The sequence below is a fragment of the Roseovarius pacificus genome (assembly GCF_900142665.1).
GTDB classification, from domain to species: domain Bacteria; phylum Pseudomonadota; class Alphaproteobacteria; order Rhodobacterales; family Rhodobacteraceae; genus Roseovarius; species Roseovarius pacificus.
Map to the genome: position 1 here is coordinate 1 of NZ_FRBR01000010.1, position 57,301 is coordinate 57,301.

Consider the following 57,301-nt stretch of genomic DNA (forward strand, 5'->3'; position numbering starts at 1 on the left):
GCGCCTCAGCGCCGCCGGTGAAGGGGTATCTACTGCTTCACCCCAAACCCCGCAACCCCTTTTTACACACAACGTCACATTTTTTTTGAAAAACCATATAACCGTTTAATTTCAATAAGATAGACGTGTCGATTTTTGCCGAGCCTACTCAAGGCGTCCGTTTCGCGCTACATTCCAGCCGTTTCAGCCCCTACATCTTGAGTTATCCACAAGCTTATCCCCAATTTCCACCAGACTCACCGGCGAAACCTGCCCTCCAATCGCGAGTCACTCGGTGAATCAGACGCAAAAATTCGCCTCCGAATCCCACGGGCCAGCGAACCGGGCCTTGCCCGAAACGGCCCTCACATGGCGAAGACTCCGCCAAAACCCGCCCCTCGCGCCGTTTCTCTCTGGCTTAAATTCTCATCAGGTGCCGTATCAGGCCGCCTGTTTTCGCCGCACCGGGCGAACACGCAGGGCCAGAAGCTGCACAATCGCCGCAAGATACAGGATCGGTTCCATCTGAAAGCCCTTTACCAGCCACAGAAAGTGTATCCCGCCCAGAACGGCCACGGCATAAGTCAGCCGATGCAGTTTGCGCCATCGCGCACCCAGACGTCGAACCGACCACCCGTTCGAGGTCATCGCCAGCGGTATCATCAATGCAAAGGCCAGCATCCCGACCGTGATATAGGGGCGCTTGAGGATATCCGCCCAGATCAGCGCCGGGATCTGCACGTCCAGCACCAGCCAGACCAACAGATGAAGCGTGACAAAGAAAAATGCCATCAGCCCAAGGGCACGCCGGAACTTCAGCAGGTTGATCCCTGCGAACCGGCGCAACGGAGTGATACACAGCCCGGCAATGATAAGCTGCAACGCGATCTCCCCCAGTTCGTGTTCGAGCGCCTTGATCGGCTCGACACCCAGACCGCCTGTCGCGCCCAGATAGAAAAGCCACAGCGCCTGAACCAGACCCAGCACATAAAGCACTGCCGCGGGCACCTTCCGGGCCAGACGGTTCAGGCGATCGGCAATCATCAGAAGAACCGTTTCAGATCCATGCCGTCATACAGCCCGGCCACCTCGTCGCCATAGCCGTTGAACATCAGCGTCTCGACCCGTGGCGAGAAAAGCCCGCCGCCGATCCGGCGCTCGGTCGCCTGAGACCAACGCGGATGATCGACCTGCGGGTTCACGTTGCCGTAGAAACCATACTCGTCCGGGTTGGCCTTGTTCCAGCTGGTCGGGGGTTCCTTGTCGGTCAGAGTGACCCGGACCACCGACTTGATGGATTTGAACCCGTACTTCCACGGCACCACCAGACGCAACGGCGCGCCGTTCTGCTTGGGGATGTCCCGGCCATAAATACCGGTGGCCATGATCGTCAGGGGATGCATCGCCTCGTCCAGACGCAGGCCCTCGACATAGGGCCAGTCCAGAACCGGATAGCGCGTGCCGGGCATCTCGTCCTTGCGCAGCACGGTTTCGAACGCCACGTATTTCGCACCTGCCTGCACGCCTGCCATGTCCAGCAGATCGGCCAGTTCGAATCCGTTCCACGGCACCACCATCGACCATGCCTCGACACAACGAAGACGGTACAGGCGCTCCTCGATGGTCATCTTCGACATGATGTCGTCAAAGGCATAATCGCCGGGACGCTCCACCAGACCGTCGATACGAACGGTCCACGGGTCGATTTTCAGCCGCCGGGCGTTCTTGTAGGGATCGTCCTTGCCTGTGCCGAACTCATAATAGTTGTTGTAGCTGGTGATCTCTTCCCAGCTGTTGGGCTCCATACCCTCGGCGCGGGCCTGTCCGCCGATACCCGCCAGCCCCAGGCCCGCCGCCGCACCGGCCATCCATTGACGGCGGTTCATGAATACCTGTTCCGGTGTCACGTCGCGTTCGGTCAGGTCGTTTGTCCAGCGGTTGGCCATGGTGTCTCTCCTTCACGTCCTGACACCTTATATAGAGACACCACCCAAGCCGTCACGAGGACACAGGCGCACGTCTCGTCACATTGGCGTGCCTGCATTGTAACTTGGCCGGGTCTTGTTGAACGGAACCGAACTTCCATCGGCCTGCACGATCCGTACATGCCGCCGCCGCATCAGGCGCGGCTCGGTGACGCCGACGGAATGCGCGACGGTCTCGACCTCTCCGATCACGGATTTGGCGTAATTCGCAACCTTCAGATATTTGTCCTCGACCACCAGACCGCCCTGAAGGCGCGGATCATGGGTGGTTATGCCCGTGGGGCAGGTATTGCGGTTGCACTTGAGCGCCTGGATGCAGCCGAGCGAAAACATGAACCCGCGCGCCGAGGTCACGAAATCCGCACCTGCACACAGTGCCCAGGCCACATCGGACGGGTTGACCAGCTTGCCGCTGGCGATGATCCGGATGCGATCCTTCAAACCATGACGATCCCGCAAATCGACCATGCGGGGCAGCGCCTCGCGGATGGGCATGCCGACAAGGTCGATCAGGGGCATCGGCGCGGCGCCTGTCCCGCCCTCGCCGCCATCGACGCAGATGAAATCCGGTGCGCAATCGTCTTCCCGCAGATTGATCATCTCGAAAAACTCGATCCAGGCATCGGACGATCCGATCACCGTCTTGAAGCCCACGGGCTTGCCCGTAACCGTCCGGATATGGGCAATCATGTTCAGCAGATCGTCAAAACCGTCGATCTCGCGATGGCGGTTCGGGGAAATACTGTCCTCGCCCTCGGGAATCCCGCGTATTTCCGCAATCTCGGCATTCACCTTTGCGCCGGGCAAAATACCGCCCTTGCCCGGTTTGGCCCCCTGCGCCAGCTTCAGCTCGAACATCTTCACATGCGGGTTCGCCCCCACATCGCGCAGCCTTTCGTCATCGAGGTTCCCCTCGGCATCGCGCACACCGTATTTCGCCGTACCGATCTGATAGACGATATCGCACCCCCCCTTCAGGTGAAAAGGAGACAGACCGCCCTCGCCGGTGTTCAGCCAAATTCCCGCCCTGGCCGCCCCGCGGCTCAGCGCCTCAATCGCCGGGCGCGAAATCGCGCCATAGCTCATGCCGGAGATATTGAAGATCGACTTTGCCCGGTACGGCACGGCCGCCGTCGGCCCGATCACCATCGGCTCGGTCGTGGCGCACTGATCGTCCAGCGGTGGAAAACAAGCGTTGACGAAAATCGGCGTTCCGGGGATCGACAGGTTCCGGGTCGAGCCGAAGGCCACCGTGTTCCCCTTGCCCTTGCCCGCATGATACACCCAGTCGCGCTGCGCCCGGTTGAACGGCATTTCTTCTCGGTCCATGGCAAAGAAATACTGCCGGAAAAACTCGCCCAGTTTGGTGAACAACCCCCGGAACCGCCCGATCACCGGATAGTTGCGGCGAATCGCATCGCCGGCCTGCGTCTTGTCCAGGATGTAAAAGGCCACGATCAGCGCAACGCCAAACCCAAGCACCAGAACGAATATGAGGGCCAGAACTTCAAGGGCATGTACTGCGTAACTCATTTAACCGTCTCTTCCGTGTTGATATGGGTCAAGGGAGGATGCACTCTTGCAACATACACTGCGCCTTTGCCGACAGTGCCACAACCCGAAACCACGCCTCGAAAGGACGCCGGAATGAAATTCATCACCCTCACCGCCGCCATCGCCCTGACCGCCGCAGCCGCATCCGCACAAGACATGGTGACCTATACCACCGACCAGGCCTTCGAAGACGTGGCATTCGGCCTGGAAACGGCAATCGTCAATCAGGGACTGGTCATCGACCATGTCAGCCATGTGGGCGAAATGCTGGAACGCACCCGTGCCGATGTCGGTTCGGATGTGGTCCTGTTCACACAGGCCGACGCCTACAGTTTCTGCTCGGCCATGCTGTCGCGCGAAGTGATGGAGGCCGACCCGATGAACATCGCCTTCTGCCCCTACAGCATCTTCGTCGCTGAGCGGGCCGACACCCCCGGCGAGGTCATCGTCGGCTACCGCGCCTTCCCCGAGGGCGAAATGCAAAAGGTGCAATCGCTGCTCGACGGAATCGCCCGCGCGGCAATCGGCGAGAAATAGATCATATCCACAGTCCGGGACGGGAACCGCGCAGCCTCAGGGCCGCGCGGTTTTCATTTCTTGTGAACCACCACGATCTGGTCGCGCCGCCCTTTCAGAAAGCGGACCGGCTCGATGATACTCCCCGATATGTCCTGCGCGACCGCGTTGAACTCTGCCGAGAGTTCGGGATCGGTGTGGCGAAACTCCCCATCCTCCAGCCAGCCACGAAACAGCGCGGCAGTCTTGGTGATATCGGGCAGTTCCAGCTCACCGGGCTGCCGACGCAGGCTTTCGATCACATAAAGGCCGCCGGACTCCATCCGCGGGAACACCTCCAGAAACGCATTCTGCTGGTGATGGCTGGCGTGGCTGGCATCGTCGATCACGATGGTCGGTGCCGGGTTGATGGACTCGGCAGCGGCGGCAATCTGTTCGCGATCCGCCATATCGCATTGATGAAACGTGAAACGATCATCCCTGAACCACGACACATCCGCTATATCCAACCCGTGCACATGAGCCTTGGGGAAATACTCCAGCCACATCCGAATTGACGGAACCATGCTCGGGTCCTGGTCCATCTCTTCGATTTGTTCGGGCGATGCGTTCAGAATTCCCATTTCCAGAACGCTGATCTTGCGCTGACGATAAGGATGGAACAGCATCTGATACAGTTCGGTATACCGATGCCTGGACGCTCCTTTGTCGGTCCCGTACCGGTCCGCCAGATCGCTCAGGTTTACGCCGCCTTTTCCCGTGGACTTGCGCGGCGCGGTCTTGGTGTTGGCCAGAATTTCCGCCTCTTTAAGAACCTCTTTTCCCTTGCGGGCCATGACGGGGGCGGCATCGCAATCGACCTTGTGCTTCTTCAAGGCACGATCCATCCAGCTGTCGGGCTCGGGCATCCCGCCGATATCCGCCAGGAACTCGCGCACGCGACGGCCATAGAAGTGCACCGAGTAGGTATTCTCGCTCAGCATCTCCTCGATTGCAGCCAGCCCTTGCGTGCGCATCAACAACCGGCGATCCCGGAAACTGACCGGATACAACCCGTCGATCGGGAAGGCATATTTATCCTCTCCGGTCTTTTGCAGATAATGCGTGACAGCCTGCGGGCCCCAAACGCCCCACGGCATGTCGCTGACATGAACGGGGTTGCCTTGGTCCTTCAGTTTTTGCAGGCGTTTCTTTTCGCGGTCCGAATACCATTCGGGGATGCCAAACTCGTCTTCGGTCATTTCCAGAAGCTGACCCAGTGCATCGCTGTCGGGCGGCAGGCCAAGCACCCCGCCATTGATATGTGCATCCGATTCCCAGCCAAAGAAATGGCCCGTCGCGGTTTCGAACGGCTTGACGCAATAGGCATCCAGATCGGCCCAGATCATCCGGTCATTCTGCTTCAGCAGGTGATAGCGAAAAACATCTGAAAACAGCGCAAAACTGCCGGTGCGCCCATGCTGGATGAAACGGTCGATCTTCAGAACGCTGTCACCATGAATCAGTTCGACACCGGCGGGCACGTTCTGCACGTCCTTGTAGTGATAAAGCTTCACATGATGCCCCGCATCAAGGAAGGACTGTGCACACAACACTTCGACATAGCTCAGCGGGCCTTCGACCCACAGCATTCCGATCTCGTAATCGCAACCCATCTGCACCCTCATTCACGTCGCACCCTTTACGGGCGTTTTATCCATTGCCCCAAAGCCTTACGAGCCGGTTATACGCCGCGCAATCCTTTCTTGTCGCAACCCGTCACCACACATCAACCTGACGCGGTTGCGCCACAATACTCAGACCTGTCCGGGCTCGATCAGGGTTATATCCGGATTGGCGCGAATGTCGTCGATATCACGCTCATACATCCGGGTCAGATGCGCGCGCTCGGACGGTGTCCACGGGTCGAAAACCCCATTCTCGGCACTCTTGGGAAACTGCTCCTGTATTTCGACCCGGCGACTCAACGCATAATCGGCGCCGTGCCGATAGATTAGCTTGAGAACCTCCTCTACCGCCCGCCCCGAAGCAGTCGGGCGCCTGTTCTTGTCGGCAGGCGGCTCAAGCAGCTCAAGATCGAAGTCCGGTCCACAGAGATTGGCAAAGACCTGTTTTTCCAGCGCCCTGTAATCCTCGTATTTCCAGACATTAATCCTGGCCTCGGGAAAATTCTCCCCGACAGTCAGGATAAGCTTATACCAACTGGGCATATGCTCCAGAACACGAATTTTCATTTCGGAAACATCCAGAAAATTCTGACTGGTCGAGGAACGAAGAAACTCGACATATGCTGCCGAAAAGAAATCCGCGTAATTACGCACCGCCAGATGCACTTCCGCAACCGGAAACGGAAATTGCTGCGCAAATGTGCGAAGCAATCTGTTCCGCCAGCGATAAAGCAGGCCACGTTTCACGCAATGTCCGCAATGCCCCGCCATATTCTCATCGGAAATGATGATTCTCGCCCCCGCACCGGAAAGAACTTCTTCGAAATACTTTTCGGATATCTCCTTCAGTTCTTCTTCGCTGTACTTGATCTCAAAATTGAGACCAAGTTGCTGATATACATGAAACTGGCAGGGAACGGTCAGCTTCTTTCGCGTATCGCGATGATGAACATATGTAATACCATGCCGCTGAAGTTTCTTTTTGTTGCGGTTCAGGGTCGATTGGATATGGGTCGATGCTGTTTTGTGAAACCCCCCATGCAGAATGAAGTGCGGTTTCGGGCTCATCCCACGGCAAGCCCCGACGCCAGCTGCTTAAGACTGACAGGCTTCTCACCTGGCCGATTGATCGTCTGCAACACTTCGTGCAGGGCAACCCACTCTTCATGCTCTTTCAGCGCAGCAATCTTGGCGCGATGCCAATCGCAGGCTTCGGTATGCAGGCGGGCTATCTCAGGGTCACTCAACAGTTCATCATACACCTTGCGGGTCCGCGCAACGGTGGGCACCAGCGATTTATCCTCTTCCATGTTCAGATTCATATCGGCCCAATAGGCAATACCCTGATCGTCTTTGACATGGTTCGTGCGCCCCCGATCACGCTTGACCAGAAAGCTGTCGACCGAACGTACGGCATAATGATGCAGGCGTGCATGATCGTGGCGAAACCCCGACCGGGCCGACCAGCCTGTCGCGAAATACTTGTCCGGCATCGGCTGCCCGCCCGCATCGGTCCACACGAATCCCTCGGGGCGGCCCTGAAACTTGGGGCGGTGCACCCCGATCCTGGTTATCGCATCAGACGGGCGGAACAGGGTTTTCAGGCCAAGCGCTCTGAATTTTCCGCGGAAATCCTCTTGCGCACCCCATGTGAACTGCTCGGTCACGAACCGGTCTTCATAGGCCACCTGATTCCCGCAGCCGAAAATCTTCCAGCACAACGAAATCGCATCCGCCCCGCCGACCGCCTCGAACAGATCGTCCAGGGTTCCGCCTCCGGCGCGCACATTCAGGAATTCGTCGCAGTCCGAGCAAATGATCCAGTCGGTCTCGTCATATATCTTTTCGCGGCGGACCCGGCGCAGAGCCGCACGCTGCGGGCTGGCGCCTTTCTTGAACTGGTTGTCGACATGCTGCACCACGCCAAGCTCTTCCAGGCGCATTGCAATCCTGTCCGTGCCGTCGGCGCAATGATTGGTGTAGATCAGGAAATCGGTAAACCCGATGGCCCGGTGATAGGCCACCCATTCCAGCATGAACGGCCCTTCGTTCTTCATCGTGGTCACAATGGTGCGGCGTTCGTTCCGGCGCGATCCCTGCGGTCGTATGGCGGGGGCGCTCACCTCGGTGATATCCACAGACGACCCGGCGGTTTCCGCCGCATCGCCCTCTTCGCCCCACTCCTTTGCCGCCTCGGCCTCTTGCGCCTCTTCCTGTTTTATCTGGCGTATCCGGCGACGGAACAACGCGGTCACATGCTCAGCCCGCTCGTTACGCCCCTTGCTTTCGTAATATGAACTCAGCGCACCACGGAACCACGGCAGATTCCGACGCCCACGATACAGCCGGTAAAACTCCAGCTCGGTCAGGTCGCCAAAAATCGCCTCGTGCATCACCGGTTTCAGCGCATCTATCTTGCGCAGGAAAACGGCTGTCTTGTGGTTCGAATAACGGCAATTGAAAATATGCACGTTGTCCCCGCCAAAGCGATCCACATGCGCCTGGTCCAGTTCGTGATAGGGATCATAGAAAATATTGACCCGTTCGAACCCGCCGGTCAGCGCCGCCGCATCCGACAGGGGCAGGGTCCAGTCCTGCCGCCGCCCGTTTTCATAGCGCGTCTCCCACGGCACCAGCGCCTCGTCCAGTGTGCTTTGCGGGTTGATCGCCACCGCATGCGCCCCCGGCACAAGCGACCCGAACACGATCGAGGCAAACCCGCCCATCGACACACCGGCAAAAACCACCCGGTCATACCCGTCGAAAAACCCATCAGCGGCCAGCTTCTGCATCCGCCCGATCAAAACCGGATCGCGGTACCAGTCACTGACATGCGCCATGATGCCCAGATGGCTGATATTGCTGTCCTGCGCGAACTTGAACGCCCAGGGCTCGCGCTCCAGCGATGTGTCGCCCACATTCGACAGGTTGTCGAAACTCACCAGCAAACGGTTCACCGGGCGCCTGACGAACATCAGACTGTGACGCAATTGCTTTTCGATGAACCCTTCGCCATGCCCACCGGGGCGAAGCTGGTCCAGCCAGCGCGGCAATGCCTGGCCTTGTTCTTTTGCGGGAGACTGCTCTGCCATAACCTGAATACTTGTTCTTATCGTTGCATGCGCCAACCCGAATGGCGCGGCACCGCACACCGGGGGCGCTACCGCCGCCGACTATACAGGCGCGCCATAAAGCGGCGCAACCGCCTGTGTGCAATTGCAGGCATTGCGCAGCCAACCTGTCACTTCGGTGCAAGACACGAAAAACCCCGCAGAAGCCGGGGCTTCCGCGGGGCCTGATTTCAGCAGCCGTCAGTCCGGCTTAATGCACGACCGCATCTTGCGGCGGCTGACGGTCCGAGGTGCCGACACGATCGCCGATCAAAAGACCCTCGGCCCCGGCAGAGACCGGAACGGTATCCCCGTCCCTGATCTCACCGGCCAGCAATGCCTCGGCCAGCGGGTCCTGCAACGCCTTCTGGATCACCCGCTTGAGCGGACGCGCGCCATAGACCGGATCATAGCCCTGATCGGCCAGCCATGTACGGGCGCCGTCATCCAGCTCCAGCGCGATCTTGCGGCTGGCCAGCCGCTTGAGCAACCGGGCCATCTGGATATCCACGATCCCGTCCATCTGATCGCGTGTCAGGCGATCGAAGATCACGATCTCGTCCAGACGGTTCAGGAACTCGGGCCGGAAATGCGACCGCACCGCATCCATCACGTCGCGCTTGGCATCGCTGGCATCGGCGCCCTCGGGCATCTGGCTCAGGGCCTGAGACCCAAGGTTCGACGTCAGGATGATCAGCGTCTGCTTGAAGTCCACGGTCCGGCCCTGCCCGTCGGTCAGAACACCGTCGTCCAGAACCTGCAACAGCACGTTGAACACCTCGGGATGGGCCTTTTCGACCTCGTCGAACAGCACCACCTGATAGGGACGGCGACGCACGGCTTCGGTCAGAACGCCGCCCTCGTCATACCCCACATAGCCCGGAGGCGCGCCGATCAGGCGGGCAACCGAATGCTTTTCCATGAACTCCGACATGTCGATACGCACCATCGCGCCATCATCGTCGAACAGGAACTCGGCCACCGCCTTGGTCAGTTCGGTCTTACCCACACCCGTCGGCCCAAGGAACAGGAACGACCCGAGCGGACGGCTCTCGTCGTTCAGGCCCGCACGCGCCCGGCGCACGGCATTGGCCACGGCCTTGACGGCCTGATCCTGCCCGATCACCCGGCGATGCAGGTTGTCCTCCATGCCAAGCAGCTTCTCGCGTTCGCCTTCCAGCATCTTGGCCGTCGGGATACCCGTCCAGCGTTCGACCACCTGGGCGATCTGTTCGGGGCGCACGGCCTCTTCGACCATCACGCCTTCGTCCTCGGCCTGCTCGGCCTCGGCCAACTGCTTTTCAAGCTGCGGGATCACACCGTAAGACAACTCGCCCGCGCGGGCCAGGTTGCCCTCGCGCTTGGCGTGGTCCAGTTCGATCCGCGCCTTGTCGAGCTGCTCTTTCAGATCGCGCGCACCGGCCAGCTTGTCGCGTTCGGCCTGCCATTGCGCGGTCATCTCGCTGGATTTCTCCTGCAACTCGGCCAGTTCCTTTTCCAGCTTCTCCAGCCGGTCCTTGCTGGCGGCGTCATCCTCCTTGCGCAGGGCTTCGGCCTCGATCTGCTTTTGCAGGATATCGCGGTCCAGCGCGTCCAGTTCCTCGGGCTTGCTGTCCACTTCCATGCGCAGACGGCTGGCGGCCTCGTCCATCAGGTCGATGGCCTTGTCGGGCAGGAAACGGTCCGTGATATAGCGGTGGCTCAGCGTGGCCGCCGTCACCAGCGCGCTGTCGGAAATCCGCACACCGTGGTGCAACTCGTACTTTTCCTTGATCCCGCGCAGGATCGAGATCGTATCCTCGACCGTCGGCTCCTCGACCACGAGCGGCTGGAACCGACGCGCCAGCGCAGCGTCCTTTTCGACGTGCTTGCGGTACTCGTCCAGCGTGGTCGCACCGATACAGTGCAACTCGCCACGCGCCAGCGCGGGCTTGATCAGGTTGGCGGCATCCATCGCGCCGTCGGCCTTGCCGGCCCCGACCAGCGTGTGCATCTCGTCGATGAACAGGATGATTTCACCCGCCGCGGCGGTCACCTCGTTCAGGATCGCCTTCAGGCGCTCCTCGAACTCGCCGCGATATTTCGCACCGGCAATCAGCGCCCCCATGTCCAGCGCCAGCAACCGCTTGTTGCGCAGGCTTTCGGGCACGTCGCCATTGACGATCCGCAGCGCCAGCCCTTCGGCAATCGCGGTTTTACCCACGCCCGGCTCACCGATCAGAACGGGGTTGTTCTTGGTGCGGCGGCTCAGAATCTGCATCGCGCGGCGAATTTCGTCGTCACGCCCGATGATTGGGTCGATCTTGCCTTCCTCGGCGGCCTTGGTCAGGTCGTGCGCATATTTTTCCAGCGCCTCATAGGTATCCTCGGCACTGGCGCTGTCCGCCGTGCGGCCCTTGCGCAGGTCGTTGATCGCCTCGTTCAGCTTCTGCGCGGTGATCGCGCCTTGCTCGAGCGCATCCTTGGCAGGGGATTTGACGATGGCCAGGGCGGTCAGAATCCGCTCGACCGGCACGAAACTGTCCCCGGCCTTGTCGGCCAGTTTCTCGGCCTCGGCCAGAACCTTGCCGGTCTGCTGGTCCATATAGGTCTGCCCGGCATCGCCCGACACCTGCGGGATTTTCCCCAGTGCCAGGTCGACCGCCTGCCTGACGCGCGCCGGATCGCCGCCCGCCCGCTTGATCAGGTTGCTGGCCAGCCCCTCGGCATCGTCCATCAAGGCTTTCAAAAGATGTTCGGGGGCCAGTTTCTGATGGCTTTCCCGCATCGCGATGGTCTGCGCAGCCTGAATGAATCCACGCGACCGCTCCGTGAACTTGTTCAAGTCCATGGGTGTTCTCCTTTGTCACAAGCGTTACCCCGTTTGCGCACCCTGTATAAGGCATACGGCTTTCGGGAACCTCGCAATCTGATGTGGGCAGTGGCCTCATGCTGTTCAAGGTCGGGAACGGCAAAACTTGCCGCTAAATGCCCCGCCAAAGATATCGCCCCGTGACACCGGGGGAATGTTGCCGCCGCGTTCACCTGTTCCTCACGGCGAATCCTTGTATTGTCCCCCCGGTAACGAGTGGACCGGTCATCATGCGCATTCAGAACGTCAGGGTCGTCGGCCTGACCCACCTTCCCCATATGGAAACCTACCGCGCAACCCTTCAGTTGCTGACGGACAGGGGCGGCATAACCCTGAACTGCAAGGCCCGCCTCGGCGAAAACGCCCCACGGCCCGATATCCTGCGGACACTGCTCGAGGACGCCATAAGCCAACTCGGACGCATGCCCGAAGTCCGCACCGGACGGCAAACCGTCGAACTGGCCGAAAATGCGCTGCACTCCGAACTGAACGAGGCTTGACGCAGCCCCCCTCCACCGCGACAAGGGCCTGACTTCGACACACTGCAACAAGGTTCAGCCCCATGTCCGATGACCGCCTGATCGTCGCCCTCGATCTGCCCAACGCCCTGCAAGCCCTCAAGCTGACCGAAGTGCTGGGCAATGACGTGTCGTTCTACAAGATCGGCCTCGGCATGCTGACCGGCGGCGGGCTGGCGCTGGCCAACGAACTCAAGCAGGAACACGGCAAACGCATCTTTCTGGACATGAAACTGTTCGACATCGGCGCCACGGTGGAAAACGCCGTGCGCGGGCTCGCGCAGTTCGGGCTGGATTTCCTGACGGTGCATGGCGATCCCCATGTCGTGCGCGCCGCCAAACAAGGCGCGGCAGGCAGCCAGACCAAGATCCTGGCGGTCACCATCCTGACATCGCTGGACCGCTCCGATCTGGACGCCAGCCTGATCCGCGCCGGCGACATCCCCGATCTGGTGGCCGAACGCGCCGCCCGCGCGTTCGAGGCCGGGGCCGATGGCGTCATCGCCTCACCGCAAGAGGCCGCCATGATCCGCGCCCTCCCCGAAGCCAGAGACCGCCTGATCGTCACCCCCGGCGTGCGTCCCGCAGGCGCGGCGCTCGGCGATCAGAAACGTGTCGCCACCCCGGCACAGGCCGTTGCCGACGGGGCCGATCACATCGTGGTGGGCCGCCCGGTCTGGTCCGCCGCCGATCCCCGTGCCGCCACCCGCGCAATCCTCGAGGAATTGAACGGCTGAACGCGGGTTTGGCACTTTTTCCCACATGGCCCTTGACCTTCCCGTGACTGGAACCTCTATCTGACACTCAGAAAGGGGATCGCCATGTCACGTCACACACTCCGAATCGAGGTCGAAGGCCTCTCTTGCGCCGGATGCGCGGGCCGGGCGGAACGCGCGCTGCAATCCGTTCCCGGCGTCAGCGACGTGTCCGTCAATTTCGCCAATGGCTCGGCGCAGATGATCGCCGATGGCGCAGATCTGGCGCAGATCACCCAAGCCTTGCAGGCCGCCAACTATCCGGCGCGCGAGGCCACGACGACCCTCACCGTTACCGGCATGACCTGCGCCTCCTGCACGGGCCGGGTGGAGCGCACCCTGACCGGCCAGCCCGGCGTGCTGAACGCCTCGGTCAACCTCGCCTCGGAAACCGCGACCGTGCGCTACCTGCCCGGCGCGACCGATCCCGCGCAACTGGCCCGCGCCGTCACCGAATCCGGCTATCCCACCCGCCCATCCGAAGACACCGATCAAAACGATCAATCCGCCCGCCGTCAGGCCGAAATCGACCATGCCCGCCGCATGACCCTGATCGCCATGGCGCTGGCCCTGCCGGTGTTCGTCCTCGAAATGGGCAGCCACACGATCCCCGGCTTTGCCGATCTGATTCAGGGCACCATCGGGCGCACCACGTCATGGGTGATCCAGTTCGCCCTGACCACGCTCGCCCTGATCTGGCCGGGGCGCGAATTCTTCACCAAAGGCGTCCCCGCCCTGTTGCGCGGCGCACCGGACATGAACAGCCTCGTCGCGCTTGGCACCAGCGCCGCATGGGGCTTTTCCACCATCGCCCTGTTCGCCCCCGCGCTTCTGCCGCAAGGCACCCGCGCCGTCTATTTCGAAGCCGCCGCCGTGATCGTCGCGCTGATCCTTCTCGGCCGCTGGCTCGAAGCCCGCGCCAAGGGTCGCACCGGGGCCGCGATCCAGAAACTGATCGGCCTTCAGGCCCACACCGCCCGCGTCGAACGCAAGGGCGAGATCACCGAGATCCCGATTGATGAGGTCGGCGTCGGCGATACCCTCCACGTCCGCCCCGGTGAAAAGATCGCGGTCGACGGTGACGTCACCGGCGGCACCTCCTATGTCGATGAAAGCATGATCTCGGGCGAGCCCGTCCCGGTCGAAAAGGCCACGGGCGACACCGTGATCGGCGGCACCATCAACGGCGAAGGCGCATTGACCTTCCGCGCCACCAAGGTGGGCCGCGACACCATGCTGGCGCAGATCATCTCGATGGTCGAAGAGGCGCAGGGCGCCAAGCTGCCGATCCAGTCGCTGGCCGACAAGGTGGTGCGCATCTTCGTGCCCACCGTGATCGCCGTCGCGCTTGTCACCATCGCCGCATGGCTGGCCTTCGGCCCCGACCCGGCGCTGACCTTCGCCCTTGTGGCGGGCGTGTCCGTTCTGATCATCGCCTGCCCCTGCGCCATGGGTCTGGCCACGCCCACCTCGATCATGGTGGGCACGGGCCGCGCCGCCGAACAGGGCGTTTTGTTCCGCAAGGGCGACGCCCTGCAAAGCCTCGACGAGGCCCGCGTTATCGCCTTCGACAAAACCGGCACCCTGACCGAGGGCCACCCGCGCCTGACCCGCATCAGCACCACGAACGGCCATGAAGAAAACGACACGCTCCGCCTTGTCGCCGCCGTCGAAGGGCAATCCGAACACCCCATCGCCCGCGCGATCGAGACCGCCGCACAGGACCGCGGCCTGACAGTGCCCAGGCCCGAAAGCTTCAAGGCGATCAGCGGCTTTGGCCTCAGCGCCCGTGTCGACGGGCATGACCTGCTGGTCGGGGCCACCCGCCTGATGGAACGCGAAGGCATCGACACCGCCCCCCTGGCCGATACGCTGGCCGAAATGGGCGCGCGCGGCGAAACCCCGGTATTCGCCGCCATCGACGGGCAACTGGCCGCGCTTCTGGCCGTGGCCGACCCGGTCAAGGACAGCAGCCGCGCGGTAATCGACGCGCTGCATGCCCGTGGCCTGAAAACCGCGATGATCACCGGCGACACCCGCGCCACCGCACAGGCCATCGCCGCCGACCTCGGCATCGACCATATCGAGGCCGAAGTCCTGCCCGACGGCAAGGTGAACGCCATCAAGGCCCTGCGCGATGCGTTCGGGCCGGTGGCCTTCGTCGGCGACGGCATCAACGACGCCCCCGCCCTGGCCGAGGCCGATATCGGGCTGGCCGTGGGCAGCGGCACGGATGTGGCCATCGATTCCGCCGATGTCGTCCTGATCTCGGGCGATCTGTCGGGGGTGGTGAACGCCGCGCACCTGTCGCGCGCCACCCTGCGCAATATCCGGCAAAACCTGTTCTGGGCCTTCGCCTACAACACCGCGCTGATCCCGGTGGCCGCCGGTGTGCTTTATCCGCTGACCGGCACGATGCTCTCGCCGATGCTGGCCGCCGGGGCCATGGCGCTCAGTTCGGTGTTCGTGCTGTCCAACGCCCTGCGCCTGCGCCGCGTCAAACCCGCGATGGAAAGGGCCGCAGCATGAATATCTCGGACGTCGCCAAACGCACCGGCCTGCCCCCCAAGACCATCCGCTATTACGAGGATATCGGCCTGATCCGGCCCGCACGCGATACCAACGGATACCGCAGGTTTCAGGAAACCGACGCGCACAAGCTGGCCTTTCTGGGCCGCGCCCGCGCGCTTGGCTTTTCCATCGAGGATTGCCGCACCCTTCTGGCGCTCTACGAAGACGAAACCCGCGCCAGCGCCGATGTGAAACGCGTGGCGCAGGATCACCTGAAACAGATCGAGGACAAGCTGGCACAGCTCGAATCCATGCGCGATACGCTGACCCATCTGGTTCACGAATGCGCGGGCGATTCCCGCCCCGATTGCCCGATCCTCAAGGATCTGGCCAGGGAATAGACAAGGCTGCGTCGCGGCTCACAACTCCCGTCCGGCCTTTATCTCGCCCCACCGCATGACGGCATTGGCCCCGATACAGGCAAACGGCTCGGGCGGCAGACGCCTGGGCGCATCCTGCGCCATCACCTCATCCAGCAGTTCGGAACGCTCTCCCGATGCCAGTTCCGCCATCAGCATCCCGTGCAGCGTGCCCTTGGCGGTGCCCAGCCCGTTCTGGCAACAGGCTGAATACAGCCCCTCGTCGACTTCACCCAGGGCCGGCACATTGTTCCAGCTCAGGCACAGCCGCCCGCCCCAGCGATACTCCATCCCGATCCCTTGAAGGGCGGGAAACCGCGCGGCAAAGGATCGGTCGTGATCCCGCGCCATGCGGGCAACGCGCCCCTCGCTGACCTGCATCGACGGGTCATAGGTAAACCGGTTGCGCACCACGATCCGATCGCCGCCAGTGCCCGAAATCCGCCGCACGGTCGATCCCATCGGATCGGCGGGCGTGACGCCCCACCGCGCAGCGCCCCCCAGCTTGCGGCACTCCTCCGGCGTCAAGGCACGGGTCATCGAGGCATAGAGATGAACATGCATCAAACGCCCCCTGAACTGATCGAAGCTGTTGGCATGACCGTTCACGCCAAAAATCACCCTGGGCGCCGTCACCGATCCCTTTGCCGTGCGCGCGGTCCAATCGCCCTGACGATTCAATTCCGTCACCGGCGAATTCTCGAACACGCTCACGCGCCCGGATTTCAGCCCGCCGGCCACGCTCCGCACGAACAAGGCGGGCTGGATCATCACCGCACCGGGGGTAAACAGCCCGCTTTGATAATACGCGCTGCCGGTCATCTCGCGCATTTGCGTGGCATCCAGCATCTCACAGGACTCGCCCATGTTCGCCAGATGCGCGGCATAATCCATGTTGTGCTTGTGGCCACGCTCGGACGCGGCGGCGTTGGTCTTGCCCGATGGGTTGAACGCCTCCCGGCTCAGGCCGAACTCCCCGGCCATCCCGGCGGCAAAGGCGATACCGGCACGATTGGCCCTCGCTTCAACCCGGTCGCTTTCCATCTGGCCGCCATACCCGTCCGAGGTCAGGTGATGCGGCAAATCTATCATGAACCCCGAATTGCGCCCTGCAGGCCCCTCGCCCACGCGACGGGCCTCCAGCAGAACGATCCGCGCACCGGGATGCAACTGCGCCAGACGCCGGGTCGCGGCCAGCCCCGCGAACCCCGCCCCGATCACCAGCCAATCGGCTGTGATGTGCTCCTCCAGAACCTCGGGCGCACCTGCCGCGGGCAGGATCTCGTTCCAGCCCGCAGGGCCGGTATCGACGGGAAGACGTCTGACTTTCATGGCATACCCTTCCTCTGGCCGCGCCGAACCTCAGTACTCCTGGTTCAGGGCATCCGCCGCAGGGATTTCACGCTCGCGCCGGGCGATGTAGTCGCGCAGCGCCTCGTCCACACCCGCCTCCAGCTTCGGCTCTTCATAGGCGTTCAGCAGATCGCGCGTATAGGCCAGCGCCCGCTCGTTCACATCCAGCCCGCCCTCGGTCTGCCATTGCTCGATCGAGTTGTTGTCGAACAGGTCCGGCATGAAGAACGCCCGCTGGAAATTCTCCAGCGTATGCGGATGCCCAAGATAATGCCCGCCGGGGCCGATATCCGCCACAGCCGCCACCGCCTCGTCGAAATCGTCCCAGCGGACACCCTCGGCCATGCGATACGCCATCGCGCATTGTTCCGCATCGACCACGAATTTCGCCATGCTGCAATGCATCCCGGCCTCGTTCCAGCCAGCCGCGTGCCACATGTAGTTGGTGCCCGCCATCTGCAACGCCATCAACGTGCTGGCGCTTTCATACCCCGCCTGCGCATCGAATGTCTTGGCCCCGCCCAGATTGGCCGAGGATCGCCACGGCACACCGTAATACCGCGCCATCTGGCCGATCATCATGTTCATCAGGCCGATCTCGGGCGTGCCCGCCATCGGGGCGCCGGATTTCATGCTGACGGTCGACAGGTAATGCCCATAGATCGCCGGAGCCCCCTTGCGGATCACCTGCGTATAGGCCAGCGCACTCAGCGCCTCGGCGTTCAGCTGCGCCACCGCCGGGGCCACGCTGGCCGGGGTGTTCGCACCGCCCAGAACGAAGGGGCTGCACAGCACCGGCTGGTTGCGGCGGCAAAACGCCCGCATCGCGCCCAGCATGGTTTCGTCCCACACCAGCGGGCTGTTGCCGTTGCAGTTGCCGGTGACCACGGGGTGATCCTCAAGATAATCCGCCCCGAACAGGATCGCGCACATGTCCAGAACGTCCTCGGCGTTCCTGGGGCTGGTGGTCATGCCCATGAACGTCTTGTCGGAATGCTTCATCGACGAATAGGTGATGCGCAAATGCCGCTGGCTGATCGGGTGGTCGTAAGGCTCCACGATATGGTGTGCGCTGGAATGCAGCGCAGGCAGCATATGCGCCAGCTTGTGGAAATTCGCCAGATCCTCCAGCGTCGGATTGCGCCGCACGTCATCCAGATCGCGCAGGAACGGCGCGCCGGTCATCGGGACGAAAATCGCATGATCGCGCCCGAACGGCAGGTTATTTTGCGGATTGCGCGCATGATAGGTGAAGGTCTCGGGGATCGTTTTGATCAACTCGCGCACCAACCCGCGATCCAGGAACACCGTCTCGTCCATCACCCTGGCGCCCATCCTGCGCCAGTCGTCCAGAGCAATCGGATCGCGGAACACCACGCCGACATTTTCAAGGATATGCATGCTGGCCGCATCCAGCCGCTCGATCTGCTCCGCATCCATCGGCTCGGTCAGCGGCAGCTTGCGCTTCAAGGCGGGCAGCATCGTGAAGTCACGCGCCTGACGGGCCGTCTTGCGGGCACCACGGCCCCGCCGGGCCGGTTTTTCGGTCGTCGCGATCATGTCTTGCCATCCATGCTGTCGGATATTGTGTCGAGCAGGCCCGGCAGACCGTCAAAGGCCCCCTGCGCCGCCAGACCCTCGACCATTTGCAGGTTCAGGGTCTTGGGCGAGGCCAGCGCCATCTTCTCGTCGTGCAACTCGCCCGCACGATCCCGCGACAACCCGTTCAGGACACCGGCGACAAGGTTGCTGACATAAACCTCCGCCGCCTCCGGCGCGCCGGTTTTCCCGGCCAGCCATTCCGCCCCCTGCTCCAGCAGGCCGAGGGCCGCGGCCACCATCGTTGAGGCCGCAAAATGGTGGTTCAGCGCCGCCTCGTCGGCCTGCGGCAACACCGGGTTGTCCGCGCCGAACAACGCCTGCACCACCGACGGATCGCCCGCCACCGGCAAGGGACAGCCGCTATGCTCGATGAACCCATAGGGGATCGTCACCGATATATCGGACACCGGCGCACAGGCGGCTGCGATCTCGGCCATCGGCACACCGGCCATGACCGAAACGATCCGCTGATCGGCGCGAAACGTCAGGTCACGCACAACATCGGCCCAGACCGCCGGGCGCAGGCACAGGAACACGATCTCGCTGTCAGACACCACCTCGGCGTTTTCAGCCACGGCGATCCCCAGCCCGCTGGCCGCCAGATCGGCAGACACGGCTTCGCTGCGGCGCGAGACGGTCACCTCATGCCCCGCACGGGCCAGCGCACGCGCCATCGGCGCGGCGATATGGCCGGTGCCCAGAAATCCGACCCGGCTCATCCCACGTTGTCCCCGTCGGCGGGATCGGTCAGGTCGATCCAGATGGTTTTCAACTCGGTGAACTGGTCATGCGCCTGCACACCGTTATCGCGCCCGCCGAAACCCGATTGCTTGTAGCCGCCGAACGGCGTGCTGATATCACCCTCGCCATAGCAGTTGACCGTCACGGTGCCCGCCCGGATATCGCGCGCCGCCCGGATGGCGCGGCGGGTATTGGCGGTGAACACACTCGCGGTCAGACCGTATTCCGTGTCGTTGGCCAGTTCGATCGCCTCTTCCGCACTGGCCACCTCGATCACGCACAGAACGGGGCCAAAGATTTCCTCCCGCGCGCGAGGATCGTCCTTCTTCACCTCGTAAACCGTCGGCGGCACGAATGCGCCCTCGGCCTTGCCACCGGCCAGCGCCTTGCCCTTCAGATACCCGGCCACCTTCCTGCAATGCTCGCTGTCCACCAGCGCGCCCAGATGGTTCTGCGGGTCCAGCGGATCACCGGTTTTCCAGTCCCGCAGGCGGGCCAGAATCCGCTCCATCAACGGCTCTTTCACGGCCTTGTGGACGATCAGCCGACTGTTCGCGCTGCAATTCTCGCCCATGTTCCAGAACGCGGCATTCACCACATGCCCGGCCACATGATCGAGGTTCTCGGCATCCTCGAACACCACCGCCGGGTTCTTGCCGCCGCATTCCAGCGTGACCTTTTTCAGGTTGCTGTCCGCCGAATAGCGCAGGAAGCGTTTGCCGGTCTCGGTCGAGCCGGTAAAGCTGACCATATCCACCCCCGGATGCAGGCCCAAAGGCGCGCCCACGCCCGGCCCATCGCCGGGCAGCACCTGCAACACGCCGCGCGGCACACCGGCCATATGCGCGATCTCGGCCAGACGCAGGGCGGTCAGGCTGGTCTGCTCCGCAGGCTTCACGATCACCGAATTGCCCGCCGCCAGCGCCGGGGCGATCTTCCACGCCATCATCAGCAGCGGAAAGTTCCACGGCAGCACGGCGGCGACAACGCCCAGCGGTTCGCGCACGATCATGCTGATCGCATCGTCCCCCGACGGCCCGACCTGATCGTAGATCTTGTCGATCAGCTCGGCATGCCACTTGATCGTGTGGATCACCTCGGGAATGTCCACCGTTTCGCAATCGCGGATCGGCTTGCCGCTGTCCAGACTCTCCATCACCGCCAGCTCATGACGGCGCCGCGTGATCAGCTTGCAGAACCGGATCAGCACATCCTTGCGCTCCGACGGGTGCAGCCTTGACCATGTCCCGCGTTCGAACGCCTCACGCGCCTTGTCCACGGCGAAATCCACATCCGAGTGGTTGGCGGTGCTGACCCGCGTCAGAACCGCGCCAGTGGCGGGGTTGACGGTGTCCATGTCCGGCCCGTTGCCACGGCGAAACTTGCCATCCACATAGGGCGCGGCGGGCAGGTCCAGATCGGCGGCGATGGCCCGGTATTCCTCGACAGTCAGCAACTCGCTCATTTGCCCTCTCCCGTGATGGCCGCGATGGCGGTGTTCATGGTGCGCACGACCTCTTCCAGTTCGCGCTTGTCGTCCTTGTTCAGCGGATGCAGCGGCTTGCGCGGCGGCCCGGCGGGAATGCCGCGCATGGTCACCCCATGCTTGATGCACTGGATGAATTTCCCGCCCTGCTCCAGCACGCGCATCAGCGGCATCATCGCCGACATGATCGCACGCCCCCTGGTGAAATCGCCCTCGACGACACAGGCCCGATACAGCGCCACATGCGCCTCGGGGGCAAAGTTCGACCCGGCACAGACCCAGCCGCGCGCCCCCCAGGCGAAGAATTCCAGCGCCTGATCGTCCATGCCGCACAGCAGCCCCAGATGCGGGTAATCGCGCGCGATCATGTGCAGGCGGTTGATGTCGCCGTTGCTTTCCTTGATGCCGCAGAAATTCGGCGAGCGCCCCAGCCGGTCGAGGCAGTCCTCATCCATGTTCACACCCATCCGGCCCGGATAGTTATACAGCATCACCGGCAGGTTCGCCGCCCGGTCCACCGCCAGCGCATGCAGGGCGATCTCGCGCCCCGTCGGCACCGAATAGGGCGGCGTCGCCACCAGGATCGCGTCCGCCCCCAGCTCTCTGGCGGCTTTGGCGTATTCGATGCTGTCCTCGGTGCGCAACGCCCCGGTGCCCACCACCAGGGGCACGCGCCCCCCGATCAGCCCATGCACCTCGCGCATCAACGCCATGCGCTCGTCCATCGTCTGGGCATAATATTCCCCGGTGGTCCCGGCCACGACGATCCCGTTCACCCCTCCGTCGATCAGCACCTCCACCGTGTCCGCCAACGCCTCGTAGTTGGTGGAAAAATCATCGTGCATCGGGGTGACGATGGGGGTCCATATCCCTTCAAAGCGCATGTCTGTGGTCCTTCATCGAAATCACGTCCAGCGGCAGCGGATCGGGCGTCACGAACCGTTCCAGCCGGTCGCGCGACAGCGCCCAGTGATCCAGCGTGATCTCCGCCGCCAGTGCCGGCTCTTGCTTCTTGATCGCGACGATCAACTGATCGTGCTGATCGCAGGCCTTGCTCACCCGCAGTTTTTCATCGGCCGAGGCCGGGCGGTAAAAGGTCTGGCTCAGCCGCGTGTGGTCGATCAGCATCCGCTTGAGACTGGGCAGCAGATAAGGGTTATGCGCCATCTCGCCGATTTGCAGATGAAACCGATGGTTCAGCAAGGATGCCTCGTGCGGGTTGCGCGCCTGCGTGGCGTGGCGAAACCCGTCCTGTATCTCCTGCAACACATTCAGCTCGTCGCTGCGCCGGTTCTCTGCCGCCAGGCGCGAGATATTGGCATAGACCACCGGCGCGGTCTGGAAAAAGGTGCGCATCACCTGAAGGTCCATGGATTCCACCTTGGCCCCGCGGTTCTGCTCCAGCCGCAGATAGCCCTCCCCGTGCAGGCGCTGGAACACCTCGCGCATCGGCGTGCGCGAAATCCCGTAGGCCTCGCACAATGCCGCTTCGTCCAGATCGCTGCCGGGCGCGATATCCTGCGTCAGGATTCGCATCCGCAAATCTTCGAGACAGTGGGATTTCTTGTCCTTGGCCATGATGCCTCCTTGCTGCATACTTTGTGTATACATTTTGTATTTATGTCCAGATATTTCTGCCACGCATAAAAAAACCCCGCCGGGCCAAGGGACGGCCGGGCGGGGTAAATCGCTGATTGTGATCAGGTTTTATCGGTTACGGGTCATGCAGCCTTCTTGCCGGGCTTAAAATCCGCAACCTGGGCGGCAGGCATCAGCGCGCCGTGCAAGGCGCTGATCGAAGCCGCCAGCGATTCGCGTGAAACAACGAACTGCACATCGACCGAACGCGTCGTCTGATGTGCGGCCAACACCTCGACATCCGCCGCGCCCAGCGCCTTCAGGCCCTCGCCCAGCACGTTCAGCCCGGTCAGGTCGCGCCCGATCACCGCCGCGATCGCCAGCGGTTGCAGGGTCAGTTCGGCACTGGGATAGACCTTGTTCAGATCGGCCTCGACCTTGCGCAGCGCGCGCAGGGGGGCATCCACGTAATGCGTGATCGTGTTGGCGTTCGAAGTCTTGGATACGATCCGGATTCCATGCCGTGTCAGCACCTCGAGAATCCGGGCATCATAGCCTTTGACCCCCACCATGTCCTGTTCGAACAACTCCAGCGCATGCACCTTCAGGCCGGTCACGATCTCGGCGCCCGGCGTTTCGGCGGGCTGATCGTCGATCAGCGTGCCGGGATCGTGCGGCTCGAACGCGTTGGTCACACGCAAGGGCACATCGGCCTGGCGCAGCGTCTTGGCCGCCTTGGGGTGGATCGCCTCCATCCCCATGTTCGACAACTGGTCGGCCACGTCGTAATTCGTGTGCCCCAGCTTGCGCACCTCGCCCTCCACAAGGTTCGGGTCGGCGGACGACAGATGGAATTCCTTGTGAATGATCGCCTCGCGCGCACCGGTCAGCGCCGCGATCCGGCTGAACGTCACTTCGGAATAGCCCCGGTCGTATTCGGCCATCAGACCTTCGGCGCATTGCGCATAGCCGGTCACGATCGGCAGTTCCGCCGTCACGTCCACATCGGCCAGCGCATCCTCGATGCGCTCGTCCAGCGTCATCTCGCGCTCGTCGCGCCAGCCCGACAGATCGACGCACCGGGCATTGATGCCCGCACGACGCAGCGCCAGCGTGGCCACATGCGCCGAATGCGCCTCACCCAGCCCCGACAGCAATTCGCGCGTCAGCATCATATGCTGGCTCAGGCGGAAATGGCCGTAGGAGCACAACCGCTGCAAGTCGATCAGGCAGTTGCGCACCCCCTCGACCCGGTCACGCACGAAATCGTCCGCATCACTCAGATCGGCAGGGGTGTCCAACACCGCCTGATGCGCGGCGCGCATGCCATCGGACACCTTCGACAGCGCGTCCATCCAGCCGTGATCGTCCTCGTCATTGGCGAACCGGGCATAGACCCCGGCCTCGCCGCTTTTCTTGTGCTCCAGCAGCAGATTGGTGATACCGCCAAACGCCGACACGACGAAAACACGGTTATATGTCCCGGCCTCGGCATCGCGTTTGAACAGGTTGTCCACCAACTCGTCCAATCGCGACATCGAGGTGCCACCGATCTTTTCAACGGTATGATTTTCAAAAGTCATCTCAGTCCGATCCGGGGCTTGCCCCCGGAAAGCCTCTGGTTTTCAGGACACCTCTTCCGGCGCGGCGTAAGATCCGTCTTCACGGTGCACTTCGCGGCCGGTTACGGGCGGGTTGAACACACAGGCCATCACCAGTTCTTCTTCGGCGCGCAGGGTGTGGCGGTCATGCTCGTTCAGGGCATACATGGTGCCCGGCTTGATCTGATGGGTTTCGCCCGTCTTCAGATCGGTGATCGAGCCCTTGCCCTGCACACAGTACACGCTTTCGAAATGGTTCTTGTATTCGAACGTGTGCTCGCTCCCCGCTTCCAGGAAGGTGATGTGGAACGAAAACCCCATCCCGTCATCGGCCAGCAACATCCGCACGGATGTCCAGTTCGCGTCCGAAACCGAGTTCCCGGCCTTCACGACGTCATCGAAATCTCTCACGATCATTGTTGTTACTCCGCAGCGATCTTTGTGTTCACGGTTGCATCGCGGGCCGCATCCAGCAGGATGTTCAGACCCTTGCGCAATGTTTCCTCGGAAATGGTCAGCGGCGCCAGCACCTTGACCACCTCGTCATGGGCGCCCGATGTTTCGATGATCAGGCCCTTGTCGAACGCACGGGCACAGATATCGCCCGCCAACTCGCCCGAGCCCACATCGACACCCTGCATCATGCCACGGCCTTTCAGCCGCGCCTCGGGCAGGACATCGGCAATCGCCTGCAACCCGGCGGTCAGCAGCGCCGATTTGTGCTGCACATCCTTCTGGAACGTATCGTCGGCCCAGAACTTCTCCAGCGCGACGCGCCCGGTCACGAACGCATGGGTGTTGCCGCGGAAGGTGCCGTTATGCTCTGCTGGCCCCCAGATATCATGCTCGGGCTTGATCAGCAGCGCCGCGAACGGCAGGCCGAAGCCCGACAGCGATTTCGCCTGCGTGATCATGTCCGGCTCGATCCCGGCCTCTTCGAACCCGAAATAGGTGCCGGTACGGCCACAGCCCGACTGGATGTCATCGACGATCAGCAACGCGCCCAGCTTCTTCGCCAGACGGGCCACGCCCTGCATCCATTCGTTCGACGCGGCGTTCAGGCCGCCCTCGCCCTGCACGGGCTCGAAGATGAACGCGGCAGGCGCGTCGATCCCCGACGACGGGTTGTCGAGCAGCATCTCCATCTGCCCGAGCGTATCCACGCCGTCCCCGAACGCACCTTCGAACGGCATATGCGTCACATCGGCCAGCGATCCGCCACCGGCGCCCGCGCGTTTCCCGGCATTCCCGGTCAGCGACAGTGAGCCCATGGTCATGCCGTGGAACCCGTTGGTGAACGACACGATATTGCGCCGTCCGGTGACCTTGCGGGCCAGCTTCATCGCCGCTTCCACGGCGTTGGTGCCGGTCGGCCCGGTCATCATGATCTTGTAGTCCATGCCCCGCGGCGCAAGGATGTTGTCCTCATAGGCCTTCAGGAACTTCGCCTTTTCGGCGGTGAACATATCCAGCCCGTGGGCAATCCCGTCCGAGGCGATGTGTTCGACCAGCGCCTCTTTCATGTCCGGGTCGTTATGCCCGTAGTTGAGCGAGGAACACCCCGCCAGAAAGTCGATATAGGTGCGGCCCTGGGTGTCGGTCATTTCCGCACCCTTTGCCTTGGCGAATACCGTATCGAAGCTGCGGCAATAGCTGCGCGCTTCCGATTCACGGCGTGAAAAGATGGTTGTTTCGGCTGACGTGTCAGTCGACATGATAAATCCTCTGAGTCTGTGAGATTGAAGGCCGGCGCGCGATCAGGCGGCGCGCTTCAGCTCTTCGGCGAAACGTATCGTCACCATATGTTCGGTCGCGTGGCGACCGTCGAAGTGATGGTCGCGCTGGAAATAGGGCTGGCTGGTCAGCTTGCCGCTAACATTGGTCGAAAACCGCCCGAACAGCGCCCACGAGGCATCGTTGTCCAGCGTGATCGTGGTTTGCAGGCGGTTCACACCGTCGCAGTCCTCACGCTCGACCAGATGCTCCAGCATACGGGTTCCAAGGCCCTGCCCCCGCGCCTTCTCCGACACGGCGACCTGCCAGACGAACAGCGTCTCCAGGTCATCGGGCATCCGATAAGCCGAGATCCACCCCACGGGCTCGCCATTCATCTCGGCCAGAACGCAGGTATCGCTGAAATGATCGCACTGGATCAGGTTGCAATACATCGAGTTCTCGTCGAGCGGATGACAGGAGGCGATCAGATCCCAGATCGCAGACCCATCCTCACGTCCGGGTTTACGGAACGTGATTTGCGGTTTCTGTTTCGATCCTTCGATTTTATGCACGGCTAACGGTCCCTTGTTGTTCGATGCACTAAATAAACCATTCAGGCATTCACTTTCAAGTATCTAAGCTATTTTTTGCGAAATATGCGGCATTATGCGCAAATAAGGCTATTTTTACTTAGTCTTACTTTGTATATATTGTGTAAATGCTTAGTAACGACAATCAAAATACTTCGCGGATTGCCAATTTCCGCAAACCGGGTACGATGTCGCATCCCGTGACGGAGAATGACGTGGATCGCACCGATATCAGTCTGATCGCCCTGCGCCGCATTCTGCGCGCAACGGAAATGCACGCGCGCGACCTCGCGCATCAGGCGGGCCTGACCGCCGTGCAACTGCGCGTGCTTCAGATCGTGTCGGAAAAGGGCCACGCCACCCCCACCGAACTGTCCCAGCGCATGGGCGTGACGCAGGCCACCATTTCGGCCCTGATCAAGAAACTCGAAAGCAAGGGCCTGCTCACCCGCCGCCAGTCACAGGCCGACCGCCGCCAGACCCGGCTGGAAATCACCCTTGACGGACGATCCAAGGTCAGCGCCGCGCCCGACGCCCTGCAACAGCGCTATGTCAAACAGTTCGAATCGCTCGAAGACTGGGAACAGGCGATGGTCGTCGCCGTTCTCGAACGCGTCGCCACCATGCTGGATGCCGAGGAAATCGACGCCTCCCCGGTGCTGGCCGTGGGCGATATCGACCGCTCCCACTGATCTCCTGCTGCCCGGCGCGGCAAATTCATTTCGACAAATATCGAAATCACTTGCACGCGGCATTTCATTTCGATACTTTTAGAAACATGAAACAGACAGACATCACCGACGCCGATCTGGCCGTCACCGCCTCGGCCTTCGCCGCGCTCGGATCGGAACAGCGGCTCTCGGTCCTGCGCACCCTCGTGCGTGCCGGGCCGGACGGGCTCAGCATCGGCGAGCTGGGGCAGCGTACCGGCGTCACCGGCTCGACCCTGACCCATCACATGAAAATCCTCGCTCAGGCCGGACTCGTGCAACAAACCCGGCAGGGCCGCTCGATCATCTGCGCCGCCGTCGCCTACCCGGAACTCAGCGCACTGGCCGAGTTCCTGCTGCGCGAATGCTGCGCCGACGCCCCCACCCCCTGCACGAATCACGATCATGGCTGATACCACACATACCCTGCCGCGCATCGTCTGGGCGCGGCTCGACAAGGCCTGGCTGTCGCTGGCGCTGATCCTTGCCGCAATTGCCATTCTCGACTGGCCGCAATTCTGGCCCACGATCACATTCGCCGCCAACGCCCTGCTGCACACCGCCCCGTTCATCGCCTTCGCCGTTCTGGCCGTGGCATGGCTCAAGGCCACGGGGGCCGAAACCCTGCTGGCCAAGGCGTTCGAGGGCCGCCAGACCCGCATGATCGTCCTGGCCGCCCTCCTGGGCGGGCTGTCCCCCTTCTGCTCGTGCGAGGTGATCCCCTTCATCGCCGCCATGCTGGCGCTCGGCGCGCCGCTCGGGGCGGTCATGGCCTTCTGGCTGGCCTCGCCGCTGATGGACCCGGCCATGTTCCTGATCACCTCGGGCACGCTCGGCTGGGATTTCGCCATCGCCAAGACCGCCGCCGCCATCGGCATCGGCCTGTTCGGCGGGCTGGCCACCATGGCCCTGTCGCGCTCGGCCCTGTTCGCTGATCCGTTGCGCCCGCAGGCACAGGCAGGCGGCGGCTCGGGTTGCGGCTGCTGCGGCCCCGCCGATCCGCTCTCGGGCAAACCCGTCTGGCGCTTCTGGCCGCATGCCGACCGCCGCGCCACCTTTCGCGACACCGTGTTCGGCAACGCCGCCTTCCTTCTCAAATGGCTGGCGCTGGCCTACGCGATCGAGGCGCTGATGCTGCGCTATCTCCCCGCCGACGCCGTCGGCGGCATCCTCGGCGGCGCGGGGATCGGCCCGATCCTCCTTGGCGCACTGGTCGGGGCGCCCGCCTATCTCAACGGGTATGCCGCCGTGCCGCTGGTCGATGCGCTTCTGGCCCAGGGCATGAGCAACGGCGCCGCCATGAGCTTCGTCATCGCCGGCGGCGTCAGCTGCATCCCCGCCGCCATCGCCGTCTGGGCCCTGGTCAGGCCGCGCGTGTTCTGCGCCTATCTCGGCTTCGCCACCCTCGGCGCGATCCTTGCCGGGCTGGCCTGGCAGGCCATCGCCTGAAAATTGCGGCCCCTGCGGGCGGGCCGCCCCATACCGGGGATGATTTTTTCTCAACACCGGCACAAAAATGCCCATAACTCCTGTCATAAGCCCGACTGTTCCGGCATAATGCCGGTCAGTCTTGGCCAATGATGCCTTAACAATGCCCCGATGATAAAGAGGGACAGGTCAGAGCAGCATCGGAGCACCTGTATGCTCGAATTCGAAAATGTGAGTAAGTCCTTCTGGACGGGGACACAGCGCAAGGTGATCCTTGACCGCGTCAGCTTTCGCATCGAACCCGGCAATTCGCTCGGCGTTCTCGCCCCCAACGGCACCGGCAAGACCACGCTGATCAACATGATGGCCGGTCTCGAAAAACCCGACGAGGGCGAAATTCGCCGCGGCTGCCGCATCAGCTTCCCCCTGGGCTTCATGGGCGGCGTCATCAGCAAGATTTCAGCCATGGAAAACGCGCGCTACATCGCGCGGCTCTACGGGCTCGATCCCGACTATATCGAGGCGTTCTGCCGCTGGATGTGCAACCTCGGCGAATATTTCGATCAGCCGCTCGGCACGTATTCCTCCGGGATGCGGGCGCGCTTCACCTTCGCGCTGATGCTGGCGCTCGATTTCGACATGTACCTGATCGACGAAGGCATGCCCAGTTCGACCGATGTCGAGTTCAACCGCAAGGCCGGTGAAATCCTGCGCGAACGGCTGCGCACCACGACCGTGGTGATCGTTTCGCACCAGCCCGAGACACTTGAGAAATTCGCGCGTTCGGCCGCCGTGCTGATGGGCGGCAGATTGTATATGTTCGATACCTTGGAAGAGGCAAAACAACTCTATGACTACGAAACCCAAGGCTAGGAAGTTCCGTATCCGCCGCACCACCGGCCCGCAAACGCCCCATGCCCCCGGCACCCCGGACCGGACTCAGCGTGCGGACATGGCCGCGCAACAGGCACAACAGGCCCCGCAGCCGCAACAGGCTGCCGCTCCCGCCCAGGGACAGGTCAGTTCGGCCCGCGAAATGGCCGCCTCCCAATCCATCGAGGACATCCGCAAGGAAGGCCTGACAGGCCGCCAGTTGCGCATGGCCCGCCGCATGGCGCAGAAACACGGGCTCGCGCCCACCTCGGATTTCGACGCCGTACGCCTGCTGCGCGCCAAGGGGATCGACCCGTTCCAGCGTCACAACATCCTTGAACTGGTGGCCGGTGACGGCGGTCAGGGCGGTGGCGGGGCCGCGGGCGGCACGCCTCCTCCATCTGCCGCGCACCCCCCCTCGGACCCGCGCGTTCAACTGCCGCAAACCGTTCCGGCAAGGCAACAGACCCTGCCCTCGACCCAACTCAGCCCGGCAGACCGCCGCGCCGAAGAGATCATGCAGATTCAGCGCGACATCGCCAAACGCCGTCGCCGCAAACTGCTGCTGCTGCTGACCCGGCTGACCGCCTTCGTGTTCCTGCCGACGCTCGTCGCGGGGTATTACTACTATGCGGTCGCCACCCCCATGTACACGACCAAGTCCGAGTTCCTCATTCTCACCGCCGACGGATCGGGCGGCGGAGCGGGAGGGGGTCTCAGCGGGCTTTTGCCCAGCCAGTTCGCCACCGGGCAGGATGCCATCGCCACGCAATCCTATCTCGAATCCAAGGATGCGATGCTGCGCCTCGATCGCGATCTGGGCTTTCGCGCGCATTTCAGCCAGGACTGGATCGACCCGATTCAGCGGCTGGCCCCCGACGCCAGCACCGAAGACGCCTACAAACTCTATAACAAATACGTCGTCCTGGGCTATGACCCGACCGAAGGCGTCATTCGCATGGAACTGTCCACCGCCGACCCCGAATTGTCGGCGCGTTTCTCGCAACAGCTGATCGACTACGCCGAACAGAATGTCGACGAACTCAGTTCGGAAAAACGCAGCGACGCGGTCAAGACGGCTGTCGAAAGCCTCGAACAGGCCAAGGCCGACCGCCGCGGCGCCCAGAAAACACTGGTCGAACTGCAAGAGGGCTCGATCCTCGACCCCGAGGGCGAGGTCGCCAATATCCGCCAGCTGATCGGCAATGTCGAACTCCAGCTTCAGGAAAAACAACTCGCCCTGAACACCCAGCTGAACAACCCCCGTCCCAACACGGCCCGCGTCGAAGCCCTGCGCAGCGAGATCGAGGTGCTCGAACGCGAACTCACCAAGCAGAAAGCCCGCCTGACCGAAGCGACCGAAGGCCATGATTCACTGGCCGCGCAATCGGCGGCGATCCAGATGGCCCAGGCCGACCTGGCCACCGCCGACATGGTGCTGCAAGCCGCGCTCGAAACCAAGCGCCAGTCCGAGATCGAGGCGAACAAGCAGGTGCGCTACCTCACGGTCAGCGTCAAACCCATCCCTTCGCAAGATCCCTCCTATCCGCGCTCCTTCGAGAACACGGTCCTTGCCTTCCTGATCTTTGCAGGTATCTACCTGATGATATCGCTTACCGTGTCCATCCTTCGCGAACAGGTTTCGTCATAACCATGAAACAGGTCGATATCTCGGGGCTGCACGTCGGCAACGACCAGCCCCTCACCCTCATTGCCGGTCCCTGTCAGTTGGAATCGGCCGATCACGCCCAGATGATCGCAGGCACCCTGCAACAGGCCTGCGCGGCCCACGGGGTGCAGTTCATCTTCAAGGGCAGCTATGACAAGGCCAACCGCACCTCGGTCTCGGGCAGGCGCGGCCTCGGGATGGACGAAGGGCTCAAGGTGCTGCAATCGGTCAAGGACGCGCTCGGCGTGCCGGTCCTGACCGACATCCACCTGCCCGATCAATGCGCCCCCGTGGCGCAGGTGGCCGACGTGCTGCAAATCCCCGCCTTCCTGTGCCGCCAGACCGATCTTCTGATCGCCGCCGGCGAAACCGGCGCGGCGATCAACGTCAAGAAGGGCCAGTTCCTTGCCCCGTGGGACATGCCCAATGTCGTGGCCAAGATCGAATCCACCGGCAACACCCGCATCCTGCTGACCGAACGCGGCACATCGTTTGGCTACAACACCCTTGTCGCCGACATGCGCGCCCTGCCGCAGATGGCCGCCACCGGCTACCCGGTGGTGATGGACGCCACCCATTCGGTGCAGCAACCCGGCGGGCAGGGCGGCAGTTCGGGCGGCCAGCGCGAATTCGCCCCCGTCATGGCCCGCGCCGCCGTGGCGCTTGGCGTCGCCGCCGTGTTCATCGAAACCCATCAGGACCCCGACACTGCCCCCTCCGACGGCCCCAACATGATCCCGCTGGACGGGATGGAGCCGCTGATCGCCACCCTCAAAGCCTTCGATCGACTGGCCAAGGCCAACCCGATCCACCTCTGAATTCCGACCAACGCGAGTTTTCCGATGACCAGACCCTTGCCCGTTTCCACACCCAACACATGGGAATTCCTGCGCGACGCCATGATCGCCCCCACGGGCTTCCGTGAATACGACGCGCGCTGGAAATACCCCGATGAAATCAACCTGCCGGGCATGACGGCGCTTGGCCTCGGCCTCGGCACGCAAATGCAGCGCCGCGGGATCAAACCGGAAATCGCCGTCGGCAACGATTACCGCGATTATTCGCTGGCCATCAAACAGGCGCTGATCATCGGCCTGATGCAGGCCGGCATCCGCGTGCGCGACATCGGCCCGGCCCTGTCGCCCATGGCCTATTTCGCACAGTTCCACCTCGATGCGCCCGCCGTGGCGATGGTCACCGCCAGCCACAACCCCAACGGCTGGACCGGCGTGAAAATGGGCTTCGAGCGCCCCCTCACCCACGGCCCCGATGAAATGGCCGAGTTGCGCGATATCGTCCTCAACGGTGAGGGCGAGCCGCGCGAGGGCGGCTCTTACGAATTCGTCCAGGGCGTGCGCGAGGCCTATCTCGACGACCTCGTGGGCGATTTCAGAATGTCGCGCAAACTGCGCGTCGTCTGCGCCACCGGCAACGGCACCGCTTCGGCCTTCGCCCCCGAACTGTTCGAACGCATCGGGGTCGAGGTGATCCCGTCGCATAACGAGCTCGATTACACCTTCCCCAACTACAACCCCAACCCCGAAGCCATGGAAATGCTGCACGACATGGCCGACACCGTGCGCGCCACCGGGGCCGATTTCGCCCTCGGCTTCGACGGCGACGGCGACCGCTGCGGCGTGGTCGACGACGAGGGGCAGGAAATCTTTGCCGACAAGGTAGGCGTCATCATGGCGCGCGACCTGTCGCGCCTCTACCCCGGCTCCACCTTCGTGGCCGATGTGAAATCCACCGGCCTCTTCGCCTCGGACCCCGAGTTGCAGAAAAACGGCGCCAAGGCCGATTACTGGAAAACCGGGCACTCCCACATGAAACGCCGGGTCAAGGAGATCGGCGCCCTCGCGGGCTTCGAGAAATCCGGCCACTACTTCCTGGCCGAACCCGTGGGCCGTGGCTACGATTGCGGAATGCGCGTGGCCGTCGAAATCTGCAAGCTGATGGATCGCAACCCCGACAGCTCCATGTCCGACCTGCGCCGCGCCCTGCCGCAAACCTTCTCGACCCCCACCATGTCGCCCTGGTGCGCCGATACCGAAAAATACGACGTGCTCGACCGCATCGTCGAAAAACTGGTCGCCAAGGCCGAGGCCGGGGACCGGATCGCAGGCCGCCCCATTCAGGAGGTCGTCACCGTCAACGGCGCCCGCGTCATCCTCGACAACGGTTCATGGGGCCTCGTCCGCGCCTCCTCGAACACCCCCAACCTCGTGGTGGTCTGCGAAAGCAGCGACAGCGAGGACGAAATGCGCGCCATCTTCGCCGACATCGACACCGTGATCCGCACCGAACCCTCGGTCGGCGACTACGATCAGAAAATCTGACCGCCCCACCGGAGGGGCGGCGTCCCGCTTTCTTCTTGCCGAAAAATATCCTGGGGGGTGAGGGGCGTCCCGGAAACGATCCGGGGGATCGTTTCAGCCCCGAACGGGCGGAGCCCCGGACACGCCGCTTGCGGCGATGGGGGCAAAGCCCCCTTCCCTCCCCCGGTGACCCCCGGAAACCCGTCCATTGCGTCCACAATGGACGCAGTTTTCCAAAACCCCCCGGAGTTTCGTACAAAACCCGCGTACACTTCGTACGTTTTGTACGAAACGGCGAGGGCGAACTCAGGCCATCAGCCCCCGCCCCTTCAACAGCGCCTCGACCCCCGGCAAACGCCCGCGAAACGCCGTGTAAAGCGCCTCGGGATCGGCCGATCCGCCACGCGAAAGTATATGTGTTTCCAATGCCTTGGCCCGTTCTTCATCGAACGCGCCCGCCCCTTCTTCGAAGGCCGCAAAGGCATCCGCATCCATCACTTCCGACCACATATAGCTGTAATACCCGCTGGAATACCCGTCCCCCGCAAACACATGCGCGAAATGCGGCGTGGCATGGCGCATCGTGATCGCGTGCGGAATTCCAATTTTATCCAATATTTTCCGTTGCTTAGCCATGGGATCATCCGGCGTGTCGCCCTCGTGAAACGCCAGATCGACCATAGCCGAAGCGACGTATTCCACCGTCTGAAATCCCTGATCGAAATGCGCCGCCTTCAGCATTTTTTCCAGCAATTCCGGGGGCATAGCCTCCCCCGTCCGATAATGCCGCGCATATTTTTCCAACACCTCGGGCACTTCCAGCCAATGCTCATACAACTGACTCGGCAGTTCCACAAAGTCCCGCGCCACCGAAGTCCCTGAAATACTTTCATAATTCACGTCCGACAGCAGATGATGCAAGGCATGCCCGAACTCATGAAACAAGGTCCGCGCCTCGTCATACGACAACAATGCCGGCTCCCCCTTGGCGAAATTGCACACATTCACCACCACCGGCCCCTGCACCTTGGGCCGCTTGGCCTGCCCCCGCATGGCACTGCACCACGCACCCGATCTCTTGGAGGCGCGGGCGAAATAATCTCCAATGAAAACAGCGACATAACGACCATTCCGCGTAACCTCCCACGCCCGGCAATCGGGGTGATACAGCGGTATATCCAGGGCCCTGAACTCCAGCCCGAACAGCCGGTTCGCCACCCCGAACGCCGCGTTGATCATCCTTTCCAGCGACAGGTAGGGTTTCAGCGCCGCCTCATCCAGATCGTGCTCGGCCTTGCGGCGCTTCTCGGCATAGTAGCGCCAGTCCCACGGCTGTAATTCTCCATTGATTCCATCGGCTTGCATCATTTCGGTCAGCACTTCGGCATCCGCCTCCGCCTGTCGCTTCGCTGGCTTCCAGACCTCCCCAAGAAGCTCTTTCACCCGCTCGGGCGTCTTGGCCATCTCTGTTTCCAGCTTGTACGCCGCAAAGCTGTCATACCCCAGAAGTTGCGCCCTCTCATGACGCAACCGCAATATCTCGGCCGCAATCGCGCGATTATCCGTCTTTCCGCCATTCGCCCCGCGCGCCTCCCACGCCCGAAACGCCCGCTCACGCAAATCCCGGCGTGGTGAAAACTGCAAGAACGGCACGATCAACGAGCGCGACAAGGTAATCACCGGGCGCTCCAGCCCCTTTTCGCGCCCGGCGTCATATGCGGCGGTTTTCAAAAATTCCGGAAGAGTTTCAAGGGCTTGATCGTCCAGTTCCATATACCATCCGGCCTCGTCGGCCAGCAGGTTCTGGGTAAACTGCGTGCCCAACTCCGCCAGCCGCGCCATGATCCGGCGCATCCGCTGGTCCTCCTCCCCGTCCAACGCGGCCCCTGCCCGGACGAACCGGCGATGCGTCAACATCAGCAAACGCGCCTGTTCATCGCTCAGGCCAAGGCTGTCACGATCCTCCCACAACGCCGTCACCCGCGCAAAAAGCTGTTTGTTTCCCGTAACTTCCGAAGAATACGCCGCCAGCTTCGGCCCAAAGTCACGCTGTAGTTCCTGCCGCTCGGGGTTGCTGTCAGCCCCGGCCACGGAAAAGAAGACCGACAACACCTTGTCCAAACCCTCACCACTGGCCTCAAGCGCCTCTATCGTGTTGGCAAAGCTGGGGTTTTCCGGGTTCTCCGCAATTGCGCGCACCTCGTCCCGCGCCGCCTCCAACGCCGTTTCAAAGGCCGGTGCAAAATGTGCATCCCCGATCCGCTCAAACGGTGCGATCTGAAACGGTGTATCCCAATCCTCCAGCAAGGGGTTGCTCATGCCTTTGCGTCCTTTTCTTTTGTTTTCATGCAGATAGGGCAATCCTGCCGCGGCTTCAGCCCGATCTTGCGTGTCTCGCCCCACAGCGCGTCATAGATCAGCATCTCGCCCAACAGGGGCTGACCCGCCTGTGCGATCAGCTTGATCGCCTCGGCTGCCATCATCGCACCGACCACGCCGGGCAAAGGCCCCAACACCCCCGCCTCGGCACAAGACGGCGCAAGTCCCGGCGCGGGCCGTTCGGGGAAGATGCACTGATAACACGGCGCGCCACGGGCCGGATCGAACACGCTCAACTGCCCCTCCCACTGCGAAAGCGCGCCTGAAATCAATGGCTTACCCTGCGCCACAGCCGTGGCATTGGCCAGGTAACGGGTGTCGAGATTATCGGTCCCGTCAAGGATCACGTCGTACCCGGCAAACAGATCATGTGCGATCTCTTCGGTCAGCCGCCGCTGATAGGGATGCACCTGAACATGCGGATTCTGCCCCTGCATCGCGGCCATCGCGGATTTCACCTTGGGCAGCCCTATATCCCGGTCACGATGGATCACCTGCCGTTGAAGGTTCGAATTGTCCACCGCGTCATCGTCGATCACCCCGATCGTACCCACACCCGCCGCCGCCAGATACAAGAGCGCGGGCGACCCCAACCCACCGGCGCCGATGACCAGAACACGCGCCTCTTTCAGGGCCTTTTGCCCCGGCCCGCCAAGTTCCCGCAAAACGATATGACGGGCATATCTTTCCAGTTCGGAGTCAGAGAAAATGCTTTTATTTTCAGCAAGTTGTGTTGTATTCGCCTTGTTCCGCAGCTTTTGCAGGCCCCACCGATACACCAGCACCAACGTCGCAAAGCCGCCCAACATCAACCACAAGGCCGGACTTTCGCCCGTCGCCATACGCAACGGGTGCCCGTCGGGCAACAACAGATGCAGCGCGACCACCGCCAGCCACAACACCACGATCATGCTCCAGCGCAGACGCCGGGGGGCCCCCATCAGCGCACCGATCCCCCACAGCGCCGCCGCCATGACCAGAACCAGCAGCATCACCCGCGCCCTGTCGAACCGAACCCACCCGCGCCACGCGCCGTGTCATCCAGCGTTTCCGCCAGATCGAACCGCGCCTGCACCACCGGAGCCACGATCATCTGCGCGATCCGCATACCGTGTTCGATATGAAACGCCTCATCGCCCGCATTCATCACGATCACCCCCAAGGGACCGCGATAATCGCTGTCGATGGTGCCCGGGCTGTTCGGCAACGTGATCCCGTGCTTGAGCGCCAGCCCCGATCGCGGGCGCAACTGCACCTCATACCCTTCGGGAATGGCCATGCGCAAACCCGTCGGCACCAGACAACGCTGACCGGGCTGAATGGTCACACCATCGCGCTGCCCTTCGGGGAAGTTCGCCCGCAGGTCCGCGCCAGCCGCGCCATCTGTTGCATAGGCCGGCAGACCATGCGACCGGTCCGCGCCGTCTTCCCAAACGAATGTGATCAGGACCATGCCCGTCCTTTCATCTTTCCAAAAATACTCAAATCCTCAGGCCAGCGCCTGCGCGATCCGCTCGGCCAGCCGGGCGGCCACGTCCGATTTCGACATGCGCGGCCAATCCTCGGCCCCCGCATCGCTGATCAGGGTAATATCGTTTTCCGCACCGCCCATGATGCCCGTTTCATGGCTGACATCATTGGCGACGATCCAGTCACATCCCTTGCGCGCACACTTGGCGGTGGCGTTTTCGATGACGTGATCGGTTTCGGCTGCAAACCCCACCACAAGGTCCGGACGCCCCTGTTCCATCTGGCTGACAGTCGCCAGGATATCGGGGTTCTCGGCGAACTCCAGCACCGGCAGCCCACCCTTGGTTTTCTTGATCTTCGAACTGCTGGCACTCGCCACGCGCCAATCGGCCACGGCGGCGGCGAATACTGCCGCATCTGCGGGTAGCACCCCCTGTACGGCCTCCAGCATCTGTTGCGCGGTCTCCACCTTCACCACGGTGACCCCTTCGGGCGGGGCCACATCGGCGGGCCCGGTGACGAAAATCACCTCAGCCCCGAGCACCGCGAGAGCGCGGGCAATCGCCGTGCCCTGCGCCCCCGAGGACCGGTTGGCGATATAGCGCACAGGGTCGATGGGCTCGTACGTCGGCCCCGAGGTCACGACAATACGCTTACCTCTCAGCGGACCGTCCGACAGGGCGGCATCAATGGCGGTGACGATCTCAAGGGGTTCCGCCATGCGCCCCGGTCCGTGTTCTCCACAGGCCATATCGCCCTCGGCCGGGCCGACAAACCCGATACCGTCGCCCTTCAAGGTGGTGATATTGCGCTGCGTTGCGGGGTGCTGCCACATGCGCACATTCATCGCGGGCGCAATCAGAACCGGCGTATCGGTGGCCAACAGAAGGGTCGAGGCCAGATCATCGGCATGGCCCTGCGCCATCTTGGCCATCAGGTCTGCCGTGGCCGGGGCCACGACAATCAGATCGGCACTCCGGCTCAGTTCGATATGGCCCATTTCGGCCTCGTCCGTCAGGTCGAACAGGTCGCGGAACACCTTGTTTCCGGCTAGTGCAGACACTGACAGCGGCGTGACGAATTCCTCGCCCGCGCGGGTCAGGACCGGGGTCACCTGTGCACCACGCTCGCGCAGACGGCGGATCAGGTCCAGCGCCTTGAAGGCCGCGATACCGCCGCCGATGATCAAAAGGATGCGTTTGGATGCCAGCATGGCGCTTTCCTTGTCAGAACCGCGCCGACACTAGGCCCTGCCCCGCGGGCTGGCAAGGGTGGCTCAGCCGCTTCCCTTGAAGGCGGCGCAGGGATCTTCGCGCTCTACCGCCGGGGCCGGACGTATCTCGTCATACTCACCCGCCAACGGCGCATCGTCTTCGCTCTGGCCGATCACCCGCAGTTCCAGATCGGGAGCGACCCGTTCCAGATAAGACGGCGCCCCCCAATCCTTGCGGGCATGGCCATTGCCGGTAATCAGCACCACCGGTCCGCCCGTATCCTGCATGGCCTGCACTACGGCGTGCGCCAGTTCCGCATCCCGCAGCCGCTGGATGGCAACCATGCCCGGCAGCATTTCTTGCGGCAGGGCATCGCAATGCGCGACCATCTGCATCGCTTCTCGCGCGCTTTGTTGCGCCTCCGGCAAGGGGGCAGTCAGCCCATAGGTCTCGGCATCCCCGGAAAACGATGCCGCGATCCCATCGCCGAACGCGGCACGCGCCACGTCGCGCGGCACCTGAGCACCGTAAATCCGCGCCTCGGGGGCGGCAGCGATAATCGGGTAATACATCGAAAAATCCGGCCAGCCGGAATTCGCCCAATCCAATGCCTTGGCCAAAGCCACCGGATCGCCGCGATTGTCCGGCGTGATCGCATCGGCTTGCCCGGAGGTCAGCATCTCGAACACAAGCGCCTTGGGCGCGACCTCGCGCACGATTTCGGCCTGCACCCGATGATGGGCGGGGTTGTCATGGACCTCACCCACAACCACCACATCCTGCGCCAAAGCGGCAGACGAGGCGACCCCGATTGTGAATATGGCGGCGTGGAACAGCTTCATGCCAACAAGTTCTGCACCTCGTCGCCATGACGTTCAAGATGTTTGCGCATCTTTTGAAAGGCCGCCGCTTCCAACTGCCGCACCCTTTCTTTCGACAGGTTCAGTTCCTGCCCCAAAGACTCCAGCGTCCGAGGCCCCTCGCGCAGCTTGCGTTCATGCACGATGAACCTTTCGCGGTCGTTCAGATCGCCCATGGCATCATCCAGCCACCCGCGCAATGCCGACAGGTCATGGTCCTGCTCGACCAGTTCATCCCCTCGCGGCCCGTCATCCTCGATCGTTTCGATCCACTCGCGGCCTTCGTCTTCGACCGATTGCGTGGCGTTCAATGAAAAATCGGAGCCTGCTAAACGTCCTTGCATCATCTCGACATCGCGCAAGGGCACACCGACCTCGTGCGCGATCAGTTCACGCATCTGATGACCGTCCAGGTCCTGCCCCATGGTCATCGCGTCGCGTTCGATCCGGGCCTGAACCCGGCGCATGTTGAAGAACAGCGATTTCTGGCTGCTGGTCGATCCCGTCCGCACCATCGACCAGTTGCGCATCACGTAATCCTGAATCGACGCCTTGATCCACCAAACCGCATAGGTCGAAAACCGCACGCCACGATCCGGATCGAACTTGTCCGCCGCTTTCATCAGGCCCAATCCGGCCTCCTGGATCAGGTCGTTCATCGGCGCGCCATAGCGGCGGTACTTGCTTGCCATGGAAATCGCCAGCCTCATGTAAGCGGTCGTGAGCCGGTGCAACGCCTGTTCGTCTCGCTCGTCACGCCATGCATAGGCCAGTTTCAGTTCGGTCTCGGCATCCAGCAGTTCCGCATTCATTGCCCTGCGCGACATGCTGTTCCTTTGCGATTCGTCCTGCGGCATGTACCCTCCCGACCTGTCGGTCCGTTTTTGTTCCTTTCTAGGCACTTCGCCAAGTGATACGCAGGCCGGACGAAACCGGATCAATCAAAGGCGCAAAAGATGCTTCCCGAACTCACCCTTGTGATTGGTGGCGCGGCCTCGGGTAAATCCACCTTCGCCGAGTCTCTGGTTGTTCAATCCGGGCAAAATCGCGTTTATCTTGCCACCGCACAGGCATTCGACGAAGAAATGCAGGCCAAGGTCGCCCGGCATCGCCAGATGCGCGGTGATGGCTGGCAGACCATCGAGGCACCGCTTGATCCGGGTTCTGCCCTGCATGACATCGCTGCCGATCAGGTCGTTTTGCTGGATTGCGCCACGATGTGGCTCAGCAATCATTTGCTGGCCGAATCCGATTTGGAACAGGCACGAGATACCCTGCTGGCCGGTCTTGCCGGCTGCCCCGCCCCAGTCATCGTCGTATCAAACGAGGTGGGCCTCTCCGTCGTCCCGGAAAACCCGCTTGCCCGCCGTTTTCGCGAGGCACAGGGCCGCCTCAATCAAACCCTCGCCGCGCGTGCCGGGCTGGTCGTCAACGTCGTTGCAGGCTTGCCGCAGGTGCTCAAGGGGCATCTGCCATGAGCCGCATCTTCTGGGTGCGTCATGGGCCAACGCATGCGAAATCCATGGTCGGCTGGTCGAACCTGCCTGCCGACCTGAGCGACACCGCACAACTGGCCCGGCTCGATGCCCACCTGCCCAAAGATGCGCTGATCGTCTCGTCCGACCTGAAACGCGCCACGGCCACCGCCGACGCCATCACCGGGCACCGCACCCGCCTGCCTCATGATCGCGATCTGCGCGAAATTCATTTTGGTGCGTGGGAGTTGAAGGCATTCGATACCGTGCCAAACCCCGACCACCTGCGCGCTTTCTGGGACAACCCCGGCGATCTCTGCGCACCTGAAGGCGAAAGCTGGAACCAGATCACGGCGCGCGTCAACCGCGCGGTTTCCCGGCTGCGCATGGCCCATCCCGGCCGCGATATCATCGCCGTCGCCCATTTCGGCGCGATCCTGACACAGGTGCAACAGGCCCTTGGGGTTACCGCCTACGAGGCGTTCGCGCACCGGATCGAAAACCTGTCGGTCACCGAACTGCACTGGCAGGACGATGGTTGGCGGGCAGCGACCATCAACCACCTGCCCTGAGAGCGCCCCCTCATTCCCGAAATACTTGGTGGGCAAAGGAGTCTCGACCGAGCAGAGCCCCGGCATTACCAAGACCCCCACCTTCACCGGCATGATATTAACGCTTCCTCAACCAACCACACGCTATCCAAGAGTTAACCAAGTTTAACCAAGGATTGCCCGCCAATGGTCGCCCGCGCCTATACCGTCGCCTTCGAGGGCGTCACGGCCCGTCAGGTCGAGGTGCAATGCGCCATCACCCCCGGCATTCCGGCCTTCTCGCTTGTGGGCCTGCCCGACAAAGCCGTATCCGAAGCCCGCGACAGGGTGCGCACCGCGCTCAACTCCATGGCTATCGCCTTGCCCTCCAAACGGATCACCATCAACCTGAGCCCCGCTGACCTGCCCAAGGAAGGCAGCCATTTCGACCTGCCGATCGCCTTGGCCCTGCTGGCCGCGCTTGAAATCATCCCCACCGATGCTGTCGAAGGCACCTGTTCCCTGGGCGAGTTGTCGCTCGACGGTTCCCTGATCCCGGTGCTCGGCGCCCTGCCTGCGGCCATGGCCGCCGCCGAGGAAGATCGCACGCTCCTGTGCCCCAAGGCGTCAGGGGCCGAGGCGGCCTGGGTTGGCGCGACACAGGTCATCAGCGCCGCCAGCCTCGCCGACGTGGTGCGTCATTATACCGGCCAATCGCCATTGCCCCCCGCTGAGCCGGGTGAAGTGACCTCCGACAGTTCGGGCCGCGACCTGCTGGATGTCAAGGGACAGGAACGTGCCAAACGGGCACTGGAGATCGCCGCCGCCGGGCGGCACCACCTGATGATGGTCGGCACGCCCGGATCGGGAAAATCCATGCTGGCCGCGCGTCTGCCCGGCATTCTGCCTCCGCTGACCGCGCCCGAAGCCTTGGAAACCTCGATGATCCATTCGCTGGCCGGCCTGCTGGACGAGGGCGGCATCAACCGCACCCGCCCGTTTCGCGAACCGCACCACACCGCCAGCATGGCCGCCATCGTCGGGGGCGGGCGGCGCGCGTCGCCGGGTGAAATCAGCCTCGCCCATAACGGCGTGCTGTTCATGGACGAGTTTCCCGAATTTTCCCGCACCGTGCTGGAAACCCTGCGCCAACCGATCGAAACCGGTGAGGTGATGATCGCCCGCGCAAACGCCCATGTGAAATACCCCTGCCGCTTCATGCTGGTGGCTGCGGCCAATCCCTGCAAATGCGGTTACCTGTCCGACCCCAACCGCGCCTGCAGCCGCGCCCCCGCCTGTGGCGAGGATTACATGGGCCGCATTTCGGGGCCGCTGATGGATCGTTTCGACCTGCGCGTCGAGGTCCCCCCGGTGGCCTTTACCGATCTCGATCTGCCAACCTCGGGCGACAGTTCCGCCATCGTGGCCGAACGAGTGGCCGCCGCCCGCACCCTACAGGCCGCACGCTTCGAAACACAAGACGGCATACGGCTCAACGCCGATGCCGAGGGCAAGGTTCTGGAACAGATCGCCACCCCCGACAACGAAGGACGCACACTTATCAACAAGGTGGCCGAGCGTTTTGGCCTGTCCGCACGGGGATATCATCGCGTGTTGCGCGTCGCCCGCACCATAGCCGATCTGGAAGGGTCAGACGATGTACGCCGCCCGCATGTCGCCGAAGCCGTCAGCTATCGCCTGAGCTTTGCCGCAGACGGCTGATCCAGCCCGCCAGACGGGTCAATGTCTCACCCGCCTCGGGCAAGAGCACAGGGCCGAAAACCGGCCAGACATGCGGCAGGTCGTGTTTGATCTCCTCGGTTACGTCAACGCCCTGCTCGCGCAGCCGCGCGGCCATGCGCCGCGTGTCGTCCAGCAGGATTTCGGTATCCCCCGCAGCCATCCATACGGGCGGTGCACCGCGCATCTGTGCAAACAGCGGCGAGGCACGGGGATCGCGCGGGCTGACACCCTGCAAATACATATCCCCCAACTCCCCGGCGCGTTTCGCCGGCAACATCGCATCGGCCTGCCTGTTGGCGACCATGCTGTCCCCGGAATAGGTCATGTCGGTCAACGGCGAAAAACAGAACACACCGGCAGGACGGCGCAAACCGTGTTTCAGGATCTCCCCCAGCAGGGCCAAAGCCAGCCCCCCACCCGCGCTGTCACCGCCCAGGATCACCTCGCGCTGCGCGCTCAATTCGATATAGACAGCCAGCGCATCTTCCAATGCCGCCGGAAAGACATGCTCGGGCGCCAGCCTGTAGTCCGGCAGGACGGCGGGCAGCCTCGTTATTCCCGACAACCGCGCCACCATTGCCCGGTGCGTGCGCGGCGAGCCGAACACATAACCCCCGCCATGCAGATAAAGAATGATCGGGCCTTCATCGCCAACACCCGGCCCATAGGCCCAGGTGACCGGCACCCCGTCCATCCGGGCGTCGACAAACCGACTGCCACGTGGGGCGCGAAACCAGAAACGCGCCTTGCGCTCGAACGCCTCCCGCAATTCCATGGGGTCCGTGGCCCGTGCCAGATGGCGCTTTTCGGTCAGTCGCAAAACGACGTTCAGAATACCCCGCCGCAGGCTCACCCGCGCCTGGCCTCGATGGCGTCCCAGATCATGGCGGCCACATTGATGTCGTCGAACCGCTCGAGTTCCTGAATGCCGGTGGGCGAGGTCACGTTGATCTCGGTCAGGTAATCACCGATCACGTCGATGCCCACGAACACCTGCCCCTTTTCACGCAACAACGGCCCAATGGCGGCACATATTTCCCGATCCCGGTCACTCAGCGCGATTTTCTCGGGGCGCCCCCCCACATGCATGTTCGAACGCGTCTCACCCTGCGCCGGAACCCGGTTGATCGCGCCCGCCGGCTCCCCGTCCACAAGGATCACGCGTTTGTCGCCATTCTTGATCTCGGGCAGGTATTTCTGAACGATCAGCGGCTCGCGGCTGAACCCGGTGAACAGTTCATGCAATGAACTCAGGTTCCGGTCCGAGGCCGGCAGGTGGAACACCCCGGCGCCCCCGTTGCCGTAAAGCGGCTTGAGGATCACATCGCCATGCCGATCCTTGAAGGCGCGGATCGTCGCGAGATCGCGCGCAATGGCGGTCGGCGGCATCAGGTCGGGGAAATCGAGGATCAGCAGCTTTTCAGGAAAGTTCCGCACCCAAAAGGGATCGTTGACCACCAATGTTCCGGGCATCACCCGTTGCAACAAATGTGTGGTGGTGATGTAGAACATGTCGAAGGGCGGATCCTGACGCAGCCAGACGACATCGTAATCGGCCAGGTCCACCTCGACCTCGTCGTCCAGTTGAAAATGATCCCCCTCGACCCGCTGCACCTTCAGCGGCCAGCCCCGCGCCACGACCCGCCCTTCGATATAAGCCAGACGGTCGGGCGTATAGTAAAACAGTTCATGCCCCCGCGCCTGAGCCTCTTCGGCCAGACGAAACGTACTGTCGGCATTGATGTCGATCGGCCCGATCGGGTCCATCTGAAAGGCGATTTTCATGGCCGTCCCCTGCAATCATGTTTCCGGTCTTACATGGAACATGGGGCGCGCGAGCGCAAATCAGAAATGGCCAAACGCGTTTTCAATGATCTCCGCCCGTCCGGTTTCATCCACCACGGCCAGATCGAACCGTACCTCGGCCAATTGCCCCGCTGGCACATTCGCAAGGTACTCTGCCGCTGCACCATGAATGCGCTGTATCTGCGTCGGGCGCAGCCGCGCCATGGCCGTGTCGAAATCACGGGCTTTCTTGACCTCGCAAAAGACGATCTCTGCCGCATCCTGGAGGATCATGTCAATTTCGCCGCTCTGGCCCCGCCAACGCATTTCCAGCAAATCGGCCCCACGCGCATCATATGCCCCGGCAACGATCTTTTCCGCCGCCATGCCCGACAGGTAAGCCCGCTTGCCACGTTCGCGCCGCGCAGTTTTGCAAACACCCTGCGCATGTTCCGGCAAATCAATCATTTGCATCATCTGTCGCCCTCCTTCGAGCGTTGGGCATCGAGGTCCAGCGCACGCTGATAGACCTGCCGCCGCTTCAACCCCAAATCCTCCGAGACCTTGTCCGCCGCATCGCGCACCGACAGCCCCTGTAGTGCCTCATTCAACGCAGAATCTAAATCCACTTCCCGAATATTTGGTAAATGCCCGCGGTCGATCAGCACGACGATCTCGCCTTTCAGAGTCCGTTCAGCACATGTCGCGGCCAACTCGTCCAGCGTTCCGCGCAAGACCTCTTCGAATTTCTTGGTCAGTTCCCGGCACACCGCCGCCCGTCGCGCGCCCCCCAGTACCTGCGCGGCGTCGCGCAACATGGCGGCGATACGTTTGGGTGATTCGTAGAAGATCAGCGTTCCGGGCACCTCGGCCAGCTCTTGCAGGGCGGTTTTCCGCCGCCCTGCGGTATTGGGCAGAAACCCCGCGAAAAAGAACCGATCGGTCGGCAATCCGGCCAGGGTCAGCGCGGTAATCGCTGCCGACGGTCCAGGGGCGGAAATCAGCGTATGCCCCTCTGCCACCGCGGCGCGCGCCAGATCGTATCCCGGATCGGCCACCATCGGCGTACCCGCCTCCGACGCATAGACAACCGATTTGCCTGCCTCCAACGCCTGTATCAGGCGCGGACGCACGCGATCGCCATTATGGTCGTGATAGGCGATCAGCGGTCGCTCGCCCAAGGCAATCCCGTGAATATCCAGCAATTTCCGCAGGCTGCGCGTGTCTTCGGCGGCGATCACATCGGCCGACGCCAGAATGTCCAGCGTCCGCAACGTGATGTCGCGGGCCGTGCCGATGGGCGTGGCGATCAGGTACAGGCCCGGCGCCAGATTCTGCTGTTTGGGATTCACCACTGGACCCGCCTCGCATGACGTTTATTATCGGCCCCGAAACCGGAACAGGCTCAGACCCGTCCGCAATCAGGGAGTAGACGTACCCATGTTCGCCGTTTTGATCACTGCCCGCAAGGTGCCCGGCTTTCTGGCCGTGCTGTTCTCGATCCTGTGGCTGGCCGCCTGTCAGCCCGTTTCCATGAGCGGCGGAGGCGGAGGCGGCGGACAACCCGGCGGGGCCGGTGCTGCTGTCCCCGTGGCTTTGCTGGTGCCGCACGGCTCGGCGGTTCCGCAAGAGCAGAAACTGGCGCGCGATCTTGAAAATGCCGCCCGCCTGGCCGCCGCCGATCTGAGCGGCGTCAGGATCGACCTGCGGGTTTACGGGACGGCAGGAAACGCGGCTCAGGCGCAAACCGCCGCGATGAACGCAGTTGCCGACGGCGCCCGGATCATTATCGGCCCGCTACACGCGGAATCGGCCAATGCCGTTGCTGTCGCCGTCGCGAACGAAAACGTCAACGTACTGGCCTTTTCCAACAACCCGACAATCGCGGGGGGGAACCTTTACATCCTTGGCCAGACCTTCCAGACCACGGCGGACCGTCTGGCCAGCTTCGCCACACGGCAAGGCAAGAGCCGCATTTTGACCGTCTATTCCGACAACCTGTCGGGCCGTATGGGCAAACAGGCCATCGAACAGGCCATCGCCCAAAACGGCGCAACCCCGGCTGGCAGCGTTGGATACGAATTCTCGCAACAGGGCGTCGTCGCCGCCATCCCCCAGATCAAGACCGCCGCAGCACAAAACAGTGCCGACGCGATCTTCCTGACGGCGAACACCGCCGGCGCACTGCCCTTGTTTTCTCAAATGCTGCCCGAAGCGGGCCTGAGCCCCGCCAACATACAATACATGGGCCTCAGCCGTTGGGACACGCCGCCGCAAACGCTGCAATTGCCGGGCGTTCAGGGTGGCTGGTTCACCCTGCCCGATCCGCCACGTGCCGCGCAGTTCCGCAGCCGCTTCCAGGGTGCATATGGCGAGCCGCCCCATGCTCTGGCCGGGTTGGCCTATGACGGGATTGCCGTGGTGGGCGCACTGGCCCGGTCCGGGCGCGCCGATGCACTCGGTCGTGCGGCGCTGACCCAAAGCGCGGGCTTTCAGGGTGTCAACGGCGTGTTCCGCTTCCGGCAGGACAACAGCACCGACCGCGGCCTTGCCGTGGCCACGATCCGCAACAACCAGGTTGCCGTGATCGACCCGGCTCCCAAAAGCTTTGGCGGCGCGGGCTTCTGATCGTTCGGGTGATCCCGACAAAGGAACAGAATGAAAGACTTGATCCCGCAGCCGGATGACCTGATCTGCCCGGCCCCCGAGATCTTCGACAGCGCGACGGTCGCCAAACGGATCGAGACCGCCGCCAAACAGGCCGACGGGAACACCAGCGACCTGCGAAAGGCCGTCGTGGGTATCCTGTCGGATCAGCTCAGGCGCGGGCGCGATGCAATCGCTGCCGGACTGGCCGAGCGCCCCTTTGCCTCGCGTCCCACCGTGCGCGCCTATAGCTGGCTGACAGATTGCGTGATCCTGACCGCCCTCGACGTCGTCACCAGCCATATCCATCCATTGGCCAACCCGACCGAAGCAGAGCGGATCACCGTCTTTGCGGTCGGCGGCTATGGCCGGGGGGAAATGGCCCCTCAGTCGGATGTCGACCTGCTGTTCCTGACGCCGTACAAAATCACCCCCTGGGCCGAAAGCGTCATTGAATCGATGCTCTACATCCTGTGGGATCTGCGCCTGAAGGTCGGCCATGCCAGCCGCACGATCCGCGATTGCCTTCGTCTGGGCGGCGAAGATTTCACGATTCGCACCGCGCTTCTGGAAAACCGCTTCCTGGCTGGCGACCGGCAACTGGCCGACCACTTCAGGAAACGCCTCTGGCATGAACTGTTCGATGGCTCCGAGCGCGAATTCATCGAGGCCAAACTCGAAGAACGCGACGCCCGCCACGAAAAACAGGGCGGTCAGCGCTACATGGTCGAGCCCAACGTGAAAGAAGGCAAGGGCGGCTTGCGCGATCTTCAATCGCTGTTCTGGATCGCCAAATACCTGCATCACGTCGACAGCGTCGCCGATCTGGTGGATGTCGGCATGTTCACCGAGGACGAATTCGACACCTTCGCCACGGCCGAAAACTTTCTCTGGGCGGTGCGCTGCCATATCCACCTGATTACCGGGCGCCCCACCGATCAGCTCACCTTCGATCTTCAGGTCGAAGTGGCCGAGCGCATGGGCTACAAGGACACCGCCGGGCGCCGCGCGGTCGAAGTGTTCATGCAGGACTATTTCCGCCACGCGACGCAGGTGGGCGACCTGACCCGCATCTTCCTGACCAAGCTGGAAGCGGCCCATGTCAAATCCCAACCGCTTCTGCAACGCATCTTCCGCCGCAAGCGCAAGCTCAAGAAAGGTTATACCGAGGTCCACGGGCGCCTGGCCATCCTGGACGAAGAGGCGTTCCTGTCCGATCCGCTGAACCTGCTTCGCTTGTTCGAGGAAGGATTGCGCACCGGCCTGCTGATCCATCCCGACGCGATGCGCCTTGTCACCGCCAATCTCGACCTGATCGACGATACCTTCCGCAACGATCCCAAGGCGCGCAAGCTGTTCCTCGATCTGTTGCTGAAACACGGCAATCCCGAACGCGCCCTGCGCCGGATGAACGAACTGGGCGTGCTGTCGGCTGTCATCCCCGAATTCGAGCCCATCGTCGCGCTGATGCAGTTCAACATGTATCACAGCTACACGGTGGACGAACATACGATCCAGTGCATCTCGAACCTTGCACAGATCGAGCGCGGCGAACGCACGGATGACCTGCCCCTGTCCAGTTCGATTCTCGAGGCTGGCGTAAACCGCCGGGTTCTCTATGTCGCCCTGCTGTTGCACGACATCGGCAAGGGCCGGGACGAGGATCACTCGATCGTCGGTGCCCGCATCGCCCGCAAGGTCGCCCCGCGGCTCGGTCTCAAACCCAAAGAGGTGGACACCGTCGAATGGCTGGTGCGCTATCACCTCCTGATGTCGGACATGGCGCAGAAACGCGATATTGCCGATCCGCGCACGGTGCGCGATTTCGCCAAGGCCGTGCAAACCAAGGACCGGCTGGATTTGCTGTGCGTGCTGACGGTCTGCGACATCCGCGGCGTCGGCCCGACCACCTGGAACAACTGGAAGGCCTCGCTGCTGCGGGCGCTGTATCGCCAGACACAGCGCGCCATGGAAGGCGGGCTCGAGGACCTCAACCGCGAACAGCGCGGCTCGGATGCCAAGCGCAACCTGCGCGAAGCCCTGACCGATTGGCCCGCCAAGGACCTCAAGCGCGAAACCGCGCGCCATTACCCGCCCTACTGGCAGGGTCTGCACGTAACCGCGCATGTGGTTTTCGCCCGGTTGCTGCGCGATCTGGAGGCCGACGAAATCGCCATCGACCTTGCCATCGACGAAGACCGCGACGCCACCCGCGCCTGTTTCGCATTGGCCGATCATCCCGGCATTTTCTCTCGGCTGGCGGGGGCACTGGCCCTGGTCGGGGCCAATGTCGTCGATGCGCGCACCTACACATCGAAAGACGGCTTCGCGACCGCCGTGTTCTGGATACAGGATGCCGACGGCCACCCCTATGAGGCCGCACGCCTTCCGCGCCTGCGCGACATGATTCACAAGACGCTGAAGGGCGAAATCGTAGCGACCGAAGCGATCAGATCGCGCGACAAGATCAAGAAGCGCGAACGCGCCTTCAAGGTGCCCACACACATCACCTTCGATAACGAAGGGTCCGAAATCTACACGATCATCGAGGTCGATACCCGTGACCGCCCCGGCCTTCTTTATGATCTCACCCGGACACTGGCGAACAACAACATCTACATCAACTCGGCCGTGATCGCGACCTATGGCGAGCAGGTGGTCGATACCTTCTATGTCAAGGATATGTTCGGCCTGAAATTCCACTCGGAGGCCAAGCAAAAGGCTCTTGAAAAGAAGCTGCGCAGCGCCATCACCGAAGGGGTGGAACGCGCCACCGCTTGACACCGGCCCGCCAAATCACCGACATCGCACCGGGGCGCGATTTCCGCGCCCCTGCTTTTTGTGACAGGTGCCATTCCCATGACCGATATCCTGATTCTGCTGGCAGCCGCCTTTGGCGCGGGTGTGCTCAACACCATCGCGGGCGGCGGCACGTTCCTGACCTTTCCCGCACTGGTCTTTACCGGGGTGCCACCCGTGGCCGCAAACGCCACCAGTGCCGTTGCCGTGTTTCCGGGCTATCTTGGCGGAGCGCTCGGATTCCGGGCCGAACTGGCCAGTATCGACCGGCCCCGCCTGCTCCGCCTTGGCCTGATCTCTCTGGCCGGGGGCGTCACCGGCGCGGGCTTGCTGCTGATCTCGTCGAACAAGGCGTTCTCGGTCGTGGTGCCCTTCCTGCTTCTGGCCGCGACAATCGTCTTTCTGTTTGGCGACCGCATCCGCGCATGGGCGGCCACCCACGCCCGCAGCGTCACCCCCGAAGGCGCGTTCGGCCTTTTCGTGGTCAGCCTCTATGGCGGGTATTTCAATGGCGGCCTCGGGATCGTCCTGCTGGCACTGTTCGCCATGTGGGGCATGACAGACCTGCACCAGATGAACGGGCTGAAAAACGGCCTCAGCTTTGCAATCTCGGCCATTTCCGTGGCGGTCTTTGCCCTGGCCGGTCTGGTGGCATGGCCGCAGGCGCTGATGATGATGGCCGCCGCCACGGCAGGGGGCTATGCCGGGGCTCCGCTGGCCCGCGCCCTGCCGAAATCCACTGTGCGCCTGCTGATCGCCCTGATCGGGTTCGGGATGAGCGCGGTGTTTTTCTGGCGTCTGGTGTCGGGTGGCTGAGGACGCCCCGTTAACCCCGGCCCGCACCGCCCCCGGCACCGACGCAATACCGACGTGATACCGATGCTTTGCCGATCCGGCTTTTGCCGCGATTTCAGCGTATTAACGCCGATTCGCCACCCACGCCCTGCATCCCCCGGTTTTCCCGCCCTTCCCCACCGCCTCGCGATCCGCTAAGCGTGATCGGAACCGCCCCAACCGAAGGCCTGCCCATGAGACCCGTTCGCCTGTTATCCGGTGTCCTGACTGTCGGCGGGTGGACCTTGCTCAGCCGGATGCTGGGCTTCGTGCGCGACGTTCTCATTGCCAGTTATCTGGGGCCGGGCGCGATGATGGATGCCTTCGTCGCCGCCTTTCGCCTGCCCAACATGTTCCGCCGCTTCTTTGCCGAAGGCGCATTCAACGCCGCCTTTGTTCCAATGTTTTCAAAGAAGTACGAAGGCCACGAGGATCACCAGCATTTCGCTTCTCTGGCGCTGTCCGGACTGTCGCTGGTGCTTCTGATGCTGACCGGGCTGGCGCTGCTGTTCATGCCGGCGCTGGTCTGGGCCACGGCCGAGGGCTTTGCCGGGGACGAACGTTTTGACCTGACAGTGGAATTCGGTCGCGTGGTCTTTCCCTATATTCTGTTCATCTCGCTGGCCGCGCTGTTTTCCGGGGCGTTAAACGCCGTGGGACGATTCACCGCCGCCGCCGCCGCGCCGGTGGTGCTGAACGTCATGCTGGTCGCCGCCATGGTCTTCGCCGCTCAAACAGGGGGGGCAGTGGCCCACGCTCTTGTCTGGGCCATACCTTTTGCCGGCATCGCCCAACTGGCCTTGGTCTGGATCGCTGCTCGCAATGCGGGGCTGCACATCCGCCCCGTCCGCCCCCGCTGGACCCCGGACATGGCCCGCCTGGTCCGCGTCGCGATCCCCGCCGCCCTGGCCGGCGGAGTGATGCAGGTGAACCTGTTGGTGGGCCAGCAGGTCGCCTCGAACTATGACAAGGCAGTCAGCTGGCTCTATTCCGCCGACCGTCTGTATCAGTTGCCTCTTGGCGTGGTCGGCATCGCCGTTGGCATCGTCCTGTTGCCCGACCTGTCACGCCGCCTGAAGGTCGAGGATCACACCGGCGCGCGCGCGGCCTATTCCCGCGCCGCCGAGATTTCCCTGATCTTGACGGTACCTTGCGCGGTCGCACTGGTCGCCGTCCCCATACCGCTGGTCTCGGTCCTGTTCGAACGCGGCGCCTTCGGAACCGACGATACCGCCGCCACCGCATTGGCAGTGGCGATCTATGGTCTCGGCCTGCCGGCCTTTGTATTGCAAAAAATCCTGCAACCGCTGTTCTTCGCCCGCGAAGATACCAAAAGCCCTTTCCGCTATGCGGTTGTCGCTATGATCGTGAATGCCGTTCTGGCCATCGGTCTGGCCTTTTTGCTCGATTGGATCGCGGCGGCCATCGCCACCACCGTCGCCGGTTGGGTCATGGTTTGGCTGCTGATGCATGGCGCGCGCGCCTATGGGGACGTTGCCCGCTTCGACGACCGGTTCCACCGCCGCATCTGGCGCATCCTCGCCGCCTCGGCGTTGATGGGGGTAATCGTCTGGGGCGTTCATGTTCTGCTGAGCCCGTTCTTCGGAATGCCCGGCCTGCGCTGGATCGCGCTGTTGGTTCTGATCGCGACAGGCATCGTCAGCTATTTCGGCATTGGCCACCTGATCGGCGCCTTCCGCATACAGGACTTCCGCAACCTGCGGCGCACCGGGTAAGCTGACGGGCATGGTCGATACGCCCCTCATACCCCTGATCACCGCCGCACAGGTCTTTCCCGCGCTCGAACGCATCGCCTGGGAGGCCGAACAGGAACTGTTCCTGTCCTTCCGCATCTTCGATCCGGACACCGCTCTGCGCTCTCCCGAGTTGCTGGATAGGGGGCTGACCGATTGGAAAAGCCTGCTGCGTCACATCAGCAACCGGGGTGTGCGTATCCGCATGATCGTCTCGGATTTCGACGCGATCTTTACCAAGGATTTGCATCGTTCGGCCTGGACCAATGCCAAAGGCTTTGCCGATGCGATGAGCGGCGATTGCGACGTTCTCTGCGCCCCGCACGGGCAATTCGCGGGCAGCCTGTGGATGTGGGCCCTGCGCAGCAAGATTCGCTCGAAAATGGCCGACCTGCGCAACGATCCACCCGAGGCCCTGACCGATCTGCAAAAGCAAATCCTCGAACGCGGGGGGCGCCTGCGCCCGGTCACCCTACACCAGAAATTCGCGGTCAGCGACGGGCACCGCGCCGTGATCGGCGGGTTGGATGTAAACGAAAGACGTTACGATTCACCCGACCACGAGCGCGAGGCCGACAAGACATGGCATGACATCAGCGCCGAAACCTCTGGCCCGATCTGTCAGGACATCCGCGCGCATTTCATCGACACATGGAACCGCGCGCTCGATTGGCAGGCCCCGTCACTTTGCGACAAGGGCGAACACCTGCCTCCTGCCACGGCTTCGCAACCCAACGGCGACACCCGTCTTGTACGCACCATTTCGATGCCAAGGCTGACCTATTCGGCGCTTGGCCCCGACGATCACGTCACCGAGCATCTCGATGTACTGCTCAAGGCGTTCGCCAGGGCCAGGCGCCATATCTACATCGAAACACAGTTTTTCCGCCACCGGCAACTGGCCCGCACCCTGGCCGATGCCGGACGCCGTAATCCGGATCTGAACCTGATCCTGCTGATGCCAACCGAACCCGAACGGGTGATTTTTGATGGCGATGACGGGTTCGATGCGCGGCTGGCGCAAGCCCTGCAAGTTCGCAACCTGCGCCAATGCCACAAAGCCTTTGGCGAGCGGATGGTCGCCATATCCCCGGTGCAGCCGCGCAACACGAAACCGGATGAGGACGGTGCCCTCGAAGGGGCGCCTATCGTCTATGTCCATGCCAAGCTGACACTGATCGACGATGAATGGGGCATGATCGGATCGGCCAACCTGAACGGTCGTTCGATGCACTGGGATACCGAGGCCAGTATCGCCTTCGACAATCCCGCCGTGGTGCAGAACCTGCGCGAAGAACTGGCACGCAAATGGCTGGGGGATCACTTCGATCAGGGAGATACGACCAGGGCCAGCACATGGCACAAGGCCGCACAATCCAATGCCGCGCTGTCCCCGGACGAACGCGAAGGTTTCGTAATGCCCTACCCGTATGAGCGGAACAGGCGGTTTGCCCTGTTCCTGCCTGTCCTGCCTTCCAAGATGTTCTGACTCCGCGCGCTAGCGGTGCCGTATCCTGGCACGGATCTTGGCCCACCCTCCTGGGGCAAGGAAAAACGACAGTAAAAAGCCGAAACCAAAGCCCGATACATCGGCCAGCCATGTGCTGTTCGATCCGAACAGCAGCCCGAAAATCAACTGCAACACCATCAGAATACCGATCAGGGAAAACGCCCTTGCCTGATTTTCCCCCATCTGGCCAAGGCGCAACCACAGCAGATAGGTAAACCCGCCGATCAACCCGTACACGCCGGGAAAAGCCCCGATCAGCCAGGGCGGTTCGGGGGCAACCAATCCGAAAACGGCGGCCCCCGCGATAGCCGAGGTCATGAACAACAGCAGCGTCGCCCATTGCGAAAACACCTCGCCCACGAATTTGCCAAGCGCCAACAGCATGACACCGGCGAATAACGCATGGGTGAATGACCCATGGACAAAGACATAGGTGACGAACCGCTTCACATGCTCCAGCGGCCAAACCCCGTTTTGCAGCATCCAGCCAAAAATCTCGGCATTGAACCCGTAATCCTGAATGGCGCCCTGCCGCCAGCCCACGGCCTCGGGCCCGCCGATCATCCCCCGCGTTCCGAGCGAAAACACCGCTTCGATCACGATGATCGCCAGAAACAAGGCGACCACAACAGGCGGAATCGGATTAACGGGGCTGTCGGTTTGGGGGCTGCTCATGCCTGCTCTCCTTGACGGGGCTTTGACCCATGGGTAAGCGAGGCGGGCACAGAAATCCACCACGGAGATGAGCCATGACCGAGGCGGCCTTTACCCCGCGTGTCTTTTCGGGCATCCAGCCCTCGGGCAACCTGACGCTTGGCAACTACCTTGGCGCGCTCAAACGCTTCGCCAACAGCCAGAACGAAGGGATCGAGTCGATCTTCTGCATGGTCGATCTGCACGCGATCACCGTCTGGCAAGAACCCGATGCATTGCGTCATGCCACGCGCCAACTGACCGCCGGTTTCATCGCCTCGGGGATCGACCCGCAAAAATCCATCCTGTTCAACCAGAGCCAGGTGCCCGAGCACACGCAAATGGCGTGGGTGTTCAACTGCGTGGCGCGCATGGGCTGGATGAAGCGCATGACCCAGTTCAAAGACAAGGCCGGCAAGAACGCCGAGCAGGCGAGCCTCGGGTTGTTCGGATACCCCGCACTGATGGCGGCAGATATTCTTGTCTATCACGCAACGCATGTTCCCGTGGGCGAGGATCAGAAACAACATCTGGAACTGACCCGCGACATCGCAATCAAATTCAACAACGACTATGGCGTCGATTTCTTCCCGATCACCGAGCCAGTGATCGAAGGTGCAGCCACGCGTGTCATGAGCTTGCGGGACGGTTCAAAGAAGATGTCGAAATCCGACCCTTCGGACATGAGCCGCATCAACCTGACAGACGATGCCGACACCATCGCCAAAAAAATTCGTAAGGCCAAGACCGATCCCGAACCGCTGCCCGAAACCACCGAAGGCTTGGAGGACCGCCCCGAAGCCCGCAATCTGGTCAACATCTTTGCCGCGCTCAACGATCAAAGCGTCGATCAGGTGATGCAGGACATGGGCGGCAAACCGTTTTCCGAGTTCAAGCCGCTACTGGCCGAACTGGCGGTGGAAAAACTGGCGCCGATTTCGTCAGAGATGGGCCGGCTGATGCAGGATGTCGGTGAAATCGACCGCATTCTCGCCAACGGGTCCGAGCGCGCCCGCACCATTGCGCATCCGATCCTGCGCCAGACCTACGACATCATCGGCATGGTCCAACCCGCACAGGTCTGAGCGGGCAGAGAGTCATAGCCGGGGCGTGCATCGCAGCGCCCCGGCCTGTGCGGCCCTCAGGCTGCCGCCTTCTGCAAACGCTCGGTCACGATGGCTTCGGCCACGCCATTGGGGCTGACCGACAATTGCCTTGCGCGGGTCAGGATACGGTCCATCGTATCGTCCAGCGCCTCCAGCTTTTCACCGACCCAGATTTCCCGGTTCCCGATGCGCAAAATCTCGGTGGCCACGTTGATGATACCGCCGCCATTCGCCACAAAATCCGGAGCGTAAAGAATACCGCACTCATGCAGGCGCTGCCCGTCATCCGCCGTGGCCAACTGGTTGTTCGCGCCTCCGGCCACCGCACTGACCTGCAACTGCGGAATCGTGATTTCGTTCAGGATGGCCCCGATAGCGCAAGGCGCGAAAATATCGGCCTCGGCACCATAGATCGCATCCGTCGCAACCGCCTGTGCCCCGAACATTTCGACCGCCTGCCGCATCGGAGCATCCGATACATCCGTCACAACCAACCGCGCCCCGGCCCCGTGCAGGAACCGGCACAGATGCAGGCCGACATGCCCCAAACCCTGTATCGCTACCCGCCGCCCGGTCAGATCGGCGCTGCCGAACCGATGCCGCGCCGTCGTATGGATCGCGTTGAATATGCCCCGCGCGGTGATCGGAGACGGATCGCCGCTGGCATATGCCCCATCGGCCAGCCCCGCCACGTAATCGGTTTGCGTCCCGATTTCGGCCATGTCGCGCGGGGTCATGCCCATATCCTCGGCCGTCCAGTACTGCCCCTGCATCGCCTCGACCGCTCGGCCGAAGGCGTGCAGTACCTCGGGCGATTTGTCCCGTGCCGGATCGCCGATGATCACCGCCTTCCCGCCGCCAAGCGGCAATCCCGCCGCCGCGTTCTTGAAGGTCATCCCCCGCGACAGGCGCAGCGCATCCTCCAGTGCGGCCTCGAAACCGTCATAGGGTCGCATCCGCAGCCCACCCGCCG

General features: G+C 62.6%; 50 protein-coding genes (1 of these 50 cut by a window edge). 21 read left to right on the plus strand and 29 right to left on the minus strand.

Annotated elements, in window-relative coordinates:
* Positions 1-420 precede the first annotated feature (420 nt).
* From msrQ to BUB53_RS15185, 3 genes are all read right to left on the minus strand, one after another.
* Positions 421-1,023: a protein-methionine-sulfoxide reductase heme-binding subunit MsrQ gene (gene msrQ / locus BUB53_RS15175; protein ID WP_073035639.1), complete on the minus strand. Its 603-nt coding sequence runs from the start codon at positions 1,021-1,023 to the stop codon at positions 421-423.
* Positions 1,023-1,925, minus strand: a complete 903-nt coding sequence (msrP, locus tag BUB53_RS15180; RefSeq protein WP_073035640.1) for a protein-methionine-sulfoxide reductase catalytic subunit MsrP — start codon at positions 1,923-1,925, stop codon at positions 1,023-1,025. Before msrP ends, msrQ begins: the two co-directional genes overlap by 1 nt.
* Positions 1,926-2,003: 78 nt before the next feature.
* Positions 2,004-3,497: an FMN-binding glutamate synthase family protein gene (locus BUB53_RS15185; protein ID WP_073035641.1), complete on the minus strand. Its 1,494-nt coding sequence runs from the start codon at positions 3,495-3,497 to the stop codon at positions 2,004-2,006.
* A gap of 114 nt (positions 3,498-3,611) precedes the next feature.
* Between BUB53_RS15185 and BUB53_RS15190 the strand changes: the two genes are divergently transcribed.
* The gene (locus BUB53_RS15190) at positions 3,612-4,055 is read left to right on the plus strand and encodes a DUF302 domain-containing protein (protein ID WP_073035642.1); all 444 of its coding nucleotides are present in this window, start codon (positions 3,612-3,614) and stop codon (positions 4,053-4,055) included.
* A 53-nt stretch (positions 4,056-4,108) separates the two neighbouring features.
* Here BUB53_RS15190 and BUB53_RS23220 read toward each other — a convergent pair whose 3' ends face one another.
* The 4 genes from BUB53_RS23220 to clpB form a co-directional block, all read right to left on the minus strand.
* Positions 4,109-5,701: a hypothetical protein gene (locus tag BUB53_RS23220; RefSeq protein ID WP_229709565.1), complete on the minus strand. Its 1,593-nt coding sequence runs from the start codon at positions 5,699-5,701 to the stop codon at positions 4,109-4,111.
* A gap of 129 nt (positions 5,702-5,830) precedes the next feature.
* Complete coding sequence (locus BUB53_RS15205; RefSeq protein ID WP_073035643.1) at positions 5,831-6,769, minus strand: hypothetical protein; 939 nt, start codon at positions 6,767-6,769, stop codon at positions 5,831-5,833.
* On the minus strand, positions 6,766-8,793 hold the full coding sequence (locus BUB53_RS15210; protein WP_084729187.1) for a glycosyltransferase family 2 protein: 2,028 nt from the start codon (positions 8,791-8,793) through the stop codon (positions 6,766-6,768). Before BUB53_RS15210 ends, BUB53_RS15205 begins: the two co-directional genes overlap by 4 nt.
* Positions 8,794-9,022: 229 nt before the next feature.
* Complete coding sequence (clpB, locus tag BUB53_RS15215) at positions 9,023-11,641, minus strand: ATP-dependent chaperone ClpB (RefSeq protein WP_073035645.1); 2,619 nt, start codon at positions 11,639-11,641, stop codon at positions 9,023-9,025.
* Positions 11,642-11,892: 251 nt separating this feature from the next.
* Here clpB and BUB53_RS15220 point away from each other — a divergent pair, with 251 nt between their 5' ends.
* The 4 genes from BUB53_RS15220 to cueR all read left to right on the plus strand — a co-directional run bounded on the left by BUB53_RS15220 (position 11,893) and on the right by cueR (position 15,847).
* Positions 11,893-12,162, plus strand: a complete 270-nt coding sequence (locus BUB53_RS15220; protein ID WP_073035646.1) for a hypothetical protein — start codon at positions 11,893-11,895, stop codon at positions 12,160-12,162.
* A gap of 62 nt (positions 12,163-12,224) precedes the next feature.
* Positions 12,225-12,917 carry an orotidine-5'-phosphate decarboxylase gene (pyrF, locus tag BUB53_RS15225; RefSeq protein ID WP_073035647.1) on the plus strand — a complete coding sequence of 231 codons (693 nt, stop codon included), beginning with the start codon at positions 12,225-12,227 and terminating at the stop codon, positions 12,915-12,917.
* 84 nt (positions 12,918-13,001) lie between these two features.
* Positions 13,002-15,464 carry a heavy metal translocating P-type ATPase gene (locus BUB53_RS15230; RefSeq protein ID WP_073035648.1) on the plus strand — a complete coding sequence of 821 codons (2,463 nt, stop codon included), beginning with the start codon at positions 13,002-13,004 and terminating at the stop codon, positions 15,462-15,464.
* Positions 15,461-15,847, plus strand: coding sequence for a Cu(I)-responsive transcriptional regulator (cueR, locus tag BUB53_RS15235; protein ID WP_073035649.1), 387 nt, complete (start codon positions 15,461-15,463; stop codon positions 15,845-15,847). The genes BUB53_RS15230 and cueR overlap by 4 nt, the downstream gene beginning before the upstream one ends.
* Before the next feature lie 18 nt (positions 15,848-15,865).
* On the opposite strand, the gene BUB53_RS15240 is transcribed toward cueR, so the two are convergent.
* The 10 genes from BUB53_RS15240 to ectA all read right to left on the minus strand — a co-directional run bounded on the left by BUB53_RS15240 (position 15,866) and on the right by ectA (position 26,514).
* The gene (locus tag BUB53_RS15240; RefSeq protein WP_073035650.1) at positions 15,866-17,197 is read right to left on the minus strand and encodes an NAD(P)/FAD-dependent oxidoreductase; all 1,332 of its coding nucleotides are present in this window, start codon (positions 17,195-17,197) and stop codon (positions 15,866-15,868) included.
* Between the two features lie 30 nt (positions 17,198-17,227).
* A complete protein-coding gene (locus BUB53_RS15245; RefSeq protein ID WP_073035651.1) occupies positions 17,228-18,778 on the minus strand; it encodes a trimethylamine methyltransferase family protein in 1,551 nt (516 codons plus the stop codon).
* Positions 18,775-19,539 (minus strand): NAD(P)-binding domain-containing protein, encoded by a 765-nt coding sequence (locus BUB53_RS15250; protein ID WP_073035652.1) that lies wholly within the window; start codon positions 19,537-19,539, stop codon positions 18,775-18,777. The genes BUB53_RS15245 and BUB53_RS15250 overlap by 4 nt, the downstream gene beginning before the upstream one ends.
* On the minus strand, positions 19,536-21,026 hold the full coding sequence (locus BUB53_RS15255) for an aldehyde dehydrogenase (RefSeq protein WP_073035653.1): 1,491 nt from the start codon (positions 21,024-21,026) through the stop codon (positions 19,536-19,538). Before BUB53_RS15255 ends, BUB53_RS15250 begins: the two co-directional genes overlap by 4 nt.
* Positions 21,023-21,931 (minus strand): dihydrodipicolinate synthase family protein, encoded by a 909-nt coding sequence (locus BUB53_RS15260; RefSeq protein WP_073035654.1) that lies wholly within the window; start codon positions 21,929-21,931, stop codon positions 21,023-21,025. The genes BUB53_RS15255 and BUB53_RS15260 overlap by 4 nt, the downstream gene beginning before the upstream one ends.
* Positions 21,921-22,625 (minus strand): GntR family transcriptional regulator, encoded by a 705-nt coding sequence (locus BUB53_RS15265; protein WP_073035806.1) that lies wholly within the window; start codon positions 22,623-22,625, stop codon positions 21,921-21,923. Before BUB53_RS15265 ends, BUB53_RS15260 begins: the two co-directional genes overlap by 11 nt.
* 143 nt (positions 22,626-22,768) lie before the next feature.
* Complete coding sequence (locus BUB53_RS15270) at positions 22,769-24,208, minus strand: aspartate kinase (protein ID WP_073035655.1); 1,440 nt, start codon at positions 24,206-24,208, stop codon at positions 22,769-22,771.
* A 42-nt stretch (positions 24,209-24,250) separates the two neighbouring features.
* Positions 24,251-24,643: an ectoine synthase gene (locus tag BUB53_RS15275; RefSeq protein WP_073035656.1), complete on the minus strand. Its 393-nt coding sequence runs from the start codon at positions 24,641-24,643 to the stop codon at positions 24,251-24,253.
* Between the two features lie 5 nt (positions 24,644-24,648).
* Positions 24,649-25,941 (minus strand): diaminobutyrate--2-oxoglutarate transaminase, encoded by a 1,293-nt coding sequence (ectB, locus tag BUB53_RS15280; protein ID WP_073035657.1) that lies wholly within the window; start codon positions 25,939-25,941, stop codon positions 24,649-24,651.
* A 42-nt stretch (positions 25,942-25,983) separates the two neighbouring features.
* On the minus strand, positions 25,984-26,514 hold the full coding sequence (gene ectA / locus BUB53_RS15285; RefSeq protein ID WP_084729189.1) for a diaminobutyrate acetyltransferase: 531 nt from the start codon (positions 26,512-26,514) through the stop codon (positions 25,984-25,986).
* A gap of 206 nt (positions 26,515-26,720) precedes the next feature.
* Between ectA and BUB53_RS15290 the strand changes: the two genes are divergently transcribed.
* The 7 genes from BUB53_RS15290 to BUB53_RS15320 all read left to right on the plus strand — a co-directional run bounded on the left by BUB53_RS15290 (position 26,721) and on the right by BUB53_RS15320 (position 33,551).
* Positions 26,721-27,224: a MarR family winged helix-turn-helix transcriptional regulator gene (locus BUB53_RS15290; protein ID WP_073035658.1), complete on the plus strand. Its 504-nt coding sequence runs from the start codon at positions 26,721-26,723 to the stop codon at positions 27,222-27,224.
* An 86-nt stretch (positions 27,225-27,310) separates the two neighbouring features.
* A complete protein-coding gene (locus BUB53_RS15295) occupies positions 27,311-27,655 on the plus strand; it encodes an ArsR/SmtB family transcription factor (protein WP_073035659.1) in 345 nt (114 codons plus the stop codon).
* Complete coding sequence (locus BUB53_RS15300) at positions 27,648-28,691, plus strand: permease (RefSeq protein WP_073035660.1); 1,044 nt, start codon at positions 27,648-27,650, stop codon at positions 28,689-28,691. The genes BUB53_RS15295 and BUB53_RS15300 overlap by 8 nt, the downstream gene beginning before the upstream one ends.
* A 192-nt stretch (positions 28,692-28,883) precedes the next feature.
* Entirely contained in the window at positions 28,884-29,543 is a 660-nt protein-coding gene (locus BUB53_RS15305) for an ABC transporter ATP-binding protein (protein WP_073035661.1), read from the plus strand.
* Positions 29,521-31,194, plus strand: a complete 1,674-nt coding sequence (locus tag BUB53_RS15310) for a KpsE/RkpR family capsule polysaccharide export protein (protein ID WP_073035662.1) — start codon at positions 29,521-29,523, stop codon at positions 31,192-31,194. The genes BUB53_RS15305 and BUB53_RS15310 overlap by 23 nt, the downstream gene beginning before the upstream one ends.
* A gap of 2 nt (positions 31,195-31,196) precedes the next feature.
* Positions 31,197-32,030, plus strand: coding sequence for a 3-deoxy-8-phosphooctulonate synthase (kdsA, locus tag BUB53_RS15315; protein ID WP_073035663.1), 834 nt, complete (start codon positions 31,197-31,199; stop codon positions 32,028-32,030).
* Between the two features lie 24 nt (positions 32,031-32,054).
* The gene (locus BUB53_RS15320; RefSeq protein WP_073035664.1) at positions 32,055-33,551 is read left to right on the plus strand and encodes a phosphomannomutase/phosphoglucomutase; all 1,497 of its coding nucleotides are present in this window, start codon (positions 32,055-32,057) and stop codon (positions 33,549-33,551) included.
* 285 nt (positions 33,552-33,836) lie between these two features.
* On the opposite strand, the gene BUB53_RS15325 is transcribed toward BUB53_RS15320, so the two are convergent.
* The 6 genes from BUB53_RS15325 to BUB53_RS15350 form a co-directional block, all read right to left on the minus strand.
* Complete coding sequence (locus BUB53_RS15325; RefSeq protein WP_073035665.1) at positions 33,837-35,849, minus strand: M3 family metallopeptidase; 2,013 nt, start codon at positions 35,847-35,849, stop codon at positions 33,837-33,839.
* Entirely contained in the window at positions 35,846-36,901 is a 1,056-nt protein-coding gene (locus BUB53_RS15330; RefSeq protein ID WP_073035666.1) for a HesA/MoeB/ThiF family protein, read from the minus strand. Before BUB53_RS15330 ends, BUB53_RS15325 begins: the two co-directional genes overlap by 4 nt.
* Positions 36,901-37,362 (minus strand): dUTP diphosphatase, encoded by a 462-nt coding sequence (gene dut / locus BUB53_RS15335; RefSeq protein ID WP_073035667.1) that lies wholly within the window; start codon positions 37,360-37,362, stop codon positions 36,901-36,903. The genes BUB53_RS15330 and dut overlap by 1 nt, the downstream gene beginning before the upstream one ends.
* Before the next feature lie 36 nt (positions 37,363-37,398).
* Entirely contained in the window at positions 37,399-38,592 is a 1,194-nt protein-coding gene (coaBC, locus tag BUB53_RS15340; protein ID WP_073035668.1) for a bifunctional phosphopantothenoylcysteine decarboxylase/phosphopantothenate--cysteine ligase CoaBC, read from the minus strand.
* 63 nt (positions 38,593-38,655) lie between these two features.
* Entirely contained in the window at positions 38,656-39,435 is a 780-nt protein-coding gene (locus BUB53_RS15345) for a ChaN family lipoprotein (protein ID WP_073035669.1), read from the minus strand.
* Complete coding sequence (locus tag BUB53_RS15350) at positions 39,432-40,265, minus strand: RNA polymerase factor sigma-32 (RefSeq protein WP_229709571.1); 834 nt, start codon at positions 40,263-40,265, stop codon at positions 39,432-39,434. Before BUB53_RS15350 ends, BUB53_RS15345 begins: the two co-directional genes overlap by 4 nt.
* 144 nt (positions 40,266-40,409) lie before the next feature.
* On the opposite strand from BUB53_RS15350, the gene cobU reads away from it, so the two are divergent.
* The 3 genes from cobU to BUB53_RS15365 all read left to right on the plus strand — a co-directional run bounded on the left by cobU (position 40,410) and on the right by BUB53_RS15365 (position 43,180).
* Complete coding sequence (gene cobU / locus BUB53_RS15355; protein WP_073035671.1) at positions 40,410-40,931, plus strand: bifunctional adenosylcobinamide kinase/adenosylcobinamide-phosphate guanylyltransferase; 522 nt, start codon at positions 40,410-40,412, stop codon at positions 40,929-40,931.
* Complete coding sequence (locus BUB53_RS15360) at positions 40,928-41,500, plus strand: histidine phosphatase family protein (protein WP_073035672.1); 573 nt, start codon at positions 40,928-40,930, stop codon at positions 41,498-41,500. The genes cobU and BUB53_RS15360 overlap by 4 nt, the downstream gene beginning before the upstream one ends.
* 165 nt (positions 41,501-41,665) lie before the next feature.
* Positions 41,666-43,180, plus strand: a complete 1,515-nt coding sequence (locus BUB53_RS15365; protein WP_073035673.1) for a YifB family Mg chelatase-like AAA ATPase — start codon at positions 41,666-41,668, stop codon at positions 43,178-43,180.
* Here BUB53_RS15365 and BUB53_RS15370 read toward each other — a convergent pair.
* From BUB53_RS15370 to rsmI, 4 genes are read right to left on the minus strand one after another with little or no spacing between them, the layout of a single operon-like run.
* Entirely contained in the window at positions 43,146-44,054 is a 909-nt protein-coding gene (locus BUB53_RS15370; RefSeq protein ID WP_073035674.1) for an alpha/beta hydrolase, read from the minus strand. The two genes, BUB53_RS15365 and BUB53_RS15370, sit on opposite strands and share 35 nt — an antisense overlap.
* Positions 44,051-44,986: a glutathione synthase gene (gene gshB, locus BUB53_RS15375; protein ID WP_073035675.1), complete on the minus strand. Its 936-nt coding sequence runs from the start codon at positions 44,984-44,986 to the stop codon at positions 44,051-44,053. Before gshB ends, BUB53_RS15370 begins: the two co-directional genes overlap by 4 nt.
* A 60-nt stretch (positions 44,987-45,046) precedes the next feature.
* Positions 45,047-45,463: a YraN family protein gene (locus tag BUB53_RS15380; RefSeq protein ID WP_084729191.1), complete on the minus strand. Its 417-nt coding sequence runs from the start codon at positions 45,461-45,463 to the stop codon at positions 45,047-45,049.
* Positions 45,460-46,341 carry a 16S rRNA (cytidine(1402)-2'-O)-methyltransferase gene (gene rsmI / locus BUB53_RS15385; RefSeq protein WP_188745017.1) on the minus strand — a complete coding sequence of 294 codons (882 nt, stop codon included), beginning with the start codon at positions 46,339-46,341 and terminating at the stop codon, positions 45,460-45,462. Before rsmI ends, BUB53_RS15380 begins: the two co-directional genes overlap by 4 nt.
* 85 nt (positions 46,342-46,426) lie before the next feature.
* Between rsmI and BUB53_RS15390 the strand changes: the two genes are divergently transcribed.
* From BUB53_RS15390 to BUB53_RS15410, 5 genes are all read left to right on the plus strand, one after another.
* Complete coding sequence (locus tag BUB53_RS15390; RefSeq protein WP_073035676.1) at positions 46,427-47,614, plus strand: penicillin-binding protein activator; 1,188 nt, start codon at positions 46,427-46,429, stop codon at positions 47,612-47,614.
* Between the two features lie 30 nt (positions 47,615-47,644).
* A complete protein-coding gene (locus BUB53_RS15395) occupies positions 47,645-50,413 on the plus strand; it encodes a [protein-PII] uridylyltransferase (RefSeq protein ID WP_073035677.1) in 2,769 nt (922 codons plus the stop codon).
* Positions 50,414-50,491: 78 nt separating this feature from the next.
* On the plus strand, positions 50,492-51,247 hold the full coding sequence (locus tag BUB53_RS15400; RefSeq protein ID WP_073035678.1) for a sulfite exporter TauE/SafE family protein: 756 nt from the start codon (positions 50,492-50,494) through the stop codon (positions 51,245-51,247).
* A gap of 212 nt (positions 51,248-51,459) precedes the next feature.
* Positions 51,460-53,001 carry a murein biosynthesis integral membrane protein MurJ gene (gene murJ / locus BUB53_RS15405; RefSeq protein ID WP_073035679.1) on the plus strand — a complete coding sequence of 514 codons (1,542 nt, stop codon included), beginning with the start codon at positions 51,460-51,462 and terminating at the stop codon, positions 52,999-53,001.
* 10 nt (positions 53,002-53,011) lie between these two features.
* A complete protein-coding gene (locus BUB53_RS15410; RefSeq protein WP_073035680.1) occupies positions 53,012-54,508 on the plus strand; it encodes a phospholipase D family protein in 1,497 nt (498 codons plus the stop codon).
* A 9-nt stretch (positions 54,509-54,517) separates the two neighbouring features.
* On the opposite strand, the gene BUB53_RS15415 is transcribed toward BUB53_RS15410, so the two are convergent.
* Entirely contained in the window at positions 54,518-55,204 is a 687-nt protein-coding gene (locus tag BUB53_RS15415; RefSeq protein ID WP_073035681.1) for a rhomboid family intramembrane serine protease, read from the minus strand.
* A gap of 74 nt (positions 55,205-55,278) precedes the next feature.
* Here BUB53_RS15415 and trpS point away from each other — a divergent pair, with 74 nt between their 5' ends.
* Positions 55,279-56,307, plus strand: a complete 1,029-nt coding sequence (gene trpS / locus BUB53_RS15420; RefSeq protein WP_073035682.1) for a tryptophan--tRNA ligase — start codon at positions 55,279-55,281, stop codon at positions 56,305-56,307.
* A 56-nt stretch (positions 56,308-56,363) separates the two neighbouring features.
* On the opposite strand, the gene BUB53_RS15425 is transcribed toward trpS, so the two are convergent.
* A protein-coding gene (locus BUB53_RS15425) for a Glu/Leu/Phe/Val family dehydrogenase (protein WP_073035683.1) crosses the window boundary here: on the minus strand, positions 56,364-57,301 show its 3' portion. Its footprint extends 112 nt past the window's final position; 938 of the gene's 1,050 nt are visible here — the last part of the coding sequence; its start codon lies off the right edge, out of view — the gene reads right to left on this strand; its stop codon occupies positions 56,364-56,366.

What these genes read in the sequence shown, in the direction of transcription:
- BUB53_RS15205 (WP_073035643.1), bottom strand. Translation starts at nt 6,769, where the DNA reads ATGAGCCCGAAACCGCACTTCATTCTGCATGGGGGGTTTCACAAAACA.
- msrP (WP_073035640.1), bottom strand. Translation starts at nt 1,925, where the DNA reads ATGGCCAACCGCTGGACAAACGACCTGACCGAACGCGACGTGACACCG.
- BUB53_RS23220 (WP_229709565.1), bottom strand. Translation starts at nt 5,701, where the DNA reads ATGAGGGTGCAGATGGGTTGCGATTACGAGATCGGAATGCTGTGGGTC.
- BUB53_RS15305 (WP_073035661.1), top strand. Translation starts at nt 28,884, where the DNA reads ATGCTCGAATTCGAAAATGTGAGTAAGTCCTTCTGGACGGGGACACAG.
- BUB53_RS15360 (WP_073035672.1), top strand. Translation starts at nt 40,928, where the DNA reads ATGAGCCGCATCTTCTGGGTGCGTCATGGGCCAACGCATGCGAAATCC.
- BUB53_RS15260 (WP_073035654.1), bottom strand. Translation starts at nt 21,931, where the DNA reads ATGCGCTTTGAAGGGATATGGACCCCCATCGTCACCCCGATGCACGAT.
- BUB53_RS15290 (WP_073035658.1), top strand. Translation starts at nt 26,721, where the DNA reads ATGTCGCATCCCGTGACGGAGAATGACGTGGATCGCACCGATATCAGT.
- BUB53_RS15365 (WP_073035673.1), top strand. Translation starts at nt 41,666, where the DNA reads ATGGTCGCCCGCGCCTATACCGTCGCCTTCGAGGGCGTCACGGCCCGT.
- pyrF (WP_073035647.1), top strand. Translation starts at nt 12,225, where the DNA reads ATGTCCGATGACCGCCTGATCGTCGCCCTCGATCTGCCCAACGCCCTG.
- BUB53_RS15250 (WP_073035652.1), bottom strand. Translation starts at nt 19,539, where the DNA reads ATGAGCCGGGTCGGATTTCTGGGCACCGGCCATATCGCCGCGCCGATG.
- BUB53_RS15190 (WP_073035642.1), top strand. Translation starts at nt 3,612, where the DNA reads ATGAAATTCATCACCCTCACCGCCGCCATCGCCCTGACCGCCGCAGCC.
- BUB53_RS15275 (WP_073035656.1), bottom strand. Translation starts at nt 24,643, where the DNA reads ATGATCGTGAGAGATTTCGATGACGTCGTGAAGGCCGGGAACTCGGTT.
- BUB53_RS15210 (WP_084729187.1), bottom strand. Translation starts at nt 8,793, where the DNA reads ATGGCAGAGCAGTCTCCCGCAAAAGAACAAGGCCAGGCATTGCCGCGC.
- BUB53_RS15410 (WP_073035680.1), top strand. Translation starts at nt 53,012, where the DNA reads ATGGTCGATACGCCCCTCATACCCCTGATCACCGCCGCACAGGTCTTT.
- BUB53_RS15270 (WP_073035655.1), bottom strand. Translation starts at nt 24,208, where the DNA reads ATGACTTTTGAAAATCATACCGTTGAAAAGATCGGTGGCACCTCGATG.
- BUB53_RS15245 (WP_073035651.1), bottom strand. Translation starts at nt 18,778, where the DNA reads ATGATCGCGACGACCGAAAAACCGGCCCGGCGGGGCCGTGGTGCCCGC.
- trpS (WP_073035682.1), top strand. Translation starts at nt 55,279, where the DNA reads ATGACCGAGGCGGCCTTTACCCCGCGTGTCTTTTCGGGCATCCAGCCC.
- coaBC (WP_073035668.1), bottom strand. Translation starts at nt 38,592, where the DNA reads ATGCTGGCATCCAAACGCATCCTTTTGATCATCGGCGGCGGTATCGCG.
- BUB53_RS15415 (WP_073035681.1), bottom strand. Translation starts at nt 55,204, where the DNA reads ATGAGCAGCCCCCAAACCGACAGCCCCGTTAATCCGATTCCGCCTGTT.
- BUB53_RS15185 (WP_073035641.1), bottom strand. Translation starts at nt 3,497, where the DNA reads ATGAGTTACGCAGTACATGCCCTTGAAGTTCTGGCCCTCATATTCGTT.
- clpB (WP_073035645.1), bottom strand. Translation starts at nt 11,641, where the DNA reads ATGGACTTGAACAAGTTCACGGAGCGGTCGCGTGGATTCATTCAGGCT.
- BUB53_RS15395 (WP_073035677.1), top strand. Translation starts at nt 47,645, where the DNA reads ATGAAAGACTTGATCCCGCAGCCGGATGACCTGATCTGCCCGGCCCCC.
- cobU (WP_073035671.1), top strand. Translation starts at nt 40,410, where the DNA reads ATGCTTCCCGAACTCACCCTTGTGATTGGTGGCGCGGCCTCGGGTAAA.
- BUB53_RS15380 (WP_084729191.1), bottom strand. Translation starts at nt 45,463, where the DNA reads ATGATGCAAATGATTGATTTGCCGGAACATGCGCAGGGTGTTTGCAAA.
- BUB53_RS15320 (WP_073035664.1), top strand. Translation starts at nt 32,055, where the DNA reads ATGACCAGACCCTTGCCCGTTTCCACACCCAACACATGGGAATTCCTG.
- BUB53_RS15310 (WP_073035662.1), top strand. Translation starts at nt 29,521, where the DNA reads ATGACTACGAAACCCAAGGCTAGGAAGTTCCGTATCCGCCGCACCACC.
- BUB53_RS15390 (WP_073035676.1), top strand. Translation starts at nt 46,427, where the DNA reads ATGTTCGCCGTTTTGATCACTGCCCGCAAGGTGCCCGGCTTTCTGGCC.
- BUB53_RS15300 (WP_073035660.1), top strand. Translation starts at nt 27,648, where the DNA reads ATGGCTGATACCACACATACCCTGCCGCGCATCGTCTGGGCGCGGCTC.
- BUB53_RS15265 (WP_073035806.1), bottom strand. Translation starts at nt 22,625, where the DNA reads ATGGCCAAGGACAAGAAATCCCACTGTCTCGAAGATTTGCGGATGCGA.
- BUB53_RS15295 (WP_073035659.1), top strand. Translation starts at nt 27,311, where the DNA reads ATGAAACAGACAGACATCACCGACGCCGATCTGGCCGTCACCGCCTCG.
- BUB53_RS15325 (WP_073035665.1), bottom strand. Translation starts at nt 35,849, where the DNA reads ATGAGCAACCCCTTGCTGGAGGATTGGGATACACCGTTTCAGATCGCA.
- murJ (WP_073035679.1), top strand. Translation starts at nt 51,460, where the DNA reads ATGAGACCCGTTCGCCTGTTATCCGGTGTCCTGACTGTCGGCGGGTGG.
- BUB53_RS15350 (WP_229709571.1), bottom strand. Translation starts at nt 40,265, where the DNA reads ATGAATGCGGAACTGCTGGATGCCGAGACCGAACTGAAACTGGCCTAT.
- gshB (WP_073035675.1), bottom strand. Translation starts at nt 44,986, where the DNA reads ATGAAAATCGCCTTTCAGATGGACCCGATCGGGCCGATCGACATCAAT.
- BUB53_RS15400 (WP_073035678.1), top strand. Translation starts at nt 50,492, where the DNA reads ATGACCGATATCCTGATTCTGCTGGCAGCCGCCTTTGGCGCGGGTGTG.
- BUB53_RS15345 (WP_073035669.1), bottom strand. Translation starts at nt 39,435, where the DNA reads ATGAAGCTGTTCCACGCCGCCATATTCACAATCGGGGTCGCCTCGTCT.
- cueR (WP_073035649.1), top strand. Translation starts at nt 15,461, where the DNA reads ATGAATATCTCGGACGTCGCCAAACGCACCGGCCTGCCCCCCAAGACC.
- ectB (WP_073035657.1), bottom strand. Translation starts at nt 25,941, where the DNA reads ATGTCGACTGACACGTCAGCCGAAACAACCATCTTTTCACGCCGTGAA.
- kdsA (WP_073035663.1), top strand. Translation starts at nt 31,197, where the DNA reads ATGAAACAGGTCGATATCTCGGGGCTGCACGTCGGCAACGACCAGCCC.
- BUB53_RS15330 (WP_073035666.1), bottom strand. Translation starts at nt 36,901, where the DNA reads ATGCTGCTGGTTCTGGTCATGGCGGCGGCGCTGTGGGGGATCGGTGCG.
- BUB53_RS15255 (WP_073035653.1), bottom strand. Translation starts at nt 21,026, where the DNA reads ATGAGCGAGTTGCTGACTGTCGAGGAATACCGGGCCATCGCCGCCGAT.
- BUB53_RS15240 (WP_073035650.1), bottom strand. Translation starts at nt 17,197, where the DNA reads ATGAAAGTCAGACGTCTTCCCGTCGATACCGGCCCTGCGGGCTGGAAC.
- dut (WP_073035667.1), bottom strand. Translation starts at nt 37,362, where the DNA reads ATGGTCCTGATCACATTCGTTTGGGAAGACGGCGCGGACCGGTCGCAT.
- msrQ (WP_073035639.1), bottom strand. Translation starts at nt 1,023, where the DNA reads ATGATTGCCGATCGCCTGAACCGTCTGGCCCGGAAGGTGCCCGCGGCA.
- BUB53_RS15220 (WP_073035646.1), top strand. Translation starts at nt 11,893, where the DNA reads ATGCGCATTCAGAACGTCAGGGTCGTCGGCCTGACCCACCTTCCCCAT.
- BUB53_RS15230 (WP_073035648.1), top strand. Translation starts at nt 13,002, where the DNA reads ATGTCACGTCACACACTCCGAATCGAGGTCGAAGGCCTCTCTTGCGCC.